At 49.4% G+C, this 55959-nt stretch carries 65 protein-coding genes, 1 tRNA gene and 8 pseudogenes; 48 read left to right on the top strand and 26 right to left on the bottom strand.

The genetic code is table 11. From position 1 onward, the window contains the following. Positions 1-488: 488 nt before the first annotated feature. Genes cas1 through cas4 form a run of 3 tightly spaced genes read left to right on the top strand, consistent with a single transcriptional unit; the run spans position 489 to position 3098 of the window. On the top strand, positions 489-2246 hold the full coding sequence (gene cas1, locus JCM14467_RS07390) for a CRISPR-associated endonuclease Cas1 (RefSeq protein WP_054849664.1): 1758 nt from the start codon (positions 489-491) through the stop codon (positions 2244-2246). Then, positions 2246-2527 (top strand): CRISPR-associated endonuclease Cas2, encoded by a 282-nt coding sequence (cas2, locus tag JCM14467_RS07395; protein ID WP_054849665.1) that lies wholly within the window; start codon positions 2246-2248, stop codon positions 2525-2527. The genes cas1 and cas2 overlap by 1 nt, the downstream gene beginning before the upstream one ends. Further along, positions 2502-3098, top strand: a complete 597-nt coding sequence (gene cas4, locus JCM14467_RS07400) for a CRISPR-associated protein Cas4 (protein ID WP_252901049.1) — start codon at positions 2502-2504, stop codon at positions 3096-3098. Before cas2 ends, cas4 begins: the two co-directional genes overlap by 26 nt. Here cas4 and csa3 read toward each other — a convergent pair. Continuing rightward, positions 3062-3778: a CRISPR-associated CARF protein Csa3 gene (gene csa3 / locus JCM14467_RS07405; RefSeq protein WP_054849667.1), complete on the bottom strand. Its 717-nt coding sequence runs from the start codon at positions 3776-3778 to the stop codon at positions 3062-3064. The genes cas4 and csa3 overlap by 37 nt on opposite strands. 175 nt (positions 3779-3953) lie before the next feature. Between csa3 and JCM14467_RS07410 the strand changes: the two genes are divergently transcribed. Genes JCM14467_RS07410 through JCM14467_RS07435 form a run of 7 tightly spaced genes read left to right on the top strand, consistent with a single transcriptional unit; the run spans position 3954 to position 10199 of the window. Beyond that, positions 3954-4220 (top strand): hypothetical protein, encoded by a 267-nt coding sequence (locus tag JCM14467_RS07410; protein ID WP_054849668.1) that lies wholly within the window; start codon positions 3954-3956, stop codon positions 4218-4220. Between the two features lie 8 nt (positions 4221-4228). Continuing rightward, positions 4229-4378, top strand: coding sequence for a hypothetical protein (locus JCM14467_RS16980; protein ID WP_252901050.1), 150 nt, complete (start codon positions 4229-4231; stop codon positions 4376-4378). 6 nt (positions 4379-4384) lie between these two features. Continuing rightward, positions 4385-5479 (top strand): type I-A CRISPR-associated protein Cas7/Csa2, encoded by a 1095-nt coding sequence (cas7a, locus tag JCM14467_RS07415; protein WP_252901051.1) that lies wholly within the window; start codon positions 4385-4387, stop codon positions 5477-5479. 40 nt (positions 5480-5519) lie between these two features. After that, a complete protein-coding gene (gene cas5a, locus JCM14467_RS07420; protein WP_054849670.1) occupies positions 5520-6368 on the top strand; it encodes a type I-A CRISPR-associated protein Cas5a in 849 nt (282 codons plus the stop codon). After that, entirely contained in the window at positions 6340-7533 is a 1194-nt protein-coding gene (locus JCM14467_RS07425; RefSeq protein ID WP_252901052.1) for a hypothetical protein, read from the top strand. The genes cas5a and JCM14467_RS07425 overlap by 29 nt, the downstream gene beginning before the upstream one ends. A gap of 10 nt (positions 7534-7543) precedes the next feature. Beyond that, positions 7544-9463 (top strand): CRISPR-associated helicase Cas3', encoded by a 1920-nt coding sequence (cas3, locus tag JCM14467_RS07430; RefSeq protein WP_252901053.1) that lies wholly within the window; start codon positions 7544-7546, stop codon positions 9461-9463. A gap of 1 nt (position 9464) precedes the next feature. After that, entirely contained in the window at positions 9465-10199 is a 735-nt protein-coding gene (locus JCM14467_RS07435) for a CRISPR-associated endonuclease Cas3'' (RefSeq protein WP_252901123.1), read from the top strand. Here JCM14467_RS07435 and JCM14467_RS07440 read toward each other — a convergent pair. Further along, positions 10189-10425 carry a hypothetical protein gene (locus tag JCM14467_RS07440; protein ID WP_252901054.1) on the bottom strand — a complete coding sequence of 79 codons (237 nt, stop codon included), beginning with the start codon at positions 10423-10425 and terminating at the stop codon, positions 10189-10191. The genes JCM14467_RS07435 and JCM14467_RS07440 overlap by 11 nt on opposite strands. A 9-nt stretch (positions 10426-10434) precedes the next feature. Continuing rightward, positions 10435-11361 carry a hypothetical protein gene (locus JCM14467_RS07445; protein WP_252901055.1) on the bottom strand — a complete coding sequence of 309 codons (927 nt, stop codon included), beginning with the start codon at positions 11359-11361 and terminating at the stop codon, positions 10435-10437. Between the two features lie 451 nt (positions 11362-11812). On the opposite strand from JCM14467_RS07445, the gene JCM14467_RS07450 reads away from it, so the two are divergent. Further along, a complete protein-coding gene (locus JCM14467_RS07450; protein ID WP_252901056.1) occupies positions 11813-12049 on the top strand; it encodes an antitoxin in 237 nt (78 codons plus the stop codon). 167 nt (positions 12050-12216) lie between these two features. Here JCM14467_RS07450 and JCM14467_RS07455 read toward each other — a convergent pair whose 3' ends face one another. After that, on the bottom strand, positions 12217-12513 hold the full coding sequence (locus tag JCM14467_RS07455) for a 4a-hydroxytetrahydrobiopterin dehydratase (RefSeq protein ID WP_054849677.1): 297 nt from the start codon (positions 12511-12513) through the stop codon (positions 12217-12219). Positions 12514-12615: 102 nt separating this feature from the next. On the opposite strand from JCM14467_RS07455, the gene JCM14467_RS07460 reads away from it, so the two are divergent. Then, positions 12616-13047: a hypothetical protein gene (locus JCM14467_RS07460; protein ID WP_054849678.1), complete on the top strand. Its 432-nt coding sequence runs from the start codon at positions 12616-12618 to the stop codon at positions 13045-13047. Positions 13048-13067: 20 nt separating this feature from the next. Here the strand turns inward: JCM14467_RS07460 and JCM14467_RS07465 are convergent, their stop codons facing one another. From JCM14467_RS07465 to JCM14467_RS16990, 5 genes are all read right to left on the bottom strand, one after another. Further along, positions 13068-13790 carry a cytochrome ubiquinol oxidase subunit I gene (locus JCM14467_RS07465; RefSeq protein ID WP_252901057.1) on the bottom strand — a complete coding sequence of 241 codons (723 nt, stop codon included), beginning with the start codon at positions 13788-13790 and terminating at the stop codon, positions 13068-13070. A gap of 92 nt (positions 13791-13882) precedes the next feature. After that, positions 13883-14131 carry a hypothetical protein gene (locus tag JCM14467_RS16985; protein WP_252901058.1) on the bottom strand — a complete coding sequence of 83 codons (249 nt, stop codon included), beginning with the start codon at positions 14129-14131 and terminating at the stop codon, positions 13883-13885. Positions 14132-14175: 44 nt separating this feature from the next. Beyond that, entirely contained in the window at positions 14176-15342 is a 1167-nt protein-coding gene (locus JCM14467_RS07470; RefSeq protein WP_252901059.1) for a cytochrome ubiquinol oxidase subunit I, read from the bottom strand. Next, complete coding sequence (locus JCM14467_RS19455) at positions 15339-15467, bottom strand: hypothetical protein (RefSeq protein ID WP_256359230.1); 129 nt, start codon at positions 15465-15467, stop codon at positions 15339-15341. Before JCM14467_RS19455 ends, JCM14467_RS07470 begins: the two co-directional genes overlap by 4 nt. Positions 15468-15475: 8 nt before the next feature. Continuing rightward, positions 15476-15832 carry a cytochrome ubiquinol oxidase subunit I gene (locus JCM14467_RS16990; protein WP_252901060.1) on the bottom strand — a complete coding sequence of 119 codons (357 nt, stop codon included), beginning with the start codon at positions 15830-15832 and terminating at the stop codon, positions 15476-15478. Between the two features lie 289 nt (positions 15833-16121). On the opposite strand from JCM14467_RS16990, the gene JCM14467_RS07475 reads away from it, so the two are divergent. The 3 genes from JCM14467_RS07475 to JCM14467_RS07485 all read left to right on the top strand — a co-directional run bounded on the left by JCM14467_RS07475 (position 16122) and on the right by JCM14467_RS07485 (position 18164). Then, entirely contained in the window at positions 16122-16607 is a 486-nt protein-coding gene (locus JCM14467_RS07475) for an EVE domain-containing protein (protein WP_054849679.1), read from the top strand. Further along, positions 16568-16954, top strand: coding sequence for a hypothetical protein (locus JCM14467_RS07480; protein ID WP_252901061.1), 387 nt, complete (start codon positions 16568-16570; stop codon positions 16952-16954). Before JCM14467_RS07475 ends, JCM14467_RS07480 begins: the two co-directional genes overlap by 40 nt. A gap of 223 nt (positions 16955-17177) precedes the next feature. Next, positions 17178-18164, top strand: coding sequence for a phospholipase D-like domain-containing protein (locus JCM14467_RS07485; RefSeq protein WP_252901062.1), 987 nt, complete (start codon positions 17178-17180; stop codon positions 18162-18164). 490 nt (positions 18165-18654) lie between these two features. On the opposite strand, the gene JCM14467_RS07490 is transcribed toward JCM14467_RS07485, so the two are convergent. Next, on the bottom strand, positions 18655-19131 hold the full coding sequence (locus tag JCM14467_RS07490; RefSeq protein WP_252901063.1) for a nucleotidyltransferase family protein: 477 nt from the start codon (positions 19129-19131) through the stop codon (positions 18655-18657). Positions 19132-19380: 249 nt separating this feature from the next. Between JCM14467_RS07490 and JCM14467_RS07495 the strand changes: the two genes are divergently transcribed. The 5 genes from JCM14467_RS07495 (at position 19381) to JCM14467_RS07515 (ending at position 22826) form a co-directional block, all read left to right on the top strand. Continuing rightward, a complete protein-coding gene (locus tag JCM14467_RS07495; RefSeq protein WP_054849681.1) occupies positions 19381-20211 on the top strand; it encodes a hypothetical protein in 831 nt (276 codons plus the stop codon). Between the two features lie 84 nt (positions 20212-20295). Continuing rightward, positions 20296-20523 carry a hypothetical protein gene (locus JCM14467_RS07500; protein WP_054849682.1) on the top strand — a complete coding sequence of 76 codons (228 nt, stop codon included), beginning with the start codon at positions 20296-20298 and terminating at the stop codon, positions 20521-20523. Continuing rightward, positions 20511-21455 carry a hypothetical protein gene (locus tag JCM14467_RS07505; RefSeq protein ID WP_252901064.1) on the top strand — a complete coding sequence of 315 codons (945 nt, stop codon included), beginning with the start codon at positions 20511-20513 and terminating at the stop codon, positions 21453-21455. The genes JCM14467_RS07500 and JCM14467_RS07505 overlap by 13 nt, the downstream gene beginning before the upstream one ends. A 116-nt stretch (positions 21456-21571) precedes the next feature. Further along, positions 21572-21982, top strand: coding sequence for a hypothetical protein (locus JCM14467_RS07510; RefSeq protein WP_054849684.1), 411 nt, complete (start codon positions 21572-21574; stop codon positions 21980-21982). A gap of 355 nt (positions 21983-22337) precedes the next feature. Further along, positions 22338-22826 carry a hypothetical protein gene (locus JCM14467_RS07515; RefSeq protein WP_054849748.1) on the top strand — a complete coding sequence of 163 codons (489 nt, stop codon included), beginning with the start codon at positions 22338-22340 and terminating at the stop codon, positions 22824-22826. Between the two features lie 47 nt (positions 22827-22873). Here the strand turns inward: JCM14467_RS07515 and JCM14467_RS07520 are convergent. Next, positions 22874-22972: transfer RNA gene (locus tag JCM14467_RS07520), tRNA-Pro, on the bottom strand. 151 nt (positions 22973-23123) lie between these two features. Here JCM14467_RS07520 and JCM14467_RS07525 point away from each other — a divergent pair. The 3 genes from JCM14467_RS07525 to JCM14467_RS07535 are packed head-to-tail and all read left to right on the top strand — an operon-like array spanning position 23124 to position 24746. Further along, positions 23124-23858, top strand: coding sequence for a hypothetical protein (locus tag JCM14467_RS07525; protein WP_252901065.1), 735 nt, complete (start codon positions 23124-23126; stop codon positions 23856-23858). Further along, positions 23858-24385: a hypothetical protein gene (locus JCM14467_RS07530; protein ID WP_252901066.1), complete on the top strand. Its 528-nt coding sequence runs from the start codon at positions 23858-23860 to the stop codon at positions 24383-24385. The genes JCM14467_RS07525 and JCM14467_RS07530 overlap by 1 nt, the downstream gene beginning before the upstream one ends. A gap of 55 nt (positions 24386-24440) precedes the next feature. After that, positions 24441-24746, top strand: a complete 306-nt coding sequence (locus JCM14467_RS07535) for a hypothetical protein (protein ID WP_054849687.1) — start codon at positions 24441-24443, stop codon at positions 24744-24746. A gap of 96 nt (positions 24747-24842) precedes the next feature. Here JCM14467_RS07535 and ppcA read toward each other — a convergent pair whose 3' ends face one another. The 11 genes and pseudogenes from ppcA to JCM14467_RS07580 form a co-directional block, all read right to left on the bottom strand. Next, on the bottom strand, positions 24843-26378 hold the full coding sequence (gene ppcA, locus JCM14467_RS07540; RefSeq protein WP_054849688.1) for a phosphoenolpyruvate carboxylase: 1536 nt from the start codon (positions 26376-26378) through the stop codon (positions 24843-24845). 83 nt (positions 26379-26461) lie between these two features. Further along, entirely contained in the window at positions 26462-26737 is a 276-nt protein-coding gene (locus tag JCM14467_RS16995; RefSeq protein ID WP_252901067.1) for an ACT domain-containing protein, read from the bottom strand. 65 nt (positions 26738-26802) lie between these two features. Continuing rightward, positions 26803-27369, bottom strand: a complete 567-nt coding sequence (locus tag JCM14467_RS17000; RefSeq protein ID WP_252901068.1) for a prephenate dehydratase domain-containing protein — start codon at positions 27367-27369, stop codon at positions 26803-26805. A 136-nt stretch (positions 27370-27505) separates the two neighbouring features. After that, a pseudogene (locus JCM14467_RS07550) lies at positions 27506-29628 on the bottom strand (glutamate synthase-related protein). 190 nt (positions 29629-29818) lie between these two features. After that, positions 29819-29944, bottom strand: a complete 126-nt coding sequence (locus JCM14467_RS19460; RefSeq protein ID WP_256359231.1) for a hypothetical protein — start codon at positions 29942-29944, stop codon at positions 29819-29821. Beyond that, on the bottom strand, positions 29941-30225 hold the full coding sequence (locus JCM14467_RS07555; RefSeq protein WP_054849689.1) for a hypothetical protein: 285 nt from the start codon (positions 30223-30225) through the stop codon (positions 29941-29943). Before JCM14467_RS07555 ends, JCM14467_RS19460 begins: the two co-directional genes overlap by 4 nt. Further along, a complete protein-coding gene (locus tag JCM14467_RS07560; protein WP_252901124.1) occupies positions 30210-30578 on the bottom strand; it encodes a hypothetical protein in 369 nt (122 codons plus the stop codon). The genes JCM14467_RS07555 and JCM14467_RS07560 overlap by 16 nt, the downstream gene beginning before the upstream one ends. Positions 30579-30658: 80 nt before the next feature. Then, positions 30659-31186 (bottom strand): hypothetical protein, encoded by a 528-nt coding sequence (locus JCM14467_RS07565; protein ID WP_252901071.1) that lies wholly within the window; start codon positions 31184-31186, stop codon positions 30659-30661. Between the two features lie 29 nt (positions 31187-31215). Beyond that, positions 31216-31584: a hypothetical protein gene (locus tag JCM14467_RS07570; protein WP_054849692.1), complete on the bottom strand. Its 369-nt coding sequence runs from the start codon at positions 31582-31584 to the stop codon at positions 31216-31218. 26 nt (positions 31585-31610) lie between these two features. Then, positions 31611-31799: a hypothetical protein gene (locus JCM14467_RS07575; protein ID WP_054849693.1), complete on the bottom strand. Its 189-nt coding sequence runs from the start codon at positions 31797-31799 to the stop codon at positions 31611-31613. Positions 31800-31953: 154 nt separating this feature from the next. Continuing rightward, positions 31954-32959, bottom strand: a pseudogene (locus tag JCM14467_RS07580) (isocitrate/isopropylmalate dehydrogenase family protein). Positions 32960-33168: 209 nt separating this feature from the next. Here JCM14467_RS07580 and JCM14467_RS17010 point away from each other — a divergent pair. Continuing rightward, positions 33169-33369, top strand: coding sequence for a cupin domain-containing protein (locus JCM14467_RS17010; RefSeq protein WP_252901072.1), 201 nt, complete (start codon positions 33169-33171; stop codon positions 33367-33369). A gap of 80 nt (positions 33370-33449) precedes the next feature. On the opposite strand, the pseudogene JCM14467_RS20005 reads toward JCM14467_RS17010, so the two are convergent. After that, a pseudogene (locus tag JCM14467_RS20005) lies at positions 33450-34396 on the bottom strand (homocitrate synthase/isopropylmalate synthase family protein). Between the two features lie 501 nt (positions 34397-34897). Between JCM14467_RS20005 and ilvB the strand changes: the two are divergent. From ilvB to JCM14467_RS07650, 19 genes and pseudogenes are all read left to right on the top strand, one after another. Then, positions 34898-36593: pseudogene (ilvB, locus tag JCM14467_RS07595) on the top strand (biosynthetic-type acetolactate synthase large subunit). Next, the gene (locus tag JCM14467_RS07600; RefSeq protein WP_054849694.1) at positions 36577-36864 is read left to right on the top strand and encodes an ACT domain-containing protein; all 288 of its coding nucleotides are present in this window, start codon (positions 36577-36579) and stop codon (positions 36862-36864) included. Before ilvB ends, JCM14467_RS07600 begins: the two are co-directional and overlap by 17 nt. Then, a complete protein-coding gene (gene ilvC / locus JCM14467_RS07605) occupies positions 36857-37840 on the top strand; it encodes a ketol-acid reductoisomerase (protein WP_054849695.1) in 984 nt (327 codons plus the stop codon). The genes JCM14467_RS07600 and ilvC overlap by 8 nt, the downstream gene beginning before the upstream one ends. Before the next feature lie 288 nt (positions 37841-38128). Then, positions 38129-39814: an FAD-dependent oxidoreductase gene (locus JCM14467_RS17015; protein ID WP_252901073.1), complete on the top strand. Its 1686-nt coding sequence runs from the start codon at positions 38129-38131 to the stop codon at positions 39812-39814. Then, the gene (locus tag JCM14467_RS17020) at positions 39784-41112 is read left to right on the top strand and encodes an NAD(P)-binding protein (protein WP_252901074.1); all 1329 of its coding nucleotides are present in this window, start codon (positions 39784-39786) and stop codon (positions 41110-41112) included. Before JCM14467_RS17015 ends, JCM14467_RS17020 begins: the two co-directional genes overlap by 31 nt. Then, entirely contained in the window at positions 41109-41591 is a 483-nt protein-coding gene (locus tag JCM14467_RS17025) for a hydrogenase iron-sulfur subunit (RefSeq protein WP_252901075.1), read from the top strand. Before JCM14467_RS17020 ends, JCM14467_RS17025 begins: the two co-directional genes overlap by 4 nt. Continuing rightward, on the top strand, positions 41588-41803 hold the full coding sequence (locus tag JCM14467_RS17030) for a hydrogenase iron-sulfur subunit (RefSeq protein WP_252901125.1): 216 nt from the start codon (positions 41588-41590) through the stop codon (positions 41801-41803). The genes JCM14467_RS17025 and JCM14467_RS17030 overlap by 4 nt, the downstream gene beginning before the upstream one ends. Beyond that, positions 41803-42105 (top strand): 4Fe-4S dicluster domain-containing protein, encoded by a 303-nt coding sequence (locus JCM14467_RS07615; RefSeq protein ID WP_054849696.1) that lies wholly within the window; start codon positions 41803-41805, stop codon positions 42103-42105. Before JCM14467_RS17030 ends, JCM14467_RS07615 begins: the two co-directional genes overlap by 1 nt. A 113-nt stretch (positions 42106-42218) precedes the next feature. Then, positions 42219-42329, top strand: a complete 111-nt coding sequence (locus JCM14467_RS17035) for a citrate/2-methylcitrate synthase (RefSeq protein ID WP_252901076.1) — start codon at positions 42219-42221, stop codon at positions 42327-42329. Between the two features lie 42 nt (positions 42330-42371). Then, positions 42372-42503, top strand: a complete 132-nt coding sequence (locus JCM14467_RS19465; protein WP_256359232.1) for a hypothetical protein — start codon at positions 42372-42374, stop codon at positions 42501-42503. Between the two features lie 13 nt (positions 42504-42516). Continuing rightward, positions 42517-42768, top strand: a complete 252-nt coding sequence (locus JCM14467_RS07620) for a citrate/2-methylcitrate synthase (protein ID WP_054849697.1) — start codon at positions 42517-42519, stop codon at positions 42766-42768. A 217-nt stretch (positions 42769-42985) separates the two neighbouring features. Further along, positions 42986-43546, top strand: coding sequence for a 2-oxoacid:acceptor oxidoreductase family protein (locus JCM14467_RS07625; protein ID WP_054849698.1), 561 nt, complete (start codon positions 42986-42988; stop codon positions 43544-43546). Further along, on the top strand, positions 43543-43896 hold the full coding sequence (locus tag JCM14467_RS07630; RefSeq protein ID WP_054849699.1) for a 4Fe-4S binding protein: 354 nt from the start codon (positions 43543-43545) through the stop codon (positions 43894-43896). Before JCM14467_RS07625 ends, JCM14467_RS07630 begins: the two co-directional genes overlap by 4 nt. After that, positions 43893-44590, top strand: a pseudogene (locus tag JCM14467_RS17040) (ferredoxin oxidoreductase); the annotation flags it as partial. The gene JCM14467_RS07630 and the pseudogene JCM14467_RS17040, both read left to right, overlap by 4 nt. 36 nt (positions 44591-44626) lie before the next feature. Next, positions 44627-45121 (top strand): hypothetical protein, encoded by a 495-nt coding sequence (locus JCM14467_RS17045; RefSeq protein ID WP_252901126.1) that lies wholly within the window; start codon positions 44627-44629, stop codon positions 45119-45121. Beyond that, the gene (locus tag JCM14467_RS07640; RefSeq protein WP_054849700.1) at positions 45111-46085 is read left to right on the top strand and encodes a thiamine pyrophosphate-dependent enzyme; all 975 of its coding nucleotides are present in this window, start codon (positions 45111-45113) and stop codon (positions 46083-46085) included. Before JCM14467_RS17045 ends, JCM14467_RS07640 begins: the two co-directional genes overlap by 11 nt. A gap of 92 nt (positions 46086-46177) precedes the next feature. Beyond that, positions 46178-47427, top strand: a pseudogene (locus tag JCM14467_RS07645) (3-isopropylmalate dehydratase large subunit). A gap of 39 nt (positions 47428-47466) precedes the next feature. Next, a complete protein-coding gene (locus JCM14467_RS17050; protein WP_252901077.1) occupies positions 47467-47616 on the top strand; it encodes a hypothetical protein in 150 nt (49 codons plus the stop codon). Continuing rightward, the gene (locus tag JCM14467_RS07650; RefSeq protein ID WP_252901078.1) at positions 47555-47974 is read left to right on the top strand and encodes a hypothetical protein; all 420 of its coding nucleotides are present in this window, start codon (positions 47555-47557) and stop codon (positions 47972-47974) included. The genes JCM14467_RS17050 and JCM14467_RS07650 overlap by 62 nt, the downstream gene beginning before the upstream one ends. A 268-nt stretch (positions 47975-48242) precedes the next feature. Here the strand turns inward: JCM14467_RS07650 and JCM14467_RS07655 are convergent, their stop codons facing one another. Both JCM14467_RS07655 and JCM14467_RS07660 read right to left on the bottom strand, forming a co-directional pair. Continuing rightward, entirely contained in the window at positions 48243-49067 is an 825-nt protein-coding gene (locus tag JCM14467_RS07655; RefSeq protein WP_252901079.1) for an ATP-grasp domain-containing protein, read from the bottom strand. 85 nt (positions 49068-49152) lie between these two features. After that, on the bottom strand, positions 49153-49671 hold the full coding sequence (locus tag JCM14467_RS07660; RefSeq protein ID WP_252901080.1) for a 3-isopropylmalate dehydratase small subunit: 519 nt from the start codon (positions 49669-49671) through the stop codon (positions 49153-49155). Between the two features lie 238 nt (positions 49672-49909). On the opposite strand from JCM14467_RS07660, the pseudogene cimA reads away from it, so the two are divergent. The 3 genes and pseudogenes from cimA to asd all read left to right on the top strand — a co-directional run bounded on the left by cimA (position 49910) and on the right by asd (position 53678). After that, a pseudogene (gene cimA / locus JCM14467_RS07665) lies at positions 49910-51406 on the top strand (citramalate synthase). A 132-nt stretch (positions 51407-51538) separates the two neighbouring features. Further along, positions 51539-52672: an amino acid kinase family protein gene (locus JCM14467_RS07670; protein ID WP_252901081.1), complete on the top strand. Its 1134-nt coding sequence runs from the start codon at positions 51539-51541 to the stop codon at positions 52670-52672. Beyond that, a pseudogene (gene asd / locus JCM14467_RS07675) lies at positions 52660-53678 on the top strand (aspartate-semialdehyde dehydrogenase). Before JCM14467_RS07670 ends, asd begins: the two are co-directional and overlap by 13 nt. Here the strand turns inward: asd and JCM14467_RS07680 are convergent. Beyond that, a complete protein-coding gene (locus JCM14467_RS07680) occupies positions 53675-54646 on the bottom strand; it encodes a homoserine dehydrogenase (protein ID WP_054849703.1) in 972 nt (323 codons plus the stop codon). The pseudogene asd and the gene JCM14467_RS07680 overlap by 4 nt on opposite strands. A 130-nt stretch (positions 54647-54776) precedes the next feature. Here JCM14467_RS07680 and JCM14467_RS17055 point away from each other — a divergent pair, with 130 nt between their 5' ends. Together JCM14467_RS17055 and thrC are read left to right on the top strand one after the other, a co-directional pair. After that, the gene (locus tag JCM14467_RS17055) at positions 54777-55016 is read left to right on the top strand and encodes a hypothetical protein (protein WP_252901082.1); all 240 of its coding nucleotides are present in this window, start codon (positions 54777-54779) and stop codon (positions 55014-55016) included. 5 nt (positions 55017-55021) lie between these two features. Further along, entirely contained in the window at positions 55022-55894 is an 873-nt protein-coding gene (gene thrC, locus JCM14467_RS07685) for a threonine synthase (RefSeq protein WP_252901083.1), read from the top strand. Positions 55895-55959: the final 65 nt, after the last annotated feature.

Below are 55959 nucleotides of genomic sequence, written 5' to 3' on the forward strand. Positions count from 1 at the left end.
TAAGAAATTCGCCGTGGACATGTCAATCCTTGTGTACACGGACTTTCAATATTCTATTGAAATCTTCCAACATAAAACGGTTGAACGGTTCCGCATCTACGGCAGACCAGCTTTCAATATTCTATTGAAATCTTCTGTTTCGTTTGTTTATTTGCCCCTTTATAAGTCTTTCTTCCTTCGTGTTTTGCTTCCGTTGGAACATCTTTCTACTCCTAATCTTTACGGTTCGTGCTTGTTCTCACGGTCTGCATTAGGAATTGAATTCTTGTTCCCACGGAATTTCAACCCCTAAACACCGAGCCTGTTCCAATGGTACTTTATCCATTGTAAAATGGAGAAAGTGCATGGTACCATGCACTTTACACGACCAATGATGCTTTCAATTACACAAGGAAACACTTAAAATAGTGTGTATGGTACCGTGCCTGGGGCATTGTGCCTTGTGCACCGTGTGAGTGTTTATTTGCCCCTTGGTTTGTTTCTTCTCCGTGCTTGGTAGGGTTCTTGATAGGGTTAGGGTGTTTGGTGTTGGGGATTTGCCCGTTGAGCTTCGTGGTTGGTCTAGGGAGGTTGGGGAGGTGGATTTTGAGTACCTGCACTGTTTCCGAGGCCTTCAGCCGTGCCCCACCCATAGGGATGTTTATGTGAGGAGGGTTCTTGGTCTTCAGCCGAGGGTTAATGAGTCATTGAGCATTGGTAGGGCGCTTCATGAGTTGTTCCTCGCACCGCTCAGGTTGGTTAATAGGGTTAGTGCCGGGGACGTTATTGAGGAGTTGAGCAGCCTGAAGACCCAGTTACTGAGTGACCTGCCCAGGGACCTGGTTGGGTTTGGTAAGGTCGTGTTTGAGGCATCGTCCAGGATCTTGATGGACCTGGTCTATGATGGTTACCCAATACCCGTGGCCGTGGAGCCGAGCCTGGAGGGCACGGTAATCGGCTTCTCAGACGTGATCAGGCCCGACCTGGTCATCGGCTCCGTGCCCGTGGAGGTCGTGGTCTCAGACAACCCGGATTACCTGGCTAGGAAGGAGCTAGCGCTGGCTGTCTATGGCATGGCCGTGGAGGCCCACCTGAGTAATCCCGTTAATTATGGGGTCCTGGTCGTGATCAACCCCAGGGTTCAAACCATGCAGTTTAGGCACGTGGTATTAAGCGACTCGCTTAGGCGTGAGGCTATTAAGGAGAGGAATGAGGTGGCCAGGATCGTGTCGCGTAGGGATGACCCTGGCCCAGCCCCTAAGTGCCTGACTCATGCCCGCTTAAGGATGTTTGTAGGGGTGTTGGTAATGTCGAGGTTAATAGTGTCTAAGCCCTCGAGAATATACGTTAGGAGGGGCGTGGTTAGGGTTAGGAGTGCTGATGGTGAGGAGTTGGTCGTGGACTCTACGGTAGACTCCATCCTCGTGGTTTCGTCTAGGGTCTCAATAACGTCAATGGCCATTAGGGCGTTGAGCAACATGGGCGTTGACGTGGTCTTCCTTGCCAGGAATGGGGAGCCCGTGGCCAGGGTCTACCCACCCATCATTAATAAGACGGTTATGACTAGGAGGGCTCAGTACGAGGCCCTACTGAACGGTAAGGGGTTGTACGTGGCAAAGGTGATTACTAGGGCTAAGATCATGAATCAGGCAAACCTGCTCAGGTACATTGGCAGGAGTAGGAGGATTGATTCTTTGAGGGATGAGGCCGTGAAGCTCGATGAATTGGCCATGGGCCTGGAGAGGGCCGGCGAGGCCTCCAGTATCATGGAGGTTGAGGCCCAGGCCGCTAGGCATTACTGGCAGTCCATTGCCCAGGTGGCGCCCCCTGAGTATGGGTTTAAGGGTAGGGACCAGGACGGTAAGGACCCACTCAACCTAATGCTCAACTACGGCTACGGCGTGCTAAGGTACATAGTTGAGAAGGCCCTGCTAATCCACGGCTTCGATCCATACGCAGGCTTCCTACACGCGGATAAGAGCGGTAAGCCGAGCCTAACCCTCGACATTATGGAGCCCTTCAGGCCCATTGTCGATAAGGCCCTGGTCTTCGCCGGGCTTAGGGTCGATGTGGTTAGTGGCTTCCTCAGTTATGAGTCGAGGGCATCGATTATAAAGACCGTTACGGAGGAGTTTCAGGGCAGGGTTTACCTGGGCGCTAGGTCGACGACGCCGCTTAAGGTCCTTAATAACTTCATTGAGGGTTTGGCTTCGTACCTAAGGGATGACGTTAATGACTTGGACCCACCCGTCATTAGGTGGGGTTGATGACTTACGTGGTTGTGTTCTACGACATATCGGATAATAGGGCTAGGCAGATTATCGCCGATAAACTACTTAGTAAGGGGTTGACTAGGATCCAGAGGAGCGTATTCGTGGGTAGGGGCGGGCACGCGCTCGCTAAGGACTTGGCGCGTTACCTCAGTAGGTTTGTTGGCATTGGTGATAGCCTGGTGATCATGGTCGTTGGTGAGGAGTCCATTAGGTCCATGATAATGGTGGGTAGGGGTGGCGCCATTGCCAATGCCTCAAGCGTTAAAATCGTCTAGCCCGCAAATACCCATTGCCCTGATCAAGGAGTTCACTTACTGCCCACGCTATGCATACTACCTAGTGTTTATGAGAGGTATTAACTACGTGACCGAGTCAATGGAGGCCGCATTGGAGGGCAATGCGGACCTGGACAAGGCAGTGAGGGAGTTGTGCGGTGGAGCTAGTAATGTGCTTAGGGAGTACCCGGTCTACTCACGGTCCCTCGGAATATACGGTAGGATAGACTACGTATGCCTTTACCATGACCACGCAGTCCCAATTGAGGTTAAGTGGTTGAGTAGGGTCTCGAGGAGGTCCCTACTCAGTAGGCATAGGCATTACCTCATGCAGGCCGTCGCATACTCAATGGCTGTTGAGGAGACCCTGAGGACCGTGGTTAAGCACTTCGTAATACTAACGTCGGGCGGCCACCTAATTATTGAGTTAACGCCGGCCCTCAAGTCCGCATTAGCAAGTTTAGTAAAGGAGTTGAGACTCATGATAGCCAATGAGAGATTGCCCAAGGGAGTTAATGACCCACGCAAATGCAACTACTGCGCCTTCCGACGACTCTGCAGGTTGGCGTAGAGCCTCGCCAATATCCTGCCTGGGCCCGTTAGGGAGAAGCACCTATGTCTCGAGCCGCCCGAGCCTGCCACTAATTTCATGTCCTCGAGGTCGTACAATTGCCTCCTGACTGTTGAGGAATCCTTACCGAGCCTATCAGCCACCTCATCAATACTAACGCATCTGCCCAATCCACCAACATCCTGGATCGCCATTAGCACTTCGATCAAACCCTCACTCGGCTCCACCACCTCAAAGGCGTACAACGCCTCCGTTAGGTCCAGGTAGTCCGTCAGGTTTTCGGAAACCACGAATAGCCTGACCTCCTTATTAATCGCCTTCCTAAGCATGGCAGCCACCAGCGGTGAGGCGGCTGAGAATGCCCTGACACCGCCGGTTATTGCTATTATCACGGAATCATAATCATTGACGTGCCTCATAACCGCGTCGAAAATCCCGATCACCAGGTTTGTTGGGTCCCCGGTATTGACGTACTCGGGAATCACTCTCAACTCCCCAATCCTCCTCAGGAAATCCCCAAGATCCCTCAACGCCTTCTCGGACCTAGCCCTCTCATCACCGCTGGACTGCTCCGGAATCAACGCCAGGACTGCATCACCACCGCCAATACCCACCCTAACTAGGAACCTCACCACGTAATCCACCTGGAAGCCCAGTGGGATTACGTATAGCTTATGCACAGTACTGTGCGCATTAACTAGTTAAAATGCATTGTTTCATGCACACAGCACGTAACATCACGACCACGTAACATCGAGATTTACCCAACGTCCTCTGTGCATGATAACGTGAACACAGCATAGAGTTCTCTTCACGATGGCTATGTTTAAATAATGGGCCTAGAGACGGTTAGTAATGGCTGAGACGCAATCAGTGGACTTACGTAGTAGGTTCCCGGGAGTCATAAGCCTACTCAGGTTCTTCAGGGCCGCCAATCAGCTATACATGATTGATAGGTTCGCAAATGCCCCAGACCCTCACACGGCGCTTGAGGTGTTGCGTGAGATGGAGAGCATTGTCCTAAGGTTGACTCCGGAAACGATTAAGGTGGATAATAGGCAGGTCAGGGCATGCCTCCATGACAGGATTAGGGAAAGTGAGACTGAGCTGTATAGCGATTAGGTGCCATAGTGGGTAGGAACGAACGTAATGAACTAATATTCGCCGTGAGGTGCCCTAAATTGCCCACTGATAGAGAGCTTGACGAGTTGAGGAGGGCCCTGGACAGTTATGAGTTGAGGCCGGCAGAGTTAGCGGCGTTAGATGGCGTGGAGAGTTAAAGGGTGATGGGCATGGGCGTTTACGTAAGCTTCTCCTTCAGGGTGTTGGTGAATGCCGAGGCTATGAATGCCGTTGAGTCCCTGGGCAACATAATAAGGCATAGGAAGGCCACAGTAATAGTACCCAGGGGTAATAGTCACCAGGTAGTCACGGTACCCGTGGTTTCAGGCGAGGCAATTAGGCACGGCTATCAATTCGAGCTGGCTAAGTTAGCTAAGGTTAGGGGCATTAAAGTGTGTAAGCTTTGTGAGCAAGGCGAATTTGTTAAGCATGGGATTGAGGATCTCATAAGCAAGCTTGAGCCTGACCTTTATAAGACACTGAGCAGCGATGATGTTAATCTTCGTGACAAGGAGTACGCAATTATCGAGTCATGCGCCGTTGAGGATATCGCCGGCTTCCTGGTGCCCATGAGGAACGTCCAAATAAAAAGGACGAGCAGAGTCGAGGTCAGCTACATGATACCTGCAATTGACGGCCTTAAGTACGGCCTGGATACACAGTTCCACGTTAGGCACGCACCACAGGCGCAGCAGGCGCTTGGTCAGCAGGGACAGGCGGCTCAACCTCAGTCGATATACTACATTGAGTCGGCGAGCGCTATATACACGTTCACGGTAAACATTGACCTGACGGGTATTGGGCAGGTCTCGAACTGCATATACAGGGAGGGCAATGATATTAAGATAGACTGCAATAAGGCACTAGACCCCAGCGAGAGGGTTAGGCGTGTTGAGTTGGCCCTGGACGCGTTGGCCGAGTTAATTAAGCGTGGGCCCATAGGTGGGCACCACAGTAGTTATAGCCCGCATTGGCTGCCTGGGAGTGCTGTGGCGTTGATAACCAGGCCAATACCCACGGTGGCCTATCCAGGGCATTACACGAACTTCATAATCAAGACCCGCGACTTGGCTGAGGGCAATAGGGCGTTGCTGGGAGGTAATTACGCCTACGTGTTGGTGGCCTTTAAGGATGATAAGGTTGACCCAGGCGTGGATGTTCAGGGTATCAGTGAGGCTAAGTACTCCATACCGGAGTTCTTCATGGCTGTTAAGGAGATTGCGTTGAATTGGGTTAGGGAGGAGTTTGGCGTTAAGTGAGGGTGACGCCTCTAATGACCCTTAAAATGGCCATTGCAATATGACACTTCACTGGGGTTATTGGGTCAGGTACCCATACGCCAGTGCTAGGCAGGATACCTACGTATTGCCCCAGCCATCGACACTCGTCGGCATGCTGGTTAGTGGCCTGTCAAGGGCGTTAAGTGGGCTGTGTGGGTTGAGGACTCCCGAGGTCGTTAAGACGGGCGGCGGTTACCTGGTGCCCATGGTTAAGGTGTTCCTACCCTCGATTAGGCAGGTCTACTTCAGGGTTGTTGAGGGCTGGGGGTTCAGGGTGATGGACATCACGAGGCATTTCCAGGGGCCGTACATAAGGAATGAAAACCTTGGGGATGTGAGTCAGTGGTTTGCGGTTAGGGTTACCGGCAAGGTCTATGCGCCGTCCATGAGTGTTGAGACCGCATACCTAGTGGACATTGATGAATTCGGTAAGGCACTAAGTGCGTTAGGGTGTAATGTGGATCCGCACATAGCCCTAGTGGCTGGGTTGCTCTCGGTAACGAGGATTGGGCCTGTCGAGGGGTTGGTGACGGTCAATAGCGTTAGGGTGGCCGATGTTGAGGAGTCTAGTAAGTTAATGAACGAGCCATGCCCATACTTCGAGGTCTCCGAGGAATACGCGAGTAAGTTAAGCGGTTTTAATGAGGCGACCATCGCCAGGTTCTGGGACTGGAGGAGCGTTGAATTCTGGACAGATAGGAGAGAGCCCGCTAAAACCATAACCTATGTGATACCACTTAGGAGGAGCTACACGGATGGCGGCTTAATATTACCATTCACGAGGTGCACCCTCTTAAGGAACGTAGTCACCAGGACATACCTGGTCAGGGTTGATGGCCATGAGCACACCTACCCTAAGGCTCGATGATCTACCGCCAGCATTTGCAAGTAAGTTACTCTACTCATTATTCAGTCACTTCCTAGGTGAGGGCATTGAGTATGATGAGGTAACAAACACCGTAAAATGCACGGACTGCAACAAATTCATGAACGAATTGAAAAATTACGTGGGGTCGCAGGGATTTAATAACGTAATGTCCAGGTATTTTCAATTAATTGATGGCATGAGCGCTGGTAAGTGCTTGGGGACTCGAATAGGTAAGGTTCAGGACCTCGTTAAGGGTATCCTCAATAACATGAGACCGCGTGATGTGTTTGCGGAATTGAGCGCCGTAAATATACAGGCGGGTTCAACCTACGTTAAGATCACGTGGGGTACAGGCAATTTTATTGGCTTCAACCTGACGCCACCCATAATGGCTAGTGTGGATTACATGGAGGCCCTGAAGAGGTTCATGCCGGAACTCCTCACTGTAAAGAGGGATCGAGTTAGAGATTTGTCTAAAGACGTTGTTAGTGGGTCGTATAAGGCAGTTGAGGTGAGTTGCTTAGTGTATGCGTTGGTTGCAATTGGGTATTCACTATCCGTAATCACACGTTTTGAAGATACCTATGCATTTATAATACCGCTAACGTTCGATAGGGAGCTCATTGAACGTATGAGAGCGGGCAATGTTAGGGAGAGACTCGAAAAAGGGTTGGCGAGGGTAAACATAAATACCGTGGAGGATCACTTGATAAATTTACTCTTGGTCTCTGCGATTAGGTCGAGGAGTGGTGCTGTTGAATTGGCATTGCTCGAGCGTGGTGGTGGTAGAAATTTGATGACTAAGGCTGAGTTTGTCATTGATTTATCCATGTATAGGCCGTTGGTGGAGGCGTTGATGGCTTATGATACAGGGAATTCATTTACAGAACTTGTGGCCGCAGTGATTAGGGATGAGCAGTCCAGCGAGCCGGATAAGAGGGATGTGGCTGGTAAGTTCTCGGATGTCTTGAGGAAATTACTGTTCATAGCGTCTAATGTGGGTAACGCCGAGACTCACGCGTATGAGGCCCTGAGGGTCCTTGACTCCATAAATCCCAGTGACCTCGATAGAATAAGTGGCGGCGGTACGTATAGGTGGGGCCTCACGAAATTGCCTGAAATAATAATGGATACCCTCGAATTAAGTAAGGCAATGTTCTCCTAGGTGGTTGTTGATGGCGTTCCGCGACCACGTTCTTAAGAGTATGAGGGAGGTTTACGGCAGTGTAAGGCCTGGCATAGTTAAGTTAGTGGAGGGTGTTGAAGAAATGCTTGATGGTGGGCTGCTGATAGTTAGGCTGCCCACCGGTTACGGTAAGTCAACGGTGACTAGGTTTATTGCGCCGGTCATTAAGAGTGTCGGTAGTGAGTATGGCATTAGTAGGGTCATCCATGTACTACCTCTAAGGAGCATTATCGAGGATGTGTATGTTAAGACGGTCAACGATTATGATAGGTATGGGGACAAATTAGGCGTTTCCAGGGATGATGTTGCCTATCAGGCTTCGATTATGATCGATGAGGGGCGTAAGGACGAGTTATTCCTATCCCCATTGATCTACACGACGCTGGACAGCTACATGCTGAACTTCGCGAAGGTTACGCCGTATAGGACTAGGTACGCGTCCTTCGAGGCTGCGAGGGCGGCCATATACACGGCCATCACCTTCTTCGATGAGGCTCACCTATTCGCTGAGGTTGATGAGGCCAGAGCCTACACGTCGCTGGTGACCGCGATCAATAGCTTGCTGGAGGCCAGGCTGCCCGTGGTCGTGATGACGGCCACCGTACCCGACGACTTGGTGGCTAGGTTAATAAACGATATGAACCCATTGAGGTGCATGGTGTTGACGATGGACAAGGCCTCCAAGGGCCCTGACAACATCATGGGCTGTAAGAACGTGGTATTCTTCGACAGCGGTTATCAAGCCGGGTGGGTAGATACGGAGGTTGTGAATGTTAAGGGTGATGGTACCGACAAGGTGGTTGACTTAGTCAACGGGTTGGTTAATGAGGGTAAGAGGGTTTTGGTGGTTAGGAATACCGTTAGGCTGGCCATAAGGACCTACATGGAGCTCAGGAAGAAACTACCCAAGGAGGTCAGCATGGGCCTGCTTCACGGCAGGTTAACCCATGGAGATAGGGAGAGGGTAATAAACATGTTAAAGAACTTGAGGGTCCTCGTCGCAACGCAGGTGGTTGAGGCTGGGGTTGACCTGGATTACGATGCCTTAATAACTGATGCCGCACCCCTCGCCCAATTAGTCCAGAGGGTTGGGAGGATCTGTAGAAAGCGCTTGGAGTGTAGTGGTAAAGCGTATATATTGAATGGTGATGACGAGTACTATGTTAAGGCCGTTAAGGGTGTCTATGACGTAAATCTAGTTAAGAAGACGGTAGAGACCATAAGCGAGGTCAGGAAGGTTGATTGGAAGGTGCCGGACTCGACGAGTAGGGAGTCGTACTTTAAGTTGCTCAACGAGGTCTATAGTGAGTACTATAGTAATTTGAAAGTAGACCATGACCTGAGGGATGCGTTGAAGGCGCTGGATGGCGTAGTGACCATGCATAGGTCGGACGCCGAGGCCGTGCTGAATAAGTTATGTAGCTTCGTGAGGGAGGGCCAAATGGTGACGCTGATAATTAATTATCAAGAGTGCATGAAACAGGACAGCGACGCTATAGGTATTATGCGCTGCCTTGAGGAGAACTCCATAAACCTAGACCTGGACTACCTAAATAGGAGCGTGGATAAGAAGCATATTCATGAGGAGGTGCTCGACATAGAATACGGCAATGTTGAGGTTTTGGCTATGGTGGGCACGACCACTAAGGCAGAGACGAATGCTAAAAAGGAGGGGTTGATTAAGCCCATCATTGAGGAAGTATCAATACCTCTGAGTCAATTAACCCGTAATAATGAGTTAAGCTGCAGTAAATTGAATAGGCTTGACCGCATCCTCTACGTGAGGGTTAAGGAGAGTGGGTTAACTGACATCGAGGACGCAATCATCCGCGTGGTAGCCCTTGGAATTAAGGCGAGACCCGATGCATACTACAAAGAGTTAGGTCTCAGCACTGACGTTGGTGATTAGGATGCTTGCCTGGTGCGGCCATGACCTAACCCAACACCTCAGGAATACATACACGCTGGTGGTGGATCCGAGCAATTACGAGTATAGGAATAGGGTGAACCTTGACTCGCTTAAGAGGGAGATTGACACGGTAGTCTCGCGTTTATCCAGGATATTGGGCATGGATGGAGAATTCGTTAAGGAGGCGCTCGCCGTATCCGCCTACCTACATGACATCGGTAAGGCAATAAGGTATTACCAGGGCGTCCTGCAGAATAAATGCAGTAAGGATGAGGAGAGGATATCGTTGAAGGGCCATGAATTAGTGTCAATGTGGGTCGCATACCACGTCTTTAACGCCCTAAACGTTAAACTTAAGGAGCCATTCCTGGCAGGCATAGCCCTACACCATAGTGCGAGGAGAAGCCTTGATGAAGCCTACATAGGTTTGATGAAGAACTTAACCATAACGCACAGCGATGTGGATAATATAATCGCCATACTTAAAGAATTAAATAGGTTAGGTAAGGCCTGGCTTGACATTGATTATATTGCCGCATGGCTTCATCAAGACATAGACCAAATCGTTAAGTTGAAAATAAATGATTACATAAGAGAGTTAGTGAATAGTGGCGTGAGTAAATACGGTGAGTTGGTAACCTACGTAATTTCTATTGTCGATGACGTAGATTCATACATTAACCGTAAAGGATTCACACCAGTAATTATACGCAAATTCTTTGTTTCTATTTCATAAAATATTTCCTTTTAATTTTTGAGAATATAGGTATTTTTGAAAGTATTTTCGTAAAGTCTTTAAATCGACTCGAAACAATATCCTTAGCCTTATGTGCGCATTCGTTAACGAGTTTGGTGAAGTCATCACAATTATCGGCACAGATTATAACCTTACCACCTATTAAAGGGGAGCCTACACTTAACTCACCGCATACTCTTTGGCTCCTATCCTCATTAATTGACATCTGCATCACCTAGAATTCGTCGTATACCATATTCCGCGTTTCATCATCAAGCCTTCCTGCACTTATTAATTCAAGCCTATGGTTTATACCGTGTTTTGCATACCTCGTTAATTCCTCCAACTGATATGTGGCTATGTATGTTGTGACGTATTTCTCAATGAAGTCTTTGGCCCTTTCATCCTGTGGATTCCGTATTATTGCCTCGGGCCTATACGTGGTTATGATTATTGCCGAGTACTTCAACGCCTCGCTCAGTGTTTCGATTAGGAATCCCGAGTATTTAGATGGGATGCCGTCGAACCCATCATCAATGAGTACTAATGGCCTTACCGAGTACTCCTCATATAGGGCCTTCACTAATGCTTTAGAGGATTTAAGTATGAACATGCTTAACTCACCAAGGCTTAGCTTAAGCAGCGTCTCCTCCCTGCCCTGCTCGAGGTGAGTTTCAATTGGTATGCCCTCGCTCAATTCCAACTCTCCTGAAATGTTGTACTCCTCATGCGCTATTGGCGGTATCCTAGTCTTTAGCAGTATTGATATTGGCCTGAGCAGTGGGCACTCGCTCTCCCTGGGCCATTTGCTAACTAATTCATGGAGTTTCTCGATTTGCTTAAGAGTTATTGAGTATAGGAGTTCCCTCAGGCCGTGAGGCCACGCCACTATGGCCGACACCCACATGGTTAAGCCCGGAATCAAGCCCTTAGCCTGGTCCAGCGTTAATGTCTCCAACCTGCCGCTCCTAAGTATTAATTCAACGCCAATACTACCATTCACATTAACTAGGCATGCGTAGTCCACGCTGCCTGGGTCGTAGCCAATGTTCCTTAATCCATCATAGACTTGGCTGCCCTCAACGCATACCTTAACCATGGACTTATTATGTAACTCAACGTAATTCCTGAACCCTGCGTTATGTAGGATTTCGCTAAACACTTCTTCAAATTTATTGATAATGTTCTCATTTTTATTATTAATAATAATTTCCTTGCACTTTACAGGTAAACTCTGCTCATATGCTTTCCTGTACGCGTCTAGGATCATTAGGACAGGCTCCACGTAAAGTGCCCAGGCCAGCATGGTTTTCCCTGAGCCTGGCATCCCAATTAGGAAGTTTAGCCCGTTGGGTTCCCAGTACGGGCTTCCATCCACTATTAGGCTGGTGATGATGCCATAGCCTGAAGCTCAAACCTCACATCAATGATTATGCTAAGCCAATTTAAAAACTTCAGATCAATACAGTACGTTATTTCCGGCAATCTCAAGCACAGTAATTTAATATTGCGTCACACATCCTTTACGGCTCTGCTTTCCTGGTGCGTTTAATTGTTAACATCTTAGTAAACTTTAGTAAAAACTATAAATGTTTACAGTTATGTATTACCATGTGACGAGTGCTGTAATATCGATTAGGGTGGATGAGGAGTTGAAGAGGGAGTTGGAGGAGCTTGGGATTGACTATGCAGACTTGGTGAGGAGGTGCCTGGAGGAGGTTGTGAGGAGGGAGAAACTGAGGAGGGAGGTTGAGAGGGCGGATAGGATTAGGGAGGGGTTGTTGAGGGTTCACGGTGTTTTTCCGTCCCTGGCTGAGTTGGTTAGGGAGGATAGGGATGATGATCATTGATACGCCAGCTCTCCTGGCTATCTACGTTCCAGGGGTTGAGCGGCTTTATTGGCTTTAATGATTGAGCGTGGGTGGTTATAACTTCATATTAGGAGTATTATTCTTATTTTACGATACGAAAGGTATTGAATTCCTGGGCTTACGGGGTTGTTGGGTGGTGGGTGGGTTTAGGTCTCTATTTTGTCTTGCCACTTGCTTATTAGTTCGTTTATTTTCCTGGCCATCTCCAGATCCAGTTGCGTTATCCCTCCCTCGTCGTGGGTCGTGAGTTTTAGTGTTAGGTGTTTCCACACGATGACCATGTCTGGGTGGTGTTCCTCCCTTTCGGCTAGTTGGGCTAGTTCGTTTATGAAGGCTATGCAGTCCATGAATGTTTTGAACTCGAGCTCCCTAACGATGTAATTGCCCTCAAGCCTCCAGCCCTGGGGCAGTGACTTGAGTATTTCCTCCCTGGTGAGCCTCACGGTTCCTGCTGAGTAACTGACTATTAAGTGCTGTGCCTTTATTCGGCGATTTTTAACGTCCGTGGCGGTGGGTTTTTATTTACTGCCTGGCGTTTTTAGTGGATGTCTATTGGGGATAAGTCGCTTAGGGAGGACGAGGTAGACCTATCGGAGGTTTCTGAGCTTGTGGATTTCCTGATTATGCAAGACATTAAGCGCTATCTTCCTGCCTGGGTTAGGGAGGCTTTGGGTGTGAATGTTGATAAGCTTGGGAGGAGGGTTGTTGAGGGTGTCGGTGAGTTTGATGGTTATGCGGAGTTCGGTGATAAAGTTATTGTGGCTAAAATCATGGTAACGCTCAGGCTCAGGGATGTGAGGGACTTCGTAGAGAAGGTCAACAGGCTAAGGCAAAGCATGGCAGGTAAGGAAGTCATCGCCATAATAGCCCACGTATTCAAGGGAAGGGGCTTCAACAAGGCTGTGGAATTAGCCAAAGCAAACGGCATTAAAATAATCAAACACTACGGCGAGGAAGACTTTGAAGAAATTACGTAGATTTTAATCGTGCCCCTACATCATTCCTCGGGCAAAAATCTCTTAATTACTGCGTAATAGAGAGTTATTGAGAAGATGGCTGTGAAGGCTAGAGTTGATAGTAGCATTGTGTAGATGGCGATTGGTGGTATTGGTATTAGTGTGTTTGTGAATTGTGTTATTGGTAGGCCCGTGTTGCCGTTTATGAATAGGTATGGGTACCTGGATCCGTCGTTTACGTACTCCATGAGTATGAGTATTGCCTCTGCGAGTATGCCTGTGCTCATTGTGGCTGGCCTGGTGACTTTGCCCTGTAGTGTTGTGTAGAAGGCATATATGGCTGTGGTGGCTAGGGCTATGGTTAGGGCTATGGCCATGTAGAAGGCTGGGTAGAACATTGCCGTGGTTGGGTCGTAACCGAGTAGTGGGCCTGCGATGTTCCTGGCTATGTATGGGTCGTACCTCTGGAGCACCGTGTAGTAGTAGGCTCCGGCTATTGCCTGTGGGACGAGTAATAGTAGGCCTGTGCCTAGGGCTATCTTGATGCCCCTAATGTTTAGGTTCCTCCTTGTGGCGAGTACCGTGGCTGTTACGAAGGCCCCGATGTCCATGGCGCCAATCAGCGTGTGGGCTATGAGAGGTGGGTATACTGGGTTTGAGAGTGCGGTGAGTGGGTTAAGGCCGTTGGTCGTGTATTGCATGTAGTCTAGGCCCGCGAAGAGGTATCTGAAGCCTATTGGGACTAGGAGTACGGATATGGCCATTGGTATTCCGATTAGGCTGTGGGTCCTTGGGCTTACCCTGCCCCATAGGTGCCAGTAAATGGCTATGAGTGGTATGCTGATGAGTATTCCCGTCAGGCTATGGCCACTGGGTAGAAGTAGGTCCTCATGAATATGGCCGTCATTGATGGGAATAGGCCGGCCATGAACACGGTAAGTATCGTGCCCCAGACACCGCCGAAGAGCTCTGACACAACCATTAGCCTAAACATGTCCCTAGCCGTGGTCTCCAGCCCCGCGTCGTTGCGCCTGTACGCTAGGTACCTGGTTATCACTGTTAGTACCGTAGCCCCAATTATCACGTTAACGAAGACCAGGTGCATCTCCAGGGCGAAGCGAGGACGGCGAATGAGAGTAGGCTAGGTAGTCACTCATGGCCGCCCACCCCAACCAATTCTCTTACCCTGTCCAGTAGGCTTGGCCTTGTGGCTACGTAGTACATTGCCAGGGCACCAACAATGGCTATGGCAAGTAGGATAATGACTACGAAGGCCACGAAGCCGGGCGTTATGGGGTCGCTTGTCACGACTTCGTTCGTGGTTATTAGGCCGTAGACTGTCCAGGGCTGCCTACCAATCTCCCTCGCTGCCCAGCCGGCTGTTGCCGCTATGGCTGATAGCACCGCCATTGCCGAGGCTAGGAAGGGCATCACGTTGTCGGCGCCTATCAGTACGCCGAGTATTTCGTTGTTTATGAAGTCCGTTATCGCGGATAGCACGGGCACCCTGACCAGGTAGGTGAATAGTACCAGCACTGCGGCTATGGCAAGTAGTATGCCGGCGCCAATCATTGTGTAGTAGAAGGTACTAACCAACGGAGCCAACGGCTCTAGGGCTAGGACAGCCGCCTCGCAGTTCTGGGCTAGCGTCACGTTGGCCATTGGGCCGAGGTAGCTGAGCATCCTTGGGTCCAGCTCGCTGTATAGTTGGCTGAAGGTTGTGTTGCCTAGGGCCTGGCATTGGACTAGGTAGTACTTGAAGCCGTATAGTGGGTGGCTTGGGTTTCCGTAGGCGAACAACGCCTCTATTGGGTCGTAATACTCATACCCATAGACCCCTGGCCCACCGGTCAAGGTGGTCAGTGCCGTGAACTTGGGTGGTTGGTAGGCGACCACGTCATCACCCATGAAGTGGCCGAGGACTATCGGCTCGATGAGGAGGACTATGGCTAGTACCCAGAGTAGTGGCTTCAGTAGCTTGATGTACCTGCTGTCGTGGGTCCTGAAGAACCTTATTGATAGGGCTAGGGCCACGGCGCCAACACCGATTGCGTAGGCCGCGAGTAATGTGTGGAGTGTGGTCACTATTGCGTCTGGGTTTACCATGGGTAGCCATGGGTTTGTGAAGTAAGTACCGACCATTGAGGTGAAGTTGGCGTTGGTTAGGGCCACCGAGCCAGCGCCATCTATTGTGTAGTGCAGTAGTAGGGCTGCGAGGTTTAGTGTTGCGGTTAGGTTTGCGGCGTTTGGTCCGTAGGTTGGTAGGAATGGGTATAGGTCGTGTGGTATGTCGCCCATTCCCCAGGGCACGTTCATCCAGCATTTGCCGTTAGTATGAAGTAGCCTGAGAGTGAGCCGAGGAGCCACGCGGCTATGAGTATGCTGAGGGTGTACTTGGCACTCCACCTGCCTATGGCGATTATGAAGAGGACTACGAGCACTGCCTCGCCTATGAAGCTATGGTTGCCTCGTAGAGTAGTGGTATGAAGGCTGAGGAGGAGAAGAGTAGTATGCTCGTCGGCCAAATGTCCAACAAACCAAACTCTACTATGGTCCCCGTGACTGCGCCTAGAGCGAAGTTCACGGCCCAGACCATGGTCAGGGTCTTGGAGTAGTTCAGGAATAATTCGTCCCCGGTCCTGTACCACTTAATGAGCCATGCGAGTATGGCTAGTGGGAAGCCTAGGGTGAAGGATACGAAGACTGCGTGTAGGTAAATACCGACTATTGTCATCACCATGGCGTTGCTGACATTGGTACTATGCACGTAGACCTCACCGAGTGGCCCCAGGGCCGTGTAATCCATTCCTGGTCGCGCAGTTGATTTGGCTACTACTTAAAATGTCTGGTGTATTGATTAATTATCATAATTAATGATTCACTGCTAAATTTGCTGAAGCTGGTGCTTGGATTTATTTATTATTTAATTGCATTCAATTGAATAATTGCGTGGTGAGACCTCGGCAAAAGTTTTTCTCTGGTTTTTGCAGAGTATTACCTGTGAATTATTGGCTAATCATTGTTAGGGAGAGGACATTCATGGACATTGCCGAGAAGGGGTTCTTCGGCTGTAGGGACCTGAGTGCGGGCTATTGATGACTAGGGTTAGGCCTGGCACTAGGCTTGTGGTTTTCGTGAGTGGCTTCGGCTGTAAGTCCTACTGTAAGTCCTTTGTTGGTGTTCTTGAGGTTGTTGGGGATTGGGTTAAGGCTAGCAGCAAGATTGGTGATTGGTCACACGTTGTTGAGGTCAAGCCAATAGCCCTGGGTAGGGTTGAGCTTGGTGCCGTGGCTGGCAAGCTGTCCTTCATCAGGGATAGGAGGAGTGTTACCGAGGCCCTGCACTCCGTCGATCCGGCTAACCCCAAGGCCATGCCCATGCCACCTGAGGATGCCGAGTTAATAATGAACGAATTAAGGAGACAATCAACGCCGAGGCCGGCTGTCGAGACCCTGGCACAGGTGCTGGTGAGACCAAGCCTGCCGTGGCCAGGGCGGTTGCCGAGACTCAGGGTGTTGGGTCTACTGACGCCATTGGGTTGTTGGTTGAGGTTGCCCAGTTGCTTGGTTATTACCCTGTGAGGGATGTTGAGGTTGGTGGTTATAGGCTTGGGCTTGCCTGGTGGGGTGATGAGGATGAGTATAGGGATGGCTTGGCGCCGCTGGCCGTGTTTGAGGTCGTGGAGAGCCCCGAGCAGGTCCTGGCGAGGCTTAAGCATGCGAGGGATCGTTGGAGAGGCGTTAGGCTATACGCCATCGTCGCTGATGAGAAGGCTAAGCGTAGCCTTGAGGCGGCCCTGAGGGGTTCGTTTCATGAGCTTAAGAGGAGGGTTAAGGTCATAATGCTTAACGAACTCCAGGGCCTTGTCCAGGACCTCAGGAAGCACGGTGACCTAGTCAGGGAGTTCGTGATGTTGGGTAGGGATTGAGTCTCATGGTGTTAAGAAAACCTATTATGTCCTGATGGCATGATGTGGTTAGGTAGAGGGTCTAATTAAAGGATCTATATTAGGAGGATACCCGGACTTACCCTTTATGGCCGATGTCCCAACCCAGTACTTGTATTGACCATGGCCCTGACCTTTATCACATTGACGTTTTAATTAATAACACGATATAATACTTAAGTATATGGCTCATTAACAATGCCTAATGAGTAATGCACTCATTGACATTTGCCATAGACTTGATGAGTGCCTAGGCAGGGCTAGGGACCTTGGTGGTTTAACGCTGTTTGATGCCGCGTCTGGTTTTATTGACTATGACGGCCTATCATACGCGCTTAATTACCTGAGTGGTGTGGGCGATATTAGGGTTGTGGTTGGCGACCTTGGCTCAGTGCCGAGGGTTGTCTATGAGAGGTGGCGTGACGTGATCAGGGTTTACCCTGACCTCCACGCTAAGCTTTACCTGCTCGGTAACGGGCTCGCCATTGTTGGTAGTGCCAATTTAACGAGAGGTGGTCTTTATGGTAATGTTGAACTGAACGTTATGATAAGGGATGGGGAGCTTTATGAACGATTAATGAATTATTTCGATGAGCTTTGGCGAGCAGCCAAGCCGCTCACTGAGGATTACGTGGAGGATGTTGAGGAGGTTGAGGTTAGGAGCGCCAAGCATAGTGTGGCTGAGTTCGTTAATAGGGTTAATAAGGCATTGGCAAGTATCCTCGGCATTAACGAGAAATGCCTAACCACGTTTAACCAGGTACAATGCTCGATTATCGTGGCCGAAGCCATCAACAGGAGGTTCCGTGACTGTAGTGATTTACCGGAGAACTGCGTTGTAGAGACAGTGGCTGAGGTTTTGAATCTTGAGGTTAGGGAGTTGGCTAGGCGGTTAATGAGGGAACCTGGCTCGGCCATTGTGGCTGGGCACCACCTATGTTGGGTTAGAACCTTCATTAACCTGCTGAGGACTGGGCGCGTGGATGTTGATGAACTTAGCAGCGGCATTAAGATTTATAAGGCCATGGTTAGGGCAGCATCGCGGGAATGCCCTGAAAGGCCGGTAAGGCGGCCAACGAGGAGCTTGAGAGGCTTAAAGATGAGCGTTACAGGGATAATTATGTTAGGTGGAAGATACCGTACAGACTACTGCCGCTGGCCCTCGTACTCCCAATCACCAATTGCAGACTAGTTGGTACACGCAGGAAGGGTGGTAGTATGTTGAGGAAACTGGTTTGCGAGTAATGAGGAATAAAATCATCCATACCTAATCGGGGACTTCTAGGCCCAGGGCCTTAGCACGGCCTTCATAATCTCCACGGCTCTCCTGGCCATGTTTAGTGAATTCTCGCATCCTGCTACCATAAATATCCCACGGCGTTAAACCACGCTCGGGTTCCCCGTAGGTGCTCCTACCATGCTCTGGAGCTAATCTCCTGGCTATTGCGGCAAGCTCACGGGCTAGGTCGGTTAAGTCCCTCGGTAGGTTGTTAATTATTGATTCGAGCTCGCCCGATGGGTCGTGGCTCCAGTTCGGTATTCTGTAAACCGCTATTACAGCCTTGGTGGCGTTCTCTGCAGTTAGTTGGGCGTTGGCTACCGTGCCCCTCCAGTCGCCTCAGTTGAGTGCTTCATTGGCTTCCCTTAGGTAATTAATGGCTAGTTTATACCTATAGTTGACCTCATCGATCGGGTCGTACATCAGTCCTCACCGACTTGATCATTGGCTTTCCGTTGGCCCTCATCCACCCGTACTTCCCATCCCTGGTCCTGTACCTGATTAGGCCTTCGCTCTCAATGAACCTAGTGACTGATTCCTTGAATTGCCTTAGGTCACCGTTTTTATCGCAAATTATTATGCCGTCCCAAGCCATGTTTATCGCCAATGCTGTTAACCTACCCCTGAGTTCGTTCCTTCTCATATCTATTAGTGTTATGTCACGCTTTATGAATCGCTTGAGTACCTCATAGGCCCTTGCCCTGACCTCCAGTCCCCTCAGTGTGTTGAAGAGGATGAGTAGGTCAACGTCACTATCCTCACGGGCTTCGCCCCTGGCCCAACTGCCGAAGAGCATGAGTCCTAGGAATTCATTGCCGAACTCGGCCTCAAGGTCCCTACACGCCATCCTCAGCAGGTTAATTAGCTCATTGATGTCCATGGGTTCTAAGCCAAATTAATTACATTAGATCAGATCCTTATATTAACTTACTCACGGGGTCTCCGTGCAATGCGGTGATTTAAATGAGGATGCTTAAGCCCGTGCTTCGGGCGTATACGTAATGGCGTGGCTGCATTTATTATGCATCATATAATTAATGCCTGGCGTGAGTTGCCCTTTATTCTGCTCGGTTCATTTTATCTGAACACCCGAGGTTCTAAAAAAAAGGTCCGTGGTTTTGCTTAGTTGGTGGGTATGGTCTCCAAGTCAAAGGCGCTGCTAATTGCTGCCGTGGTGGTGATTGCCGTTGTTGTGTTGTTTGTGGTTTGGTATTTCGTGACACTTGAGAGTCTCCGCCCACTGCCGTACGTAATACCTGAGGTCATTAATTACGGCTTCCTGCAGTGTGATAACCGCCTCATAATCATTCCAGGAAACTCGATGGTCATACTCCGCTATCACGTGCATGGTAATGTGACCATTAACGGCGTGGTCATCTACATGGCATTTCCGGCGAGCATAATCAATGAGACCCTGACCGCATTCTCAAAGCTACCAAACCAAAATGATGCATTGATAGTGGGTATTTACGTGAATGGCAGGTTGATCGCGAGCAATAATTACCCAGGACCGATCCTCGGCCTAAAATTCGCATTAAATAATACTGTCGGTCCAATCTCCGCGGCCTACACGGATGATGGCGTAGGCTTCCCAACGATTAAGCTCACACAAAGTGATACCTTGACTGTCGTGATTTACTCTGCCGTGCCATATGCACTGCCCTCCTGTGCGGTGGCCAATGAGGGTGAGGAGGTTAAGCTGATGGTTGAGGAGCACCTAATTGGGTTGATTGGTGTTTACGGTGTGGCCAATGTCACGCCCACGGCTGAGCAACTCTACGAGGAGGGCAGGTACATAACCGAGGAGCCAGTCATATACATAATAAACGTCACAAGCCCAATAAGCCAACTACCGCAGGAATTAACGCCAGGACCACTCGCTGAAGCGAGACCACTAGCCACAGGATACGCGCCATCATTTGCAATGGGGCAATCACTACCACCAAAGAGTAGCGGGTAATGGGTATGGCAGGTATGTTTAAGGGCTGTATTAATCCCTGTCTTTGAGGGTCATGAATAATGCTCGTCCTACTGAATTCGTTTTATGGGCGCATGGGTTATTAGGGTGTCCGTAATTTGGTGTTGGGTTGGTGGTTATGGGTTTTGGATCGCGGTTGTTGGCGCTTGCCTCGTGATCGTGGTCATCATCGTTGTTGCGGCTGCAGCCCTACTCATTACCTACCTGCCTAGGGTCCTCATTAACCATGGGCCCACCGTTGAGGTGAGTGGCGTTACTTATCAGGGTGTTATCAACCGTCATTGGCTGGCTTGAGTGTGTCTATCTATGTTGTTGGCTCGTCAGTGCTTGTGCAGAGGTTGGTTGGTTTGGGTATTAATCAGTCCCTAATTAAATTCGTAACGATTAGCGAACTTCCCAGTCTCCCCAATGGTAGTGTGGTCGTTATTGATTGGTCCTTGATTAGCCCCGGCTTAATCATTAATAGGAGCGGCACTATTTACGTGAATACGAGCTCGGCAAACTTCAGGCTGGTTAGTGGGTTGATTGGTCGTGGGGATTTCCTGATTGTCCATGGTAATGCCAGTGATGTACCGGCCATTGAGCTTGTCTTGACCACTGCCTGGTCTAGGGCGTTTAATACGAGTGTTGCGGCCATGCCCGTGCCCAGGTCCTTGAGTGGGCTTGGTTACGTGGTTGCCTACGGGAACAGCCACGCCCTAATCATAGGGCCGCACTCATTGGGTGTGGCGTTAGGTATAGCGTTAACCATGAAGGAGCCAACAATGGATCCAACTGGTGGGGACCTCTGCATGGAGCTTGCCACATCGATTTTTAATCAACCGTCTAGGATTAGTAGTACTGAGTATGTAATTGCCTATGGTCCGCAGTCCTACGGTGATTCATTTGGAATTTTCATAGTTGATTTCTGTACTGTATGGTCAACAGTGCTCACCAATGACCTTAATGGAGCTTCAGCCGGCTATGCTGAGTTTTACAACTACATTAATTACATACCAAACTTTGATACTCAAATTGAGTACTTAAAGACATTCCAGGACGGTTATGCGTCATACGTGGTTTATGAGTATGGGCTCGGCAAGGTTGGTGAATCACAACTGCCTGGCGACGCCCAATACATAGCAGGGAGCGGTGAAGACTACAAACAGGTTACTGGACAAATACCGCTGGCTTTGAGCCTAGGGGTGTTTCGTGTACACCATCAACGACGTACACAATTAACTTAGCAACTGGTTCCTCAGCAACCTCGTCAAGCATAACGGTTTCAAGCTCCACTAGCCAGACATACTCATGCCAAGAATACACGATATCGGTGTATGGAAATCCTGGTACAGTAACGACGATGAAAATTGGTACAGTTAATCAAACCTGGATATTCACACCACAAGCCACGCAATACGCGGAGGAGGAGCAGGCCTACGGTGTCGAGAGCCAGGGCTACACATACATGGGCCCTGCCTATAATCCACAGCCCACGGCATACACAATACCTGTAGGCGCCTTGGTAATTGTTAATAATACGAGTATTCCATGTAGGTATTACCTGCTCGGTTTCATACCGATTAGTGGTGCTACGGTTGAGTACGTGGCTTACGGCGTTGATTGGGATGTCTGGGTTAATGTGAATGGTTGGGTAGGTGGCTTAACGGGCTTTGGCCCTGGCCTATACGTAAGGCCATCCACGTACGGCCCTGCCCTGAACTCGACAAGTGGCTTCTACCACGTGACCTATTGCCGGGTAGGTTTTGGTTGAGTAAATTGGGTGTGGTTATGTTCGTGATTTATCATTGTTAGGTAGTTTCCTTATCATTGAATGTACTATTTTATAAAGTAAATTATCCTTAGACCTTAATCAGTGCATTGCCCCATGTATGAATTGGTGAATTGACCAATTATTTAAGGATGTTTATGAGTGCGTTTAATTACTCTTCTATCTAGAAGCGCACTGAGTTGATGACTCACTGTCAGTTATGAACTTTATACCGTACCGGGAACTTCCCGGTACCGGGTAGAAATACCTTTTGCGAGTATGCGTGATTAATGCGGTATTCTCTTTGGTTGTGTAGTAATTATTATCAAATAGTTGGTTTTTGAGTGGCGTGATTGTCATGGGTGGGTTTAGGGAGGAGTTTGGTGGTATTGCTAGGTTGATTGGTTTGGCGTTGATTGTGCAGGTTATTTCCATGGTTATTGGCGTAACTGCCCTTTACCTGATGCATTATTTGATTATTTATGTGCCGTTAATGGCGTTGTCGATGATCCTCCTGTCGATAGCGTTGATGATCCTGCTTAGGGTTCTCGGTAGGGTTAAGGAGCTTTACTTAACGAGGATTAGGGATGCGGTGCATGGTCATAGGACTGCCTTTGATGTGGATAGGGAGAGTAGGGAGTTGTGGATCGATGCGCGGCCCTTGGTAATCACCCTGCTCATTATTGTTGCCGCATCGCTATGCCTATGGTTGTACCTACTGGTTAAGTCGTTAAGCCTAGTGTTGCCTTATAATTTATTAATGTGGGCTGACCTCGCCGTGTTGATGATGCTTTCGTTAGTGGAGGTTTACGTGATTGCCAGGTTAGATTGTGCAGTGTGGATTTAGGGGATGTGAGGTTGTTGCGTAACCATCCTAGGTTGGGATTGAGGATTTGGTGGGGCCGCCGGGATTCGAACCCGGGATCACTCGGGCTCGCGTCCGTTGTCGTGGATCCCGAGCCGAGCATCCTAGCCAGGCTAGACTACGGCCCCAATAACACCTAATCCATGGTGAGTTTTAAACTTTTCATTCACGGCGATCTTGCCATCCTCTACGTGGCCCGTAGATCAATTTCGTAGATAGAATATAGTGGCTATGCAAGAATTCTTTTAAGGTCATAAGTAGTGTTTTGAGTTAGTGATTATGGCTTCGAGACCTAAGTGGTCACTCATTGCATCGGTGGTGGCCCTTATAATTTTAGATGCATTACTTATTGCGGCGGTTCTAAGCCCCTCGGTGATGTCCTCGGCGTCGTCCTTAATGGTTAAGGGCACCAATATGTTAAGTGGTGCGTTGAATACTGTGTTAAATATTGCCTATAGGCTTGGGCTTATGAAGCGTGTAGTCGCCAGGTTATCACCAATGCCCACAAAGCCGCAGCCACTTGCGCTACCCGCCACCGCCTATGTAGTTGGTCCTGGCCAATTCATTAGTGGGTTGGTTAGTGCTGGTGCTCCTGAGTCCATGATTAAGCCAATAACCCTTGGCGACCTAGCCTCTGTGCCTAATGACTCGATTATAATCATTGATTGGGACTACGTAAATGAGACAATGCATGTGAACATAAACCAACTGGCCAAGCTATTGGGGAATGTGATTAGCCGTGGTGACCTGCTAATCCTCTACGCAGAAAGCCCGAGGTGGGTCCTGCCGCTTGAGGATGCGGTAGCCGTGGCCTGGGGTAATTATTTCCACAGTATCGTGATTGGTTACCCAGTGGTGGCTGTGAACGCATCAACGTACCTGGTCGCCTTCGGAGGGAGGAATTACCTGGTCGTGAACCCGGTGCAGGTTGGTTATGATTACACGGCGGCAATAAATGAATTGATGAGGTATTGGTTAGTCGTCGGTGAGGTGCGGTTGGTAGTGCGTATTTAATGAGCCCAGGCTCAACAGTGACGCTGTACGACCAGGATGCATGCCCCATAGTGCTGGAGCAGGTAAAGGCCTATAACCTAAGTGAGTGGGTCTTCACGACGGGGCCTACGCCGGAGTATGGTAACCTAACTGGTGATGAGTACGTATATGATTACTGCATAACCGGTATCTACCCATCAGCTAGAATCGTGACCTCATCTATTCCTGTTGAGTACCTGGGCTTCAATAATTTGGAGGCTGGGAGTAGTGGTGGTGATTGGGTTGATTACGTGGTTGGTGTTAACATGACCACCGCATACCACATAGACCAGGAGAGAGGCTATAACTCGTACATGGCATGGGTCCTGGGTGGTGGTGCACAGCCTTATAGTACTAGTTGTAAATGGTTTATGTTATCCGCACCTCAGATGTCTGTATTAATTGGTCAGGAGGTCCTGCAATTAATTTATTATGCGAAATCAATGCTCAACTCTACGAGCAGTATACTCATTGGCTCCATCGTTAATAATTACAAGCCCTGGACCTGAGGGGGCCGCGAACCTCATTTGGTCCATAGGCGTTAAGAACCAGAACTGGTTCTGCATGCCTGTCCCGACACAAGCTGGTTATGAGTACCCAGTGGGCTTTGGCGTGACCGACGCGCAGGGCGCGTGGTACTTAAATCCGAGTAGGGTGAATACGGCGGCGTCGCCAGTACTCTACGGCGAAGGCACCATATGCTACCCACCAACCAGCGGTTACATAGTTGAGGATTTCTTTAGTGAGGTCTACTTCATCATCCAATACAACCCAAGCGCCACCTACACCATTAACCCGCAGAGCTACGAACCTGGCCCTGGCACTTACATAACCAACCTATACTCACCCACGTGCCCCAATTATTCATGACCGTGAAACTAAAGGTAATGATCATATGCACTCACCATTAATCACCATTTTAGTTAAGTGGTTGATGGCGTGGCAGAGCCCTAGCGAATAAGTGTCTCAACCTATTGAGCGCCTTATGATCGCCATCTCCGTCATGTACCTGGCCGCGTCATCCTTCCTACCCTCGACCAGCGAGTTAATGAGCAGTTGGGCGAGTAACTCGTGCTTCCTACTCTCATAATCACTGGGCCCTGCCCTAATGCCTAACTCCTCAATTGCCTTAACATCCCTCCTAACCATGTCAATGACCTCCCCACCGACCCCAAAGACCTTGCTGAACCTGGTGATCATGTCTAGGCATTCGTGACACACGTACTTGGCTGCCGCCTCCAGGTCGTGCCTCATGTTTATGTAGGTCTCACTCAATGCCGTGTACTCCCTGTCACTTAATTCGTTAATGACCGAGGCGCCCAGGATCTCCGGCGGTATTCCGAGGGAGTAGAGCGTGGCCACGAAGGTTATTGCCCTGGGCAGGACGACACCCCTAAAGCCCCTGCTATAGCCGAAGAGGCCTATGTGGAGTTTCCTGGCCCTCCTCCTCGGCACGTAGTTGGAGACTAGGTTAATTGCGTTTGCTAATCCCTCGATCTCCCTCTGGTAATGATCCACGTACCTGCCTATCACGCCCATGAGTAGTTCATGGTCCTGGATCGGGCATTCAGTGCTTGGTGACCTATTGTTTAGCCTTGCCACGGCGTTGATCACTTCATTCTCTGGGTAATCATACCTGAAGGCTGATTGCACGGTGAAGGTGCGTACGCATGGGTATTCCTTAACGACGTTGTCCACGTTGTATGGCGTTAGGTGTCCCCTGAATGGTGTTGGGCCGACACCAATTATTGGGTAGACCTCTAGCTCAAGTTCCCTGCCCAGGTTTAGCGCTTTGCTAAGGGCTATCTTTGCCATTAGTACTGCGGGTATTAGCCCGTAATTCATGGCTGGGTCTGACCTGGCTATGAAAACCCTGAGGTATTTCGGCCTAATGGCTTTCCAATAACCAATGATTATCCTGCTTATGCCCAGCATCGAGTTTAGGTCCTCAATGAGTGGTATTACGTCTATCGTGCTCGGCCTAACACTGCCAAGGACATCCATGACCCTGACGCCAGGTAATAACTCTAGGAATGCCTTACCTGCGACGACCCTCTCGTAGTACCTATAGGTGAATATTAACTCCTCGGCCCTGGAGGTTAGTGGTAGTATTACCTGGAAAACCCCGTTTATGTTGTCATCACCATAGAACTCCCTGGCAATGTCATAAGCCGTGGGTATCAACTCCAGGGCCTGGGAGAACAACTTTCTCTCTGCGGTCTCAGCCCAGGGGTTGGGCAACCTGAGCGTTAGATAAATGTCCCTACCAATCACGTGATCCCTAAAGTACTCGGGATACCTGGTGAGTAGTTTCCTAATTACGTAAATATCAACGTCCTTACCCTCGAAATCCCACATAACCTCCCGACAGCCATAGAGGCTGTATGCTAGGTATGCCTCGTGAACCTCATCATCGCCCTGGATCACCTCGTCCCTGGACCACGTGGGTACCCTGGCATTGTCTGGGTGTTGGGTGCACATGGTCGTTGGTACGTGATCCATGATTGAGTATATGGTAAATAGGGGCTTAATAAGTTATACTTATTTTATATAAATTCGACTGATACATATATAGGATTCGTCAGTTAATAAAGCCGTGCAATTGAATAACTACCTAGTACCTTTACGTACGTTGCCACCCCACGCAATTCATTGAATGCCCTTAAGCAGGTTTCATCGCTTAATTGGCACTCGGTCTCTAGTAGGAAGTCGTAGCCCCAGGGACTGCCCCTATTCGGCCTTGAGTATATCATTGACAGGTTTATCCCCAACTCTGCGAAGGGCCTTAGGGCGTTGAATAGGGAGCCTGGCCTGTTGGGTACTGAGAATATGGCCATCGTCCTATCCCCGGACCTGCCCATGTGCCTGGTTATCACCAGGAACCTTGTGTAGTTTGGGTTATCCTCAATACCACAGATGATTGGCTTTAAGCATAGAGCTCCGCACCAGCCCTGGAGGCTATGGCCGCCCTATGCCCGTGGCCCACCACCATCCTCAGGGCTTCAGAGGTTGATTGTGTGTAGTTTATTGATACGTTCAACTTCGATATGAAGTTCATGGCCTCATTAATGGCGTGTGGGTGTGAGTAGACCTCCCTGATGTCCTCGATAGTGGCGCCATCATTTACCGCTAGGCATAGTGTGACCCTATAGTCAACTGCGTAATTAACATGGACGTCCCACCTGAGTAGTGACTCCATGGACTCACCAACTACACCCGCCTGGTTATTCTCGATGGGTATTACGCCGAAGCCATACTCACCCTGGTAAACACCCTTAACAACCTCACTAATTGACTTAAGCGGTATGAGGAGTGCCCTGCCGAATAATTGAAGTGCAACCTCATGGCTGTAACTACCCTCAGGGCCCAGGTAAGCAACCCTCTCATTGCCCATTAATACCTCATTCACGAACCTGAGGATGAGTGGTTCATGTATTGACTGCATGATGTCCGTAACCCTCAAACCACCATACCTAGTCAGTAAATCCCTCAACCTACCCAGCTCCTTCTCAGCACTGGTTATTGCGTTTATTAACTCTGAAATTCCTGGTTGTTCACGTTATTTAGGACCATCTACAGTTTATAAATATTACCATAACGCAAACTACCTAGTATATTTTTAGCGTAAATCACCTATAGAGTACGTCCTCACCTGCAAGCTTCACCGTAAGCATGTCCCCAACCCTACCACTTAATGCCCTAAGGAGTTCCCTATTGCCAATAATAGATTGTAATGAGTATATGCCCGCAGCACCGAGTAGTTGGGCTATCTCCCTCCTAATGCCCGTCAGAAACCTCATTAGCCTAAGCCTAAAGTCCTCAATACCCGTGTAACCATGCATCGCCCTCTCCACGAAGTCGCTGATTATCACGCGTCCGCGCCAAGGGCTATTAACTTAACAATGTCCCCACTGCTTCTGACGCTGGGCATGTCAATTATTATGTCGAAATCATCCCTAACACCCCTCCTCCTTAACTCCACGTCAAGCCTAACCAGGTGAGTCTCAGGGTAATCATCATTGACCCCCAGTATGATGCCATTAACCCAATCATTACTCCTCAATAATGCACTAACCAAGTCACTAATCTCGCCAGCACTCGATACCCTTATGTACGTGGGTACATCGAGGTCGGGCTTAGAAACCCCGAAATGCGTCACCACGAGCACGCCAAGCCCATCCACATACCTGTCCCACATCACCCTCACTAGGTGTTTCTCATCCACTATGTCCAGCCCCTCGAGGTCTATCATTACCGAGTTTGCCCTAGCAATGAATTTAGCAGCCCTTATTAATGCGTCGTTCCAGGTCCTCGGTGGCTTAATGATTACCGGCATTGATAGCCAAAGCCTACCCCTGGCCAGAGTCGTTGATACGTCTATGTCCTCCCTATATGGGTCTATGGCGGGCTTCGTCACCTGGGCACCGTCAAATCTCAACCAATCAATTAACCTCTTTGGTGGCTCGACCTCGGGAGGCCCTGTGCTACCCATGCTGACTATGACAACGTCGCCAGTCCTCACGAGTTGCGTGGCGTATATTGAGTAATCGGGCGTCCAGACACTGCCCTGGACAGCGAGCTGGTCATTACCTGTCTCACACTCAACATCCTTAATGCCCAGCACCCTTGCCGTGACCTCATCGATACAGCGGCCCTTGAGTAGGTCCCTCCTCCCAACGAGCTTCCTGACGTCATCAATGCCGAGGTGGTCGAGTATTAGCCTTAGCTCCTCCATGAAGGCGACGAGGAAGTTCCTGGAGGACCTCAGGGCGAAGTCATGATCCACAATCACTGATTCATCGGCTATCTTACTCGTTATCCCAGCTGGGCAGTTGCCCCTGTGGCATGTCCTAGCCATTGCGCAGCCCATGGAGATGAGCAAGGCCGTGCCTAGGGAGACTGCGTCGGCCCCGAGGGCCAGGAGCTTGGCGGCGTCGTCGGCCGTGGACACCCTGCCAGCCGCTATCAACGTGACCCTATCCCTAAGGCCCTCCTCCCTAAGCATCTTGTCGGCCGAGGCTATTGCCAACTCAATGGGTATGCCAATGTTGTCCCTAACCACGAGTGGTGTTGCCCCCGTGCCTGCGCCGTGGCCGTCAATTATTATCCCATCAGCCCCCATCCTGGCTATGCCGGTCACTATGTATGGTACGTAGTTCGTGGCCGCCACCTTAACGAAGACGGGCTTCCCAGTGGCCTCCTTCAGCGCATCAATCCTCTGCTTCAGGTCCTCGATGGAGTATATGTCGTGGTGGGGTGCCGGTGATAACGCATCAACGCCCACTGGTATCCTCCTGACCTGGGATATCACCTGGGTTACCTTCGAGCCCGGCAAATGCCCTCCAATGCCTGGCTTGGCGCCCTGCCCAATCTTAATGACCACGCCCATGCCAGCCATCAGGGTGTTTATGTCGACCCCAAACCTCGCCGAGGCCCACTGAACGAATATCCTCCTATGCCTAGCAACCTCGGGATGCAGTCCACCCTCGCCTGTGCCGCTTATGAGCATTAACTCATCAGCCAACTCAGCCTCCACTATGTTCGGCACGCCGGCCAAAGCCCCAAAGGACATGTCGGCCAGGTATATCGGTGCAGAGACCTCGATACCGCCTATGTACGAGGTAAGGCTAGCCGCACCCTTCTCACTGCCTGAGAGCTTTATCTCGTTAATGCCGAAACCAACATTATCGAGGATCCTAAACCTCCTAACGCCTCTCCTAAATATTCTAACGGGCTTACCATACCTAGCCATTTCCCTAATCTCATCAATAACCTCGCCATACCAGAAGTCACTCGTGGGTCCCTTAACCGTTGACCTAATGAAGTCCCTAATCACCTGCCTAGGCCTTATATTGATTACATATTTCATTCGAGATATAATAGGTTAATTATTTATAAGCATTATCATTATCTATAGTATATATTGTTCAATCATTAAGTTATTACTCGGCTGTTACCACGGTATACTTAGAGCTAAGTAAATAATTAATTACTGAGTCACTTATATTGAATTCATGAGCAAATCTACGTAGTATGGGTTCTAACTCCCTAACTTCATCCTCACTCAACTCCCTATACTCAACCCTATTCCTCCTAACATGCTCCGAGTGGTTAGTACGTTGAGCAGCTTATCAATCTCGTCTTGCCCCAGGCCCTCATCCCTAGCGGCTTCAAGGAGTTCCTTAAGCTCGGTGTTGGATATGGTTAAACCAACCCTGTTCTCGAGAACCTTACCTCTGATGTATATCCTGCCACCAACCATGCCACTGCCCACGTGCTTACCGACCAATTGGACATTACATTTATTTAATGAGTCAATGCCCAAGACCATTATTACACCGCCAGCCATGTACTCGCCCAGGTAATCATCAACCTACCGCCAATTATTAAGTACGGCCTCCTATCGCGGTACTCACGCATTTGTATACCGACCCTATTGCCGGCGTTGCCTCTAACGAAGACCTCACCACCCTGTAATGCCTGGCCGAGCACATCCCTGGCATCGCCGTGTATCACCACCCTGCCTCCATGCATTGTGTCAGCCACATCATCCTGGGCATTACCGTAAACCACGAACTCAACACCATTGTTTAGGTTGGCCAGGGAGTTGCCTGGCGTGCCGTATATCTCAACCCTAACGTCCCTGATCCCATGCCTCGGTAGGTTAACGCCTATGAACCTCTGACCCCTGACATTAATCACCCTAACAATCCTCTCCCCACTCAGTATCCTCCTTAGTATCTCTTCATTCAACTCCTTATAATCAAGGCCCTCAGCATTTATTACATCCTTACCGACATAAGTTGGGAAGGACCTATGCGGGAAGAAGACCTCAACCTCCTCCCTAGCCCTACCCCACGAAACAATGCCACGCCTAAACGAGGCGATGAAGTAACCACCTGGCTCCAGGTCCATACCCTGGCGTCTGGTGAAACTGCCCTGATAGCAGCCTCCTCACTTGCTACGTAGTAATAATTATCATCCATCCCAATAACCAGTGGCCTAAGCTTGAACCTATCGGCCATGGCAATTAGGTAAACATCGCCGTTGTAGTATACACCCATGACTATTGCGAATGGGCCATCGAGCATCGCCCACCTAAACCGCCTAATTAACCGCAGCGACTCGCCATCACCTGCGTACTTGGGGGATTCCCCAATCAATACCCTAACCGCATCCTCAATGCCAAGCCCATGTGCATGCAATAGGTAATTCATTAGGTATGCCACGATCTCGCTGTCCGTGCCGACAAATGAGGCAAGACCGTAGCCGTGGTATAGGGCATTCACGTGACTTCCATAACTACTCAACTCACCGTTGTGGACTATGGCTATGTCATTTACCGAGAATGGGTGCGACCAATAGGCAGGTAACCAGGTGAATTAGTTGGGAACCTGGTGTGGGCTATCCATAAATCGGCGCTGTACTTATCGACCTCGTACGTCGACGCTATATCGCCCGGGTAACCAACGCCCTTAAACACATTGACGTGCTCACCCCAGTAATAGACCCTGCCGTTCCTATCCTCCCACAGTAGGTCATTGATTGAGTTAATGACCTCGGTGACCCTGGAATTAGGTGTATTATCATTTAGTACCCTGACTTCAAGGTCCACCATAGGCCCAAGCTTATTCCTAACCCTAACATCTACCTGCCCAAGGCCGTTATCTCTCATTAACGACTCAATAATATCCACGGCATCCTTCATGAAACCCTCCCTACGAAAACCCCATCCTAAGTCCCATGTTCATGATTAAGCAAGGCGAACCCCGAACCAAGCCCAGCACCCCTGTACCTAATTGTCTCCATGGCCTTAACAACCAGATCACCACTTACCTTATCCGAATCATTACCACGTCTCATTACACCGAAGATTCCGCAGTCCGCCGGGTATTTAATGAGGGGTCTCATGTATATTGTCAATAAATAAACTTATGTAAAGAATATTTAAGCTTTATATTCCATAGACAATGATGTAAATAAGCCATTGCTTCTCCACGGGAAATTATATATTAAATATTACCGTAAGACCACAAACACCACATTCAATAAATTTCTATTTATTACGTAGTATTAACTAAATTAATTTAATTATTGCCAAGGTAAAGGATTCCGTGGTATAACTGCCGCCTAGGTCAGGCGTATGTATGCCCTGACTTAGGGCGTTGATAACGGCGTTATCAATGGCAATGCCCGCAGTCACATAGTTACTACTCCCAGTCTTCTCACCATACCACCTGAGCATCCATGCTGCGCTCAGTATCATCGCTGTTGGGTTTGCAATACCCTTACCAGCTATGTCAAAGCTGCGCCGTGTATTGGCTCGAATAATGCCTTCTCATCACCCATGTTTGCTGATGGCGCGAGCCCTATGCTGCCGGTTACGTAGGCCGCCAAATCACTTAGTATGTCGCCGTATAGGTTCGTGGTAACTATTACGTCGAATTCCTGGGGTCTCCTGACGAGGTCCATAACGGCAGCATCTATGTACATTTCATTAACAGTTACGCCTGGGTACTCCCTGGCGACAGCCTTAACCACGTCCCTGAATAGACCGTCAGATACCGTGAGTACGTTTGCCTTGTGGACTATCGTTACCCTCCCACGCCTTGACCTGGCCATGTTCAAGGCTACCCTGGCAATTCGCTCACTAGCCCTCCTGGTAATTACCCTAAGGGCTATTGCGGTGTCGCTATTTAGCATGTACTCAGCCCTGACATACACGTCCTCGGTATTCTCACGGACGATTACGAGGTCCACGCCATCCCTAACAGCCTTAACCCCTGGGTAATTCCTGGCAGGCCTAATGTTCGCGTATAGGTCGAGACCCCTCCTCAACTTAACAACAACCTCACCCGCACTCTCACCCACGGGTCCCTTTAATATTGCGTCAGAGCCCTCTATAACCCGCCAATACCTGCCGGGCAACGCCTCGCCGTATTTCCTCAATGCATCATCCCAGCCTCGACATACTCGAACTCAATGTTCAGGCCGAACTTCGTGGCAGCTGCCTTAAGGACCTCTAGTGCCGCCCTCGTGACCTCAGGTCCTATTCCATCACCCTCAATTACGGCTACCCTCATTGAGCATTAATTACATAGCCTATTTTTATGCATTAGCAGGGCTATAGAGGTTATAATAATGACTTAAATACTCCCTGCCAACCACCCTTATTAATGGCACTACTCAAGTATGGGCTGGTGATTGGGAGAGACTTGGGGAGTTAATTTATAGGAAGCACCTACATGGGTCCAGGGTAACGGTTGCTCAATTCAAGTTATTAAAGGGCTCCGTGGTTAAGCCCCATGCGCATGTTCATGAGCAGGTATCCATAGTGGTTATGGGCAGGCTTAAGTTCGTTGTTGATAATGAAACCTACATAGCCGAGCCAGGCGATGTTGTCCATATACCACCCAATACCACACACAGCGTTGAAGCCCTGGAGGACTCGCTTGTCATTGATGTATACTCGCCTGTCAGGATGATTGGTTAAGAGGTGAGGATAAATACTTAAGGGAGTGATAGTGTGACGCGATTTAATTAACGAATTAAAATTATACTACTAATAATAAGTCACTCAAAACCGCCACTGGTTATGACCTCCATAACTATGCGCCTAATATCCTCCTCGGAAACCCTAACGCCAATATCGCCCAATTCCTTAATTTTCTTGAGGACTGCATTTACGATATCGTCACGTGGCTCAATGCCCATGTACCTGAGCACATATACTATCGAGTGCTTACCACTGTGCTTCCCAACCACAATCCTCCTACTCATGCCCACGGTCCCTGGGTCAATGGCTCGTAAGTTATTGGGTTGGACAGGACTCCATGCACGTGGATTCCCGACTCATGCGAGAAGGCGTTGGCTCCGACAATGGCCTTGTTAGGTGGCACGGGTATTCCGAAGAGCTTGGAGACCAGGTCCGAAACCTCCTTAATCCTCCCGAACCTAATACCCACATCATAATTAAGCAGGAACTTCACCGCAGCTGCAATCTCCTCAAGCGCCGCGTTACCCGCCCTCTCACCAACGCCATTTATCGTCCCATGAGCCTGATCCGCACCAGCCTCTATTGCGGCCACGCTGTTGGCCACAGCCATCCCAAAGTCGTCATGGCAATGCACACTCAGTAGGTAGTTGCCCCTGACATTCTCCTTAACGAACTTCACCAGCCACGCCATCTTACTCGGCCACATGACACCGACGGTATCGGCTATGTCTAGCCTATCAGCACCGGCATTAACGATTTCCTGGAAGACCTTAACGAGGAAATCTGGGTCACTCCTGGTGGCGTCCTCGGCACTGAACTCCACAGTTAACCCGTGGGATTTTGCGTAACTAACGGCATTCACGGCAGCGTCCAGGACTTCCTCCCTACTCATCCTTAGTTTATACTTCATGTGTATGTCCGAGGTGGCTATGAATATGTGAATGGCGTCGGCATCCGCATCAATGACCTTGTCAATGTCCTCCCTCCTTGTCCTGGCTAGGGCAATTACCTCGGAATTACTCACCTCCTTCGCAATGGCCTTAACAGCCTGAACTCACCATCACTGACCACTGGGAAGCCAGCCTCTATAGAGTCAACACCCAACTCCTCGAGCTTCAACGCAATTAGCAACTTATCCTCAGGCTTGAGGCAACGCCAGGTGTTTGCTCACCATCCCTAAGTGTGGTATCTAATAACCTTACGTACCTCCTACCCGAGACCCCAACTACGTCTCCCTGAGCAATCTAACCCACCGTACTTTTGGGAAAAATACTTTATTTAAGTATTTCCCTAGGATATAAAGCATCCGTAAATCAATGAGCATCCACATTATACTAGTTATATGGCGGAAAAACTTAAATATTTTATAAATTGACCTATATCTGATGAGGTGCTTTATTCTTTACGTATGATGGGGACAAAAATGGCATGTTGAACCCGCGGTTAAATGAGACTGTGGCGAGGTCTGAGGTGATTACGTTGGGTGATGGTAATGCCTAGGGCTGTTGATTTGCTAGTTAGGGAGATGGAGGGCATGGGTGTTAGGGAGGTCTTTGGGATTATTGGTGGGCAGATAATGCCGTTCTTCGATGCGTTATATAATTCTAATATTAAGGTTTATATGTTTAGGCACGAGCAGGGCGCAATACATGCGGCTGACGCCTATGGCCGTGTAATGAAAAGACCCATGACCGTTGTCGTCACCTCAGGCCCTGGCGCCACTAATTTGCTGACTGGGCTTGCGAATGCGATGATGGACTCATCACCATTGATTGCAATAACGGGTCAAGTTCCAACCATGTTCTTCGGTAGGGATGCGTTTCAGGAGACTGACATAGTGGGTGCAACTATGCCGGTGACTAAGCATACATTCATGGTTAGGAAACCGGAGGATCTAATACCTGCCTACAAGGCTGCCCATGAGATAGCCGTGGATGGTAGGCCTGGCCCGTGCTCATAGACCTGCCTAGGGATGTGCAGTTAATGGATGTTGACCCATCAATAGTTAGTAAGAGGACCATTAGGATAGCCAGGAAGCCAGTACCAGAGCCCGACCCATCAATGGTTGCCTACGCACTTAAGCTGCTCCTAAATGCCGAGAGACCCGTGATGCTTATTGGCGGCGGTGTCTGTTGGAGTGGTGCCACGAATGAGGTATTAACCCTGGCCGAGTTGATCGGCATGCCCATAGTCACGACACTCCCAGGCAAGAATTGTGTGCCGAGTAATCACCCACTGGTAATGGGCCATCGGGAATGCACGGTAGGCTTGAGGCTGATGCGGCGATTATAAATGCGGACGTAATACTCGCCGTGGGGACGAGGTTCAGTGATAGGACTGTGGGCAACTTCAACGAGTTTAGGAGGGGTAGGAGGGTGATTCACATAGACATTGATAGGAGTGAGATTGGTAAGAACGTTAAGCCTGAGGTGGGCATTGTCGGTGATGCTAAGGTCGTGTTATCAATGATGATTAAGCTCGTGCCCAAGGCATTGGAGAGGAGGCATGAGGCGTTCATTAGGTGGTTGAGGAGTATCAAGGAGAGTTATGAGGAGTATAGGAGGAGGGTTGACATCAATGGGTTTGCGCCATGGAAGGTGCTGAAGGTGCTTAGGGAGGTCATGCCGCCACACTCAATAACCACCACGGGCGTTGGTAGTCATCAAATGTGGTGTGAACTGCATTGGGACGTTTACGTACCCGGCACATTCATAACCAGCGCTGGCCTGGGCACGATGGGCTTTGGCCTACCTGCAGCCTTAGGCGCTAAGATCGCTAGGCCCGATGTGCCTGTCCTGGACATTGATGGTGATGGTTCATTCCAAATGACAATGCAAAACCTAGCCCTAGTCCGTGAGTATAACCTACCCGTTATAGTGGCTATATTCGACAACTCCACACTAATGCTCGTTAGGCATTGGCAGGTGATGCTGTATAGCAGGAGGATAATTGCCGTGGACTTCGGCGTGAACCCCGACTTCATGAAGATAGCTGAGGCCTATGGAATAGAGGGTGTTAGGCCGAGTAACTATGATGAGTTGAGGAGTGCCATTGCCAGGGCTATTAGGAATAATGAGGCGTTGATCGTGGATATAACTATTGATAAGGAGAGAGACTTCGTACTACCCTTCGTGCCGTCAGGTAAGTGGCTTGAGGAGGTAATACTACCCGAGGGCTTTAAGGTTGACCTGAGGTATCCGGGTGATGGTTATGGAGGGTGATTACTCGATAGAAGTTGTGATGAGTAATGAGGTTAACCCGCTGGACGCGGTGGTTAGGGCTATGAACATTATTAGGAGGGGTAAGGTGACTGTTAAGCACATCATAATTGACATGAACGATTCGGTGATCAAGGCCTTGATCAGGGTTAGGGGTGAGGAGGATGAGGTTAGGTGGGTTTGTAATAAGCTTGATAAACTCTACGATATAGTAAATGTTAAATATATGCCGGAAGAAGTACACGTGAATAAGGTGGTGATTAGTAATGGCTAGGATATACAAAGACAATGATGCGGACCTATCGGTAATTAAGGGTAAGGTGGTTGCGGTACTGGGCTATGGGATTCAGGGCAGGGCGTGGGCCCTTAACATGAGGGATAGTGGCGTTAAGGTAATAGTTGGTGTGAGGCCGGGTAAGAGCTTTGACCTGGCTAGGCAGGAGGGCTTTGAGGTATACTCCGTGGGCGATGCCGTTAAGAGGGCCGACATAATAGCCGTATTACTCCCCGACATGGTTCAGCCAAGTGTTTGGGAGAGCGAGATAGCGCCTAACCTTAGGCGTGGGATGACCGTGGTCTTTGCCCACGGCTTCAATATTAGGTTCGGCCTAATTAAGCCTCCGAGCGATGTGGACGTGGTCTTAATAGCACCCAAGGCGCCTGGTAAAGCCGTTAGGGATGAGTTCGTGAGGGGTTGGGGAGTGCCGGCGCTGGTGGCTGTTCACCAGGATTTCACGGGCAGTGCCCTAAGGACCGCGTTGGCCATTGCCAAGGCCAATGGATTCACTAGGGTGGGTGTCATAGAGACGACATTCGCCGAGGAGACCGAGACAGACCTAATAGGTGAGCAGAACGTGCTCGTAGGCGGATTACTGCAGTTGCTTAGGTACGGCTTTGAGGTTATGGTGGAGCTTGGTTACCAACCCGAGGTTGCTTACTTCGAGGCTATCAATGAGGCTAAATTAATCATGGACCTAATATGGGAAAGGGGCCTAACCGGTATGCTGCTTGGTGTTAGTGAGACGGCTAGGTACGGAGGATTGACCGTGGGTCCCTACGTGATTAATGAGGACGTTAAGAGGAGGATGAAGGAAGCTGCTGAGAGGGTTAGGAGAGGTGAGTTCGCTAAGGAGTGGGTTGCCGAATACCAGAGGGGTGCGCCGAGGCTTAGGGAGCTGCTTGAGCAGGTTAGGGAGAGCCAGGTTGAGAAGGTTGGTGAATTCCTAAGGCAGCTTATGAGGAGTAAGTAGTAACGTGATCCGAGCATAGTTAATATAAGCCTTCATATATAAAATTGATATAAATAAGCAATAAGTAAAAAGATTATAATTAGTAAATAGAATAAGTATTAATTCTCACTGTGTAGTCTATATGGGTATACCTATATTAAGGCTCTATTTTACTGGGCGATTATAATTATAAATTATGATTATGCTTTATGAATAATTTTTAATAATTTAGAGATTAGTCTACTGGCTTATTAATCATTTATTATTGACTTAGGCAAAATTTTTAATTCACGACGCAACTCATTAGTCGTGAGTTATAGGGCGTTGGACGCTGATCGCGTCAAGAGACCATTGGGTAGGCTTAAGATAACGCCTGAGATGTGTATTGGCGATGAATTATGCGTCAAGAGGTGTCCAGTGAATATACTTGAGTTGTCCGAGGACACTAACCCCAGGGGTTACCACTACGTTAGGGTTAAGCCAGGTAGGGAGTTGGACTGCATGGCCTGCGGCATATGCGAGAGGGTCTGCCCGACGAACGCCATTTACGTTGAACGTGAGGAGGAAATAACGATTAGGGACTACATGGCGAAGATTGGCGAGACCAAGGCGTTGCAGGAGGGCCCGGCGAGTAATAGGGTCCTGGTGATTGGCGGTGGTATTGCTGGTATTGAGGCTGCCTTGGCTTTGGCTAACATGGGTTATAGGGTTACATTGGTTGAGAAGTCCCCGGCCATTGGCGGTAAGATGACGATGCTTGATAAGACATTCCCAACACTCGACTGCTCAATATGCATAGAAGGACCGCTAATGAGTGACACCTCGAATAATAAGAACATTGAAGTGCTCACGCTAGCTGAGGTAATGGAGTTGACAGGGAGCCCAGGGCATTATAAGACCAAGATCCTGATTAAGCCTAGGTACGTGACTGACGAGTGCACGAAATGCGGGCTTTGCGAAGAGGTTTGTCCCGTGGTGGCCGCGAGTGAGTATAATGCTGGTATTGGACTTAGGAAAGCCATATACCTACCCTTCCCACAGGCTGAGCCAGGAATATACGCCATAGACCCGAACCTATGCCTAAACAAGCCGCCGGAGAACATAGTCTGCAATAGGTGCGTTAGTGTCTGTGAGCCTAGGACAATACTATTCACCATGATGCCACGAATAATAGAGAGGGGGGTGGCCGCGGTCATCGTTGCCACGGGCTATGAGCTCGAGGGTACCGAGGTACTGGGTAGGTATGGCTATGGTAAGCACCCCGACGTATTGACGGCCATGGAGTTCGAGAGACTTGTTAACGCCACAGGGCCTTCGCTGGGTGAGGTCATTAAGCTGAGTAACCACAACCACCCAAGGAAGGTCCTCTTTATATCCTGCATTGGCTCGAGGACAAATAAGGCAAACCCGTATTGCTCAAAGGTCTGCTGCGAGTACCTACTTAAGCAGGCCATCTATGCGAAGAATCACGGTATTGAGGACGTAACCATACTATACATGAATGACGTGAGGACTTACGGCAAGGGCTTCGAAAACCTATACCAAAGGGCTGTTGAGAGGGGTGTTAGGATAGTCCATGGTAGGCCTATCGTGATAAGCCCTGTCAATGGCTCAATAAGGATTAAGTACGAGGACACTAGGAGTAGGGAGGTTAAGGTTGAGGACTACGATATGGTAGTCCTGGCGCCTACAATCAAACCACCAAGTGACTTAAGGAAATTGGCGAATATACTAAGTCTTGAACTCGATAAGTACGGCTTCATAAAGACGAACCCGGCAAACCCCGTTGAGACTAATTTACCCGGCATATTCGCTGCAGGTAGCGCAACCGGGCCGACGGATATTACCGAGTCCGTGCTCATGGGCCTCGCAGCCGCCGCGCAGGCGGCTAGTTTCATGGGTAGATCAACCATCGAGGTTGAGGAGTTCAGTGAGACCATAGAGACTGAGAAGCTAGGATTGGCGTGTTCGTTTGCCACTGCGGGAGTAACATAGCAGGTGTGGCCGATGTTAAGGAGTTGGTTAGGTTCTCCGGTGGTTTGCCTGGCGTGGTTTGTGCCGAGGACATACCCTTCGCATGCTCAAAGGCGGGCCTTGACAGGATTGCCGAGGTAATAAAGACGAATAACCTAAATAGGGTCGTAGTCGCCGCCTGTTCCCCGGCGACGCACCTAAGGTTCTTCCAGGACGCAGCTAGGAGGGCTGGGCTTAACCCGTACCTCGTGGAAATGGCTAACATTAGGAACCTCGACACGTGGGTCCACAACGATAAGGTCGTGGCTACCGAGAAGGCTAAGGACATGATTAAGATGGCCGTGGCCAAGGCACCATTGATGAGACCCTTTAGGCCTGAGAAGCTTGGCATAGTAAAGAGAGCCCTAATCATTGGCTGCGGCCCAGCGGGCCTTGCCGCAGCCAATACCTTAGCCAATGCAGGCGTTGAGACGATAATCGTTGAGTTAGGCGATAAGTGCGGTGGTAATTACCTAAATAGCTTCATGATTAATTACCTACCTGAGGGCGCCAGGGTTAGGGATACCATGGACAGGCTACTCAAGGTCCTCGACAACCCCAGGGTCAGGGTGTACTACGGAACGACGATTAAGGAAGTCACAGGGTTCACGGGTAACTTCCACGTAACCCTGACTAATGGTGTGGAGTTGGACGTAGGCACCATAATAGTGGCCACGGGCGCTAAGCCGAGCGATGCCGTGAAGCAGGTCATTAGTGATGGCTTAAACGTAATGACGCTACACGACCTGGTTAGTAAGGGCTTGAGCGTGGGTAATGACGTATTATTCATAGACCTGTGCGGTAAGCCCTATTGCCAAGCCGTTATGTTCAATGCCGCGCTGGCGCTTAGGAGGGCGGGTAGGAATGTCTATGTCGTGGTTAGGGATGTGATGATGGTTGGGACCCAATACGAGGACCTATACAGGGAGGTTAGGAGGGCTGGCGTCGTGATACTTAGGGTCCCGAGGGATGGGGACGCCATGAACCACGTGGCCCTGAACCACGACACTGCCGTAATTAGGGATGTGGAGGTTGGCGGTGAAGTCTCGATACACGTGGACTCAGTCGTATTGAACATACCCATGAGACCAAACTCAGACGAGGTGTCTAAGGTCCTGAGACTCTCTAGGGATCAGGAGGGCTTCTTGATGGAGGCTCACCCGAAGCTTGGTCCCGTGGACACCATGACCCCTGGAATATTCATAGCGGGTGCGGTTAGGGCTCATAGGGGCTTTGGCGAGGCCGTGCTAGAGGCTATGCGTCGGCTGCCAGGGCATTGACGCTACTGAGCCGTGACTACATAATTAAGGAGGTCTCAGTGCCCAAGGTGGACCCAAGCAAGTGCGTTGGTTGCCTACTATGCGTTAAGGCTTGTCCATACGGCGCCATTAGGGGCGAGCCTAGAAAGCCGGTGACCATAGACCCTGCGGCGTGCCAGGGCTGTGGTGCGTGCGTTGGTGAGTGTCCATATGGTGCCCTGGACATGGATATACTAAGTGATGATGCTATTATGGCTCAGGTTGAGGCTGCTTTGGCTGAGGAGCCTGAGAAGAAGGTGATTATGTTCACCTGCGCCTACTGCTCATACTATGCCGCCGACAACACAGGAATACTTAAGCTCCAGTACCCACCACATGTTAGGATAATTAGGCTACAATGCAGCTCAAGGCTTAATTGGAAACACGTCAAACGTGCCTTTGAGCTTGGTGCTGCCGGCGTATTCGTGACGGGTTGTAGCTTGGTGACTGCCACTACATAACCGCAAACCACAACACGGTTAGAAGGTTTGAGAATTGGAGGAAGAGGTTGAAGAACATAGGCGTTAGGGAAGATAGGTTCCAGCTTAGGTTATTTGGTGCGCCGGACGTTAAGGACTTCATAGAGGCTGCTAACGAGGCTAAGAGGATTGTGGAGTCGGTGACTAAGGAGGAGATCGAAATGACAAAGCAAAGAATCAAACAACTAAGGTGATGGGCATGGCTATGGCAAACCCGGCATTGAGGGAGGAGTTGCTTAAATTCGAGCCAACTGCATCACTGTGTTACCAATGCGGTACCTGCACCACCGTGTGTCCAATGACGGACTACGGACTAAACACCAGGTTGGTCATGAAGTTAGTCAACCTGGGAATAATGAATGACTGGGTGCGTAAAGTCATTTGGCTATGTACGGGCTGCGGTCTATGCCAGGAGAATTGCCCAAATGAGATTAGGATACCCAATGTTATTAGGTTCATTAGGTTGAGGGTAATAAATGAATCACGTAAGAAATAAGTAATTACCCAAACTTTAATAATTTTATTATTCTAATAGAATAAATTTTATTAAAAGTATTTTATATTCTATATAGAGAATATTACAGAAACCCGAAATCAAATGAGTCCTTGATGGCGTTTACGTTAAGGAGAGACACATGCCTAATAGACCTTGATAACGCCAAGATCTATTACAGGGGTTACGAGCTCGGTGAATTCGCCCTTAAGTCTACGTTTAAGTAGGCGGTACTTAAGGAGTTACCCAGCAGTTTAAGGCTTATTGACGTGCTTAGGCTGAGCATTGATTACCTGGGCACACTCAATAAGGAGGCAGTGGCTAAAGGACTTAATGAGGAGGGTAAGGCCATTAGATTAATAGCCATAGTGCCAACGATAGTTACCGCAACCGCAGACTAATCCTGGTGGATCTGTGCCGAAGCCCAGGCATGAGCTGAACCATGTCGCCAATTACTTCTACATGTTCTTTGATGGGGAACCTAGTGATGGGGAGCTCAGGACCTTAGAGTATGCTGCTGAGAGACACCTCAGCCATAAGGGCGTCCACGCAAATACTGACCTTTATGCATCGTTGGTTTATTATACGTTGGGCTTCCCAATGGAGTATAACCCAGTGAACTTCGCGTTAGTGAGGATTGTTGGCCGGATTGCCCCACGTGCTTGAGTACTGGGGATGGGTGGGAAATTGATAAGGCCCATGGAGCATTATGTGAGTTCGCATGGCTTGAGGTATATACCCATTGATGAGGGGTTGAACCCTTATTTATGGGCTTTATAGCATAGTGTATATGTGGTTTTCTACAGTAGGCGAATTTTATTATTATGAATCCCTAAAAATCCATAAAATTGTTTATAACTATAGGTAAAACGATAGAACCTACATGGCAGGTGAGGGTTATGAAATAGTATTCTTTGGGAGGGGTGGGCAGGGCGCTGTGACTGCGGCGCAGATAATGGCCCTAGCTGCGGTGAGTAAGGGCCTGTATGCTCTCGCATATCCTGAGTTTGGGCCTGAAAGGAGGGGTGCGCCTGTTAGGTCGTATTTAGTGATTTCCACTGAGCCAATAGAGGTTAGGGAGCCAATAGAGGAGCCTAACATATCCGTTGTCTTTGGCCCGGACCTGCTTAGGGTTAATCCTGAGATACCCGAGAGGACTCGGGATTACATTATCGTGAACTCAAGGCGCTTTGAGACCGTTGAGCCATACCTAAGGGGATTTAGGGGCGGTGTAATCCACATAAATGCCTATGACCTATCAACGAAGTACCTGGGCAAGGCAATAGTTAACACGGCAATGCTAGGCGCGTTGCTAAGGGCCTTTGATGCATTGACTGTTGATGACTTAGCCCAGGCAACGATAAAGGTTTTCGGCGGTAGGTTAGGTAAGGTGAATGCGGAGTTGATAAGGATTGCGTATAATGAGGCTAGGGTGATAAGATGAGTAGTGGTGCCTGGGCACCAAAGACGACAAAACCGCTGGGTTGGAGGGAGTTACCGGCGATTGGTGGTTATGTTATTGAGCCCATGAGCACGGCAAAGAATAACACCGGCTCCTGGAGGACTGAGAGACCCGTAATTAACCAGGACGCATGCATTAGGTGTAGGACCTGCTGGATATACTGCCCAGAGCCCGCAATACTAGAGCTAGACAAACCCTACGTGACTAAGGACGGTAGGAGGTATGAATTAACCTACGAGATTGATTACGACCACTGCAAGGGCTGCGGAATATGCGCACACGAATGCCCAACCAAGGCAATAACAATGGTACCCGAGGGTGCTGAGGAATGAGCCAGGCAGTTATTGAGCAAAGGGTTAGGAAGGGAGTGGTTAGGGATAGGGTTGCCGTGACCTCAAACCATGCCGCTGCCTACGCGGCTAGGGATTCCGAGGTTGATGTAGTGGCTGCATACCCAATAACGCCCCAGACGCCGGCCGTTGAGAAGATAGCCGAGTTCATAGCGAATGGCGAGATGAGTGCTGAATACATACCCGTGGAGTCTGAACATAGTGCATTATCAGCATTAATAGGTGCTTCAGCCGCAGGTGCCAGGACATTCACGGCAACCTCAAGCCAGGGACTATTCTACATGTACGAACTACTCTACATAGCCTCGGGCCTGAGACTCCCAATAGTCATGGCCCTGGCCACAAGGCTGCCTCAGCGCCGATATGCATCCACGGTGACTACCAGGACCTGGCATCCGTCAGAGATGCTGGTTGGGTTGTAATGATTGCGTCTAGTGCTCAGGAGGTTTATGACTCAATAATCATGGCCTACAGGATTGCGGAGGACAATAGGGTGCTGCTACCCGTAATGGTCTCCTACGACGGATTCCTAATGAGCCACACAACAGAACCCGTGGAACTCTATGATCTGGAGCTGATAAGGAGGTTTGCGCCAAAGAGGATTGATAGGCCTATACTAGACAGTAAGAGACCAATTACCATGGGCGTGATGGCAATACCTGATTGGTACTACGAAATTAAGTACCAACTGATCGATGCAATGCATAATTCAATGAGTGTGATTAAGGAGGTCCATGATGAGTTTAATAAGACCTTTGGCAGGAACTATAGGCTTATTGAGGAGTATAGGCTCGAAGATGCGGACTATGTAGTGCTAGCCTACGGCGGTATTTGGGGAAATGTCAAAAAGGCCGTTGACGCGGCTAGGAGGATTGGCATAGGGGCTGGGGCCTTAAGGCTTAGGCTGTTTAGGCCGTTCCCAACGGAGGAGTTGGTTAAGGCTGTTGAGGGCGTTAAGGCCGTGGCCGTTGTTGATAGGGCAGTGAGTCCAGGGGCTCCAATAGAAGGCCCGGTGGCTATTGAGGTTGCCACGGCATTAAAGTCTAGGGGATTGAATACGCCGGTGATCTCGGTGGTCCATGGGCTTGGACAGAGGACCGTGTTCTCAAGGGACATTGCTGAGTTAATAAGGATGTTAAGTACGTCGGAACCCATGGAAATGGCGAGGAGCACCATATACATGGGGGTGAGGGAGTATGGCGGTTAAGGTTAAGCTTGCTAAGTCCTTCTTCGACATACCGAGGGAAGAGTACTTCGCGCCAGGCCACACTGCATGCCCCGCATGCGGTGCTACCCTGGCGGCTAGGCTAATACTCAAGGCCTCTGGCCCCGACGTTATAATAGTTAATCCCACGGGATGCTTGGAGGTCACAACAACGATATACCCATACACCGCGTGGGGCGTGCCCTACATACACGTGGCCTTTGAGAACGCGGGCGCCGTTGCCGCAGGCATTGAGGCTGCCATAAAGGCGTTAAATAAGAATGGGTTGCTGAGGAGGAACACCAAGGTCATTGCTATCGCAGGTGATGGTGGTACTTATGATATTGGTTTGCAGTCGTTGAGTGGTATGCTTGAGCGTGGTCACGGAGTGCTCTACGTACTCTACGACAATGAGGCATACATGAACACAGGAATACAAAGAAGCGGTGGCACTCCCAGGTTCGCAAGGACGACCACAATGCCGGCTGGCACAGTCATTAGGGGTAAGATTGAGAAGAAGAAGGACATAATGAGTATTGTGATTGCGCACCACATACCATACGCGGCAACGGCTAATGTTGCTTACCCAATTGACCTCGTGAATAAGGTTAGGAAGGCCCTGTCGTACCTCGATGAAGGCCCGGCATTCCTACACGTACTAGCTCCATGCCCACCTGGTTGGGGATTCCCTGATGAGAAGATGATAGAGATAGCCAGACTAGCCACGGAGACGGGCTACTTCCCACTATACGAGTGGGACCACGGTAGGTTAATCATAAACCCACCGAGTGACGTGTACATGGATAAGAAGTTACGTAAACCACTTAGGGAGTTCGTTAAGGCCCAGTCCAGGTGGTCCCACGTGACTGATAACGAGATTAAGGAGCTCGAGAAGGACATTGATGAATTCCTGGACTATCTATGGCAGTTATCAATGAGCTCAGGAGTCCCAGCACCATACAAGTGATGATATTATTGTGATTACTCAATCAATAAACGTATTCATAACCTCTGTATCCTAGGATAAACCATATAAATACTATATATTAAGATGTGCCAATGGGCCTAACACTGACAGAGAAAATACTCAACAGGGCCTCAGGCAAGTCGGTAAGCCCTGGCGATGTTGTCGAGATTAACGTAGACCTAGCCGCCTTCCACGACCTCACTGGTTACCACGTTGTTGAGGTCATGGAGAAGATGGGTACTGTCAAGGTCTGGGATGTTAATAAGTTCGTCCTAGCCTTCGACCACCTGGCACCACCACCCACGGAGAGGGCTGCCGAGATACAGGTTGGGCTTAGGAAGTTCGCTAAGGCGGCTGGCGTTAAGTTCTTCCATGACGTCGGCGACGGCATACTCCACCAACTACTCCTTGATTACTACGCACTGCCTGGCCAGGTGGTTATGGCCGCTGATAGTCACACAACCACGGTAGGTGCCGTGGGCGCCTTCGCCCAGGGACTTGGGGCGAGTGATATAGCCGCGATAGTCATTACTGGCAAGACCTGGCTAGTGGCGCCCGAGCCATTTAGGGTTAGGATACTTGGCAAGCCAGGCCCTGGGGTTTATGGTAAGGACGTGGCACTTCACTTACTCGGTGTGTTTAGGGCTGAGGGATTGAACGGTAAATCCGCAGAGTTCATAGTAGAGAACCCAGGGGCATTCCCAATGGATTACAGAGCTACGGTATCGAACATGGGCATTGAACTCGGTCTCGACGCAGCCATGTTCGTGCCAGACTCCGAGACCATAAACTACATCAGGGAGAGGAGAGGTATTGAGGTTAAGCCTGTGACGCCGGATCCAGATGCGAGGTATGTGGATGGCTATGACGTGGAGCTAAATAGGCTTGAGCCGCTTGTGGCCGCGCCGCACAGTGTTGATAATGTTAAGTCCATAAGTGAGGTTGAGGGTTTGGAGGTTGACTACGTGTTTATAGGTTCATGCACTAACGGTAGGCTCAGTGATATTGAGGTTGCGGCGAAAATACTGAGGAATGGTAAGGTAAGGAGTAGGTGCGTTGCAATACCAGCCTCAAGGGACATTTACATAAAGGCCTCGGAGCTAGGCTACATAGACACCTTGGTTAGGGCAGGCTGTGTGGTGACTTACGGGACCTGTGGACCTGCCTAGGTGGGCACTTCGGACTCGTGGGCCCTGGGGAGGTGGCTATATCCACGGGTAGTAGGAACTTCAGGGGTAGGATGGGCTCGCCAGAGGGTAGGGTTTACCTGGCGAACGCCGCCGTGGCCGCGGCAGCCGCGTTGAATGGTAAATTCGTAGACCCTAGGAAGTACCTGACGTGAGGACTAGGACTTATTAATACCTTAAATACTAATATTAATATGAGTAAGTCAAGGATTAAGGGCAGGATTGGGCATATATACATTATTAGGCGTAGGATTGGGCATATTTGGGTGATTGGTCGTGGCGGTGAGGGTAAGGGTGAGGTTGAGGACGGGAGGGAAGGAGGTAGTAACGACGGCGCTGGTTAACACGGGCTTCGAGACGGAAAGACCGCAGGTACTAATACCACTCAACCTGGCCAGGGCATTGTCACTATGGCCACCGCCGGAAAATGCTTACCTAATTGAGCTCGGCACGGCTGGCGGTCCAGTTAGGGAGTACGTGGTGCCCGATGCCGTGCGCATAGCTGTGGTGACTAACGATAGGGAGACCAGCGAGGTTATCTGCGACGCAGTAATATCGCATATCGAGGAGGAGGTAATCATAAACGATAAACTATCCGAGGAACTGGGCATTGTCATTCTGGCGGCAGGCAGTGGTAAGTGGAGGTTCATTAATGATGACACTAATCTTATTAGGCTCTCAGAGACTCCGCAGTATTGGTGATAACACAGGTGGCAAACCTCGCCTTTCTAGGGCAGGGTAAGGATTTTTTTAAACTAGATTAATTCTCCCTACTGTCCACTAGGTCACAGGCTGCACAGTGACTTGGACGGTGCATTAAATATACTAAGGAAAGCCACAGGGAAAATCATTAATAGTATAGGAAAACCCCTTTCCTTCATCGTTGATCACAACAGAGTAGTTCCCGTAAAAGGGGGTAACGCCCAAGACCCAGGTAAAACCCCGCCCTTTAGGGCGGGGAGTGGGTCAGTTAATTTAAGCCAACGGTGAAGAAGTCGTTACCTGGTTCATCATCCTCATCCCAATCATCTAATTCAATGTCTTCCTCCTTATCTCTCAACTCCTCATCCTCATTAATGATGAATAATTCCCTACCGCCCAACGACTCCCTAATGCTGTTGATTATTGGGTCCCATAATGCCCTGGGTGCGCTTATGTGTATTGGCTGTGTAATAGTTTCATCAGTACCGAAGAGCTCATCGAGCACTATGGACCAGGTTGAGTCATTCACATCTATCGAGAAGCTAACATCGTGTAGCGCCTTGACACCGCTGAACATCGTTACCTCATTTATTGTAATCCTCCCATCGGTAAATACGTACTCCTCAGTACCTATGACTCCGCCTCCATACATACTCGTGGTTAGGTGCAGCGCCACAGCATCAGCGATGGAGTCCTTAATGATCTCCTTAACCATCTCCAATGAATCCTCAAGGGAGTACCTGTATATGTTGGGTGAAGGCACATAACGCCTAATGACATTTAACGGCGCACTTAGGCTTATGAGGCTGTATTTACGGCCCTCACTATGCATGAAGCTTATAATTACACCACTCAATTCCCTTAAATACTTAACAGGCGCCTTCACGTACACGTGAGCCTCGCCCTCCACAACCCTAGACCTAGACCTCCCAGCCCTAATTAACAGCTTATGCCTCCCATACGACCAAGCCTCGCACTTGACACTCCTACCCCTACTAAGGTTTACGTGCACCTCCTTTACGCTCCTCTCCTCAATCCAATCGAGAACTTTACGCCACAGTTCCTGAGCCTTAACATTATTAGAAGTGCCCATACCAATACACACCTTACACTATCAAATTTTGCAAACTAATTTATTAAGCACTCCCTGCGGCTTTACACGACATGAACAATGCACCCTACATTATTCGTGACCCATAGCGCGACTTAACATACTCAAGCAACCCACCACTCATCAGTATCTCCAGGGCCATGCCAGTTATCGGCCTTGCCCTAAGCACCTTCTGGCCGTTATTTACTACTACCTCGCCAGTACCCACGTTGACCCTAACGAAGTCGCTATCATTAACCTCCCTACTAATGCCGGGCACCACGAGGACTGGCAATCCATTGTTAATGGCGTTCCTGTAGAATATCCTCGCGAAGGACTCCGCAAGCACGGCCCTAACGCCGGCAGCCTTCAGGGCTATTGCTGCCTGCTCACGGCTTGAGCCCATGCCAAAGCCCCTACCAGCAACGAGTATCACGCCCTTACTGGCCTTCTCGAAGAAGTTCGGTATTAATGGCTCCATGGCGTGTTTAGCAAGTATTGATGGGTCTGTGTACACGAGGTACCTGGCGGGTATTATGACGTCAGTGTCTATGTTATCGCCAACCTTTATCACCAGACCCTCAACAATGAAGTCCCCAGACCCCACGATGTATGTAATGCACGCTACTATTTAAGCTTTATATCCCTCGGGGCATTCATAATTAGATTACCTACTAACTGATGGCATGCCTTACCTGGTTACCGTAATCATCCTCAATATATTATTGTCAATAGGTAATGCTTATATATACCTACTATAGTTTAACTTAGTATGGTCGGTCAGGGTGGTGTAGAAATCCGCCAGGGTTGAGGTACTGGACACGACACTTAGGGATGGGTCGCAAATGACTGGTATCTCGTTCACACTCAATGATAAGGTAAGGATTGCCCTAATGCTTGATGACCTAGGTGTTGATTATATAGAGGGTGGTTGGCCAGGGAGTAATCCTAAGGATGCCGAGTTCTTTAGGGTAATGAGGAATTACTCCCTAAGTCATGCAAAACTCGCACCTTCGGCATGACTAGGAGGAAGGATGTAAATACGAAGGATGATCCAAACCTCGCGGCCATATTGGATTCGGGCGTTGGCGTGGCTGTCCTCGTTGGTAAGTCCTGGATACTTCACGTTAGGGAAGTGCTTAGGGTTAGCCCTGAGGATAATCTGGACATGGTCTACGACAGTATTCGTTACCTAAGGGATCACGGGTTAAAGGTGATCTTTGATGCGGAGCACTTCTACCAGGGATTTAAGGAAGACCCTGATTATGCACTTAAGGTTGTTAAGACCGCCGAGGAGGCTGGGGCTGACACCGTGGTACTTGCCGACACTAATGGCGCCATGCTACCGCACGAAGTCTATGAAATAACAGGTAAGGTCGTTAAGGAGCTTAAAACAGTGGTTGGAGTCCACATGCATAATGACTCGGGCTGCGCTGTTGCTAACACGGTGATGGGTGTATTGGCTGGTGCGCGCCATGTGCAGGGTACGATTAATGGACTTGGTGAGAGGACAGGTAATGCTGACTTGGTTCAGGTAATACCAAACCTGGTGCTTAAGCTTGGCTTTAGGGTTCTCAGGGATGTTAATGGCCTAAAGAAGTTGAAAGCAGTATCCAGGTTCGTCTATGAGGCCGCGGGCCTAAGTCCAAACCCATACCAACCATACGTCGGTGATTACGCCTTCTCACATAAGGCTGGGCTTCACGTGGATGGGGTTTCCAAGGTTACGAGCTTATGAACATGTGGACCCTGAACTCGTTGGTAATACCAGGAGGTTCGTGGTTTCCGAACTCGCGGGTTCCTCAAACATACTAGTACACCTAAGGGACTTAGGAATCAACCTGAGTAAGGACGATCAAAGGCTCAAGCGGGCGCTGGAGAAGATAAAAGTCCTCGAGAATGAGGGTTACAGCTTCGACCTAGCGCCAGCCTCAGCAATACTCATCGTACTCAGGGAAATGGGCCTATTCAAGGACTTGCTCAAGGTCGATTACTGGAAGGTGGTTAGTGATGACGATATGCATGTGGCAATAGTCAAGGTTAATGGTGAGTTGGGCGTTGCTGAGGGTGTCGGTCCAGTGCACGCAATTGATAAGGCATTGAGGAGTGTCGTCTCGAGACTATTCCCTGAACTCAATAATGTAGTGCTTACCGACTACAGGGTTATATTACCTGGCGAGGTTAAGAACACGGAGAGTGTCGTTAGGGTGCTCATGGAGTTCAGCGATGGTAAGTTGAGGTGGAGGACTGTGGGCGTTTCGAGGAGTATAATCGCTGCGAGTGTCGAGGCTTTAGTTGATGGGCTTAACTACATCCTAATGATTAATCATTATAAAAAGTAAATTAGACAATAATAAATCCTTCATTGTATTAATTCTATATATTATTGTTGCTATTTATACTATGGCAATAGGTATATACTATACTCGAGATAGTAAATTTTAAATATGTGCTATGTTCGAGCCTATATAGAGGTGATCGGATGGAAATGGAAACCTGTACTAAAACGGGGGGTTAGGATCTCGAAGGTAGGTGGTTCGTTACTGACGAGCGGTAATGTCCTAAGCGTAATAGGTAGGGTCGTTGGTAGGGACTACGTTGGTAATAAGCTCATCCTCGTGGTCTCTGCGATGAAGGGTATCACGGACCTATTAATAAGGGCCTTTGACAATCATGACCCCAATGCGTTAGATGTAGTGGTCTCGATGTACGTAAATGAGGCTTTAAACCTCGGCCTTAATGACTTGGCATCATTCCTTGAGCTCATGCGTGAGGAGCTGCGCAGGTTCATAAACCTGGGCGAGCCCTGGGTCAGGGATCACGTTATCGTTCATGGCGAGTTATTCTCGGTGTTGCTCATTGAGAGGTTACTTAATGATGTACTTGGTCTGAGGGCTAAGGCCGTCTATGAACCTGGCATAGTCACTGACAGTAACTGGGGCTTCGCATCAGTAAATCACGAGTTAAGTAATAGGTATGTTATTGAGAGGTTGGGTAACGTGCTTAGTAAGTACGATATTGTCGTAGTTCCTGGTTTCCTTGGTGTCACAAGTGATGGTAGGTACACATCACTTGGCAGGGGCGGTAGTGACTACACGGCATCATTACTGGCCAATTACCTAAATGTCTCACAATTAACCTTCTACACGGATAGTGGTGGATTATTAACGGGTGATCCAAGGATAGTAAGTGACCCAGTACTACTTAGGGAGGTGAGTTACGAGGAGGCATACATAGCATCAATGCTTGGTGCTAAGAAATTTCATCCAAGGACCTTCGAACCGCTACTCAAGAGTAGGGTCTTGACTGTAATAACGGATCCCTGGCATGATAGTGGCACATACGTGACGAACAACTGCGTGTCAATGCCAAAGCTGACCACGGTTAATGAGGCTGGTAACGACTTATTCAGGGTTTCCGTGGTTGGTTGTAGGATTTCACAAATAGATGATTTGAGGAATGAGATTCACAAAGTGGTGCTGTCATACGACGTAAGCACTGTTAAGGATGAGGGACCTCACGCCGTATCGGCATTATTAAAAGACCGAGATAACGCAATTTCATTGGCAAGGGACCTGCATAGGTGGGTGAGGTCATGGATCGCGTGAGGGTCTCGATACTTGGGGCCACGGGATTGGTCGGCCAGTGGATGGTTAAGTTACTGACTAACCACCCATTCATTGAGTCGTCGGTTTATCAGCATCGCCTGGCAAGGTTGGTCGTAAGTATGGCGAGACCGTCCACTGGTTCATACCTGGTGACATACCTGAGTATGCCAGGGACATAACACTGGTCTCCACGGACCCGAAGGACCACAAGTCAGCCGACGTGGTACTGTCGGCACTGCCCAACGAGGTTGCATGGCCCATTGAGGGTAAGTTGCTTGAGGCTGGGCTTAACGTTATATCTAACGCATCACCCGAGAGGATGAACCCGAGGATACCGCTGATAAACCCTGAGGTTAATTGGGAGCACCTGGGCATACTCAGGGAGGTTAAGGGTAATTGGATTGTTAAGAACCCGAACTGCACCGCGGCCATAATATCAATGCCCCTAAAGCCGATCCAGGACTTAATCGAGACACTGCACATAGTCACCCTGCAATCGGTCTCCGGAGCTGGTTACCTGGGCCTGTCCTACCTTGCCATTGATGGTAATGTGATACCGTTCATAAAGGGTGAGGAGGAGAAGATTGATGCAGAGCTGAATAAGATGCTCGGTAGGCAATACCCGGATAAGTTCGAGCCCTGGGGTAAGTCAATATACGTAACCACGACTAGGGTCCCCGTTAAGTATGGGCACATGGCCGTAATACATGCGATCCTCAATAAGGACGTTGACGTGAACTACGTCATTAATAGATTGAGAAGCTTCAAATCCCTGCCTCAGGAGAGGGAGTTACCCACGGCGCCTAGGGAACCAATCAAGGTTATTAATAGGGTAGACGCACCACAACCTGCCAGGGACTTGGACCCAATGGCTGTGAGTGTTGGTAGGGTTGCGATCAGGGACAGGGTGCTCAGGCTGGTTGCCCTGGGTGATAACCTGGTCCGTGGCGCAGCAGGGATTACCATACTCACGGTGGAGACTATGAAGGTATTAAACATACTCTAGTATCCTCTATTAATTATGTATGCCAAGTCCGTTAATACCGCCTGGGCCGTCTCCATCGGGCCAGCCCCAGGCCCTATCACCATGATATCGCCCAACGTGTCAGTGCCGATTCTTAATGCATTCAGATTCTCATTTACGTGAGCCAATACATCACCCCTATCCAATGCCATAGGCTTCACGTAGGCCACGTCTTTATTCGCAAAGGCTATTAACTTAACTATCTTATCCCCAAAGGCCCTAATATCTATGTCACGTATTCCCCTGACCTCCATACCCTCGAGACTGTGCCTCCAACCAAGCACTCTCGATATTATAATAGCCTTAAGGGCTGCATCCCAACCATCAATATCAAGTGATGGATCAGCCTCAGCATAGCCCCTCTCCTGGGCTATCCTTAATGCCTCATTGAAGCTCATGCCCTCGTACATCCTGGTGAGTATGAAGTTTGTCGTGCCGTTTAGTATTCCCATGAAGTAATTAACGCTGGCCCCAGGAAGTAGTTCGAGTACGTTGAAAGATGGTGTACCAGCCATTACCGTGCCCTTAAACCTAACCAACCTATTATACCTCCTACTGAGTTCCATTAACTCATCGTAATGAAAAGCTATTGGGCCCTTGTTGGTGGTTATCACGTGCTTACCACTCCTAATCGCGGTTGATAAGTACGTGAACGCTGGTTCACCCCTATCCCTTATGTTTAGGTCAGTGAACTCACAGACGATGTCCGCATCACTCTCCTCAATGAGTTGGGGAACCTCATCAATGTCTATTCTCCTCCCCAATAACCTGCCACTCCGTGCCTCATCAACCACGTTGGGTCCAGGGTTAATTATGTGCCCGCGCCTCCTATCAATTATCTCACTAACCTGGACATCTGCGTTAAACGCGTCCTTCTTCATACTCAATAGCCTAAAGAAGGCTTGGCCAACGTTTCCAAAGCCAATTATTAAAACCCTGTACCTCCTCATCCCGCCAGCAATGTGCCTTTTATAATCTACTTAAGAGTATTACCATGAATCAATGCCCTATTAATTTAATGGTAATGCTTAAATAACCTAAATAATTAGTGCTAATGGGGATTGAAATGGAAACCTAGGCATGAGTTCTAGGGCATTAAGTAAATACATACTAAAGTGCCCAAGATGCGGCTTTGAGGTTGAGGCAAACCCGTACGTAATGAGGTGCCCAAGGTGTGGCGAACTACTTGATGCGGTACTTATTGCTGATAGGGTTAGGATCAATTGGGGTAGTCTACGCGATAGGGGTGTGTGGAGGTATAGGGACCTACTGCCCGAGCCTGACAATGTTATTACCATGGGCGAGGCTCAACACCGCTGATCAGGTTGAGGGGTTACGGTAATGCATATGTTAAGTTTGAGGGTGCTAACCCAACGGGTTCGTTTAAGGATAGGGGAATGACCGTGGGCGTTTCGCTGGCGTCATCAATAGGTGTTAGGGGCGTCATAGTAGCTTCCACGGGTAACACGGCGGCATCCGCAGCGGCCTACGCTGCTAGGGCGGGCCTTGAATGCGTGGTTGTCCTGCCCAAAGGCGGTGTTGCCAGGGGTAAATTAGGCCAGGCCATGCTCCATGGCGCGAGGATTGTGGAGGTTCCCGGCACATTTGATAATGCGCTTGAGTACGTACTAGAGACGGTGCTAAGTAATGGCCATGTCGAGGATGCCCATTATTACCCGCTGAACTCAATAAATCCGTGGAGGTTGGAGGGTCAGAAGACCATTGCCTTTGAAATTGTTGAGGAGATCGGCGTGCCTGACTACGTGTTTGTACCGGTGGGTAATGGTGGGAATATATACGCCATTTGGAAGGGCTTTAGGGAGCTCATGGAGCTCGGCATTATTGACCGTGTGCCAAGGATGATCGGTGTTCAGGCTGAGGGCGCGGCGCCAATGGTTAGGTACTGGAGGGGCTTGGGTGAGGCTAGGGTTGATAATCCGAGGACTGTGGCTTCAGCGATAAGGATTGGCAAGCCGGTTAATTGGTTTAGGGCTTATAGGGCCGCTAAGTATAGCGGTGGCATGTTCATTGAGGTTAGTGATGAGGAGATATTGACGGCCCAGAAGGTGCTTGGTAGGGAGGGTATCGGTGTCGAACCAGCCAGTGCAGCGTCGTTAGCGGGTTACATAAGGGCTCTGCGTGAGGGCTTGGTTGATGCCAGGGACAAGGTTGTGTTGATAGCCACTGGGCATGCCTGAAGGATCCAGATGCATTATTAGCGGGCAATGGTAATAATGCCATTAGCATCTCATCAATAGATGAG

Source organism: Vulcanisaeta sp. JCM 14467, from assembly GCF_001316245.1.
Lineage (GTDB): Archaea > Thermoproteota > Thermoprotei > Thermoproteales > Thermocladiaceae > Vulcanisaeta.

Coding starts and splice junctions, on each gene's coding strand:
- cas2 (WP_054849665.1), top strand. CDS start 2,246: ATGACTTACGTGGTTGTGTTCTACGACATATCGGATAATAGGGCTAGG.
- cas4 (WP_252901049.1), top strand. CDS start 2,502: ATGCCTCAAGCGTTAAAATCGTCTAGCCCGCAAATACCCATTGCCCTG.
- JCM14467_RS07410 (WP_054849668.1), top strand. CDS start 3,954: ATGGCTGAGACGCAATCAGTGGACTTACGTAGTAGGTTCCCGGGAGTC.
- cas7a (WP_252901051.1), top strand. CDS start 4,385: ATGGGCATGGGCGTTTACGTAAGCTTCTCCTTCAGGGTGTTGGTGAAT.
- cas5a (WP_054849670.1), top strand. CDS start 5,520: ATGACACTTCACTGGGGTTATTGGGTCAGGTACCCATACGCCAGTGCT.
- JCM14467_RS07425 (WP_252901052.1), top strand. CDS start 6,340: ATGAGCACACCTACCCTAAGGCTCGATGATCTACCGCCAGCATTTGCA.
- cas3 (WP_252901053.1), top strand. CDS start 7,544: ATGGCGTTCCGCGACCACGTTCTTAAGAGTATGAGGGAGGTTTACGGC.
- JCM14467_RS07435 (WP_252901123.1), top strand. CDS start 9,465: ATGCTTGCCTGGTGCGGCCATGACCTAACCCAACACCTCAGGAATACA.
- JCM14467_RS07440 (WP_252901054.1), bottom strand. CDS start 10,425: ATGTCAATTAATGAGGATAGGAGCCAAAGAGTATGCGGTGAGTTAAGT.
- JCM14467_RS07460 (WP_054849678.1), top strand. CDS start 12,616: ATGTCTATTGGGGATAAGTCGCTTAGGGAGGACGAGGTAGACCTATCG.
- JCM14467_RS07465 (WP_252901057.1), bottom strand. CDS start 13,790: ATGGCCATATCCGTACTCCTAGTCCCAATAGGCTTCAGATACCTCTTC.
- JCM14467_RS16985 (WP_252901058.1), bottom strand. CDS start 14,131: ATGCACCTGGTCTTCGTTAACGTGATAATTGGGGCTACGGTACTAACA.
- JCM14467_RS07470 (WP_252901059.1), bottom strand. CDS start 15,342: ATGAACGTGCCCTGGGGAATGGGCGACATACCACACGACCTATACCCA.
- JCM14467_RS16990 (WP_252901060.1), bottom strand. CDS start 15,832: ATGGATTACACGGCCCTGGGGCCACTCGGTGAGGTCTACGTGCATAGT.
- JCM14467_RS07475 (WP_054849679.1), top strand. CDS start 16,122: ATGACTAGGGTTAGGCCTGGCACTAGGCTTGTGGTTTTCGTGAGTGGC.
- JCM14467_RS07485 (WP_252901062.1), top strand. CDS start 17,178: ATGAGTAATGCACTCATTGACATTTGCCATAGACTTGATGAGTGCCTA.
- JCM14467_RS07490 (WP_252901063.1), bottom strand. CDS start 19,131: ATGGACATCAATGAGCTAATTAACCTGCTGAGGATGGCGTGTAGGGAC.
- JCM14467_RS07500 (WP_054849682.1), top strand. CDS start 20,296: ATGGGCGCATGGGTTATTAGGGTGTCCGTAATTTGGTGTTGGGTTGGT.
- JCM14467_RS07510 (WP_054849684.1), top strand. CDS start 21,572: ATGAAAATTGGTACAGTTAATCAAACCTGGATATTCACACCACAAGCC.
- JCM14467_RS07515 (WP_054849748.1), top strand. CDS start 22,338: ATGGGTGGGTTTAGGGAGGAGTTTGGTGGTATTGCTAGGTTGATTGGT.
- JCM14467_RS07525 (WP_252901065.1), top strand. CDS start 23,124: ATGGCTTCGAGACCTAAGTGGTCACTCATTGCATCGGTGGTGGCCCTT.
- JCM14467_RS07530 (WP_252901066.1), top strand. CDS start 23,858: ATGAGCCCAGGCTCAACAGTGACGCTGTACGACCAGGATGCATGCCCC.
- JCM14467_RS07535 (WP_054849687.1), top strand. CDS start 24,441: ATGCCTGTCCCGACACAAGCTGGTTATGAGTACCCAGTGGGCTTTGGC.
- ppcA (WP_054849688.1), bottom strand. CDS start 26,378: ATGGATCACGTACCAACGACCATGTGCACCCAACACCCAGACAATGCC.
- JCM14467_RS16995 (WP_252901067.1), bottom strand. CDS start 26,737: ATGGGCAGGTCCGGGGATAGGACGATGGCCATATTCTCAGTACCCAAC.
- JCM14467_RS07555 (WP_054849689.1), bottom strand. CDS start 30,225: ATGGCTGGCGGTGTAATAATGGTCTTGGGCATTGACTCATTAAATAAA.
- JCM14467_RS07570 (WP_054849692.1), bottom strand. CDS start 31,584: ATGAAGGATGCCGTGGATATTATTGAGTCGTTAATGAGAGATAACGGC.
- JCM14467_RS07600 (WP_054849694.1), top strand. CDS start 36,577: ATGGTTATGGAGGGTGATTACTCGATAGAAGTTGTGATGAGTAATGAG.
- ilvC (WP_054849695.1), top strand. CDS start 36,857: ATGGCTAGGATATACAAAGACAATGATGCGGACCTATCGGTAATTAAG.
- JCM14467_RS07615 (WP_054849696.1), top strand. CDS start 41,803: ATGGGCATGGCTATGGCAAACCCGGCATTGAGGGAGGAGTTGCTTAAA.
- JCM14467_RS17035 (WP_252901076.1), top strand. CDS start 42,219: ATGGCGTTTACGTTAAGGAGAGACACATGCCTAATAGACCTTGATAAC.
- JCM14467_RS07625 (WP_054849698.1), top strand. CDS start 42,986: ATGGCAGGTGAGGGTTATGAAATAGTATTCTTTGGGAGGGGTGGGCAG.
- JCM14467_RS07630 (WP_054849699.1), top strand. CDS start 43,543: ATGAGTAGTGGTGCCTGGGCACCAAAGACGACAAAACCGCTGGGTTGG.
- JCM14467_RS17045 (WP_252901126.1), top strand. CDS start 44,627: ATGAGTGTGATTAAGGAGGTCCATGATGAGTTTAATAAGACCTTTGGC.
- JCM14467_RS07640 (WP_054849700.1), top strand. CDS start 45,111: ATGGCGGTTAAGGTTAAGCTTGCTAAGTCCTTCTTCGACATACCGAGG.
- JCM14467_RS17050 (WP_252901077.1), top strand. CDS start 47,467: ATGAGTAAGTCAAGGATTAAGGGCAGGATTGGGCATATATACATTATT.
- JCM14467_RS07655 (WP_252901079.1), bottom strand. CDS start 49,067: ATGGGCACTTCTAATAATGTTAAGGCTCAGGAACTGTGGCGTAAAGTT.
- JCM14467_RS07680 (WP_054849703.1), bottom strand. CDS start 54,646: ATGAGGAGGTACAGGGTTTTAATAATTGGCTTTGGAAACGTTGGCCAA.
- JCM14467_RS17055 (WP_252901082.1), top strand. CDS start 54,777: ATGAGTTCTAGGGCATTAAGTAAATACATACTAAAGTGCCCAAGATGC.